Here is a 52917-nt window from a genome sequence, read left to right on the forward strand (position 1 = left end):
ACGCGGCCAAGCCGCGTCCACGGGCCGCGGTGTCGGGGTTGTTCCTGGTGGGCTACGGCTGTTTTCGGTTCTTCTGTGAGTTCTTCCGCCAGCCCGATCCGTTCGCCGGCTTCGTGGCTTTCGGCTGGATGACCCTCGGCCAGGTCTATTCGGCGCCGATGATCGTGGGCGGCATCGGTATCCTGATCTGGGCGTATACGCGACGCGACCCGAATCAGGCAGGGGCCAAATGACTGCTGCGATCGAGCAGCCTTATCTGGATCTCATGCGCGAGGTGCGCGATCACGGCGTGACCAAGGCCGATCGCACCGGCGTGGGGACAAAGTCGGTATTCGGCCGTCAGATGCGGTTCGACTTGGCCCGAGGGTTCCCGGCGCTGACCACCAAGAAACTGCATCTGCGTTCGATCATCCATGAGCTGCTGTGGTTCATTGCCGGCGATACCAATATCGCGTATCTACGCGATAACAAGGTGCGGATCTGGGATGAATGGGCCGATGAGAACGGAGATCTCGGCCCGGTCTATGGCTATCAGTGGCGCAGCTGGCCGGCGCCCAGTGGCGAAGCGATCGATCAGCTATCGCGGGTGATCGAGGCCATTCGGCGTAACCCGGACTCGCGTCGGCATATCGTGACCGCCTGGAACCCGGCCCAGGTCGACGATATGGCGCTCCCGCCGTGCCATGCCTTGTTTCAGTTCTACGTCGCCGACGGCCGCCTGTCGTGTCAGCTTTATCAGCGCAGCGCGGATATCTTTCTTGGCGTGCCGTTCAACATTGCGTCCTACGCCATCCTCACGCATATGATCGCGCAGGTGTGCGATCTCGCCGTGGGGGATTTCGTGCATACGCTGGGAGATGCGCATCTGTACCTGAATCATCTGGATCAGGTCGAGACCCAACTGGCGCGTGAGCCGCTTTCGCCGCCGCGGCTTTGGCTGAACCCGGAAATCGATGATGTTTTCGATTTTCGTTTTGCCGACATCGAGTTGCTTGATTACAAAAGCCATCCCACGATCAAAGCGCCGATCGCTGTCTGAACGCCGGCTGGCGGGGTGCGCCGCGGAGATATTTTAAGCGCACGGTCGGTTACTTGCCGTAAACTCGCGCCATGAGGTTTCAATAAGAACTAGTCACATTGAACCAGGGAAAGGGCCCGGTTCGTGTTCTCGTCGTTGAAGACAGCGACGAAGATCGCGAACGTCTGGCCAGCCTATTGGCAGCGGTAAGCGGCGTGGACTATACCGTCACGTTTGCGACGGATCATGCTCAGGCGGAGTATGAGCTGTCGCGTGCTGCCCACGATATCTGCCTGCTCGATTACCAGCTCGGCACGCGGACCGGTCTCGAAGTGCTGCGCAGCGCCGCGGCGCGTCGTTTTGCCGGGCCGGTCGTGGTGCTGACGGGCAATGCCAGCTACGAGATCGATCTCGCGGTGATGAAGGCGGGTGCGGTCGACTTTCTGGCCAAGGAGTCGCTGACGCCGATTCTGCTCGAACGCGTCATACGCTACGCGGTACAGCAATACGCCGATCAGGCGCAGTTCACCTATCTGGCCGAGCACGATCAGATCACCGGCCTGTTCAACCGGCGCGTGGTCCAGGAGCGCATCGCCGAAAAGTTCGCTGAGCCGCTCGGGCAACGCGATCCGTTTGTCGTGATCTACTTCGATCTGGATGGCTTCAAGAGCATCAACGATTCGCTGGGACACAGCGTGGGGGACAAGGCGTTGGCTCTTGCCGCCGAACGCCTCCAGACGTGCTGCGGTCTCGATGTGCTGCTTGGCCGCATGGGCGGCGATGAATTCGTTGCGGTGGCCGACACTGCCGAAGTCGCGCATATCGACAGCATGCTGGGCGCCGTACTCGATCGGTTCCGGCAACCCTTGATCGTCGGAGAACACGAGTTAAGTGTCACGATTTCGATCGGCGCGGCCCGCTATCCGGAAGACGGGGCGGATGGCATGGCGCTGCTCTCCCATGCGGATGCGGCCATGTACGCCGCCAAGCGCGCCGGACGAGATCGATTCCAGTGGTATGAACAGACCCGTGAAAAGACCGAAAACGAGCCGATCGAGTTGGCGAACGAACTGCGGGTTGCGCTCGAACGCGACGAGCTGTATCTCGTCTATCAGCCGCAATTCGAGCTCGACACCGGCCGCATCGTGGGGCTGGAAGCGCTATCGCGCTGGCATCATCCGCGACTCGGCCCGATTTCGCCGACACGGTTCGTCGCGCTGGCCGAGTCGCAGGGGTTCATTAATGAGTTGAGCGACTGGGTGCTCACTTCGGCATGCCGGCAATATCTGGCCTGGCGCGATTACGGTCTGATCGACGCCGATACGGTCCTGGCGGTGAATGTATCCGCGCATCTCGTCAGCAGCGCGGGCCTGCTGGCGAGCGTACGCCGGTTACTCGATGAGCGGGGGATGCCGCCGGCGTGCCTCGAACTCGAATTCAGCGAAGCCGCGGTCATCCTCGACGACCGTGTATTCGACGATTTGCTTGCGGCGCTAAAGAACCTGGGGGTTCGTGTCGTTATAGATGATGTCGGGCGGGGACGCTCTACGCTCCAGTCGCTGACCCGGCGTCCGGTGGATGTGCTCAAGATCGACCAGAATTGCCTGCGCGGTGTCGTGGACAATCCGAACGATCAGGCGATGGCCCGCGCCATCATCGCGTTGGGTGCGAGCCTGGGTATGCGAGTGGTGGCCGAAGGAGTGGAGAACGATGGACAGCGACGTTTCCTGGCCGACAATCACTGTGGTTTCGCCCAGGGCTTCTACTACGCGCCCGGACTGGCGACACCGGATGTGACCGAGCTTCTGGCGGGCGCGACGGCCCCGATGCATTGATCGGGATCGGCGTGACCGCGCTCATGCCCCTAGATCACCGGATCGCCATGACCAACTCATACGCTGACGGTTCGAGCTTGCCCGTAGCCGGCGACGACCCCGGGTTCGCCGAGCGCGCGCTTGATCTATTGCTTTCGCGCGATACGTCGCTGGCCCTGTGCGGCCTGACGCTCGATGGGCGAATTCGCCGCTGGCACGATAGCGCAGAGCGATTGCTGGGTCATTTCGCGTCCGATGTCATCGGTCGTCGCCTGGATTATCTGGCGCCGGCCGAATATCGGCATCAGGGCGTGGTAACGCGGACCTTGTTTGGTGCCTCGGCCGCGGGCCATACGCAGCTCGACCTACCGCTGATCGCGCGCGCGGGCGCGCGCAAGACTTGTCGCCTGGATATCCGGCCACAGGCCGAAGCGGAACCCGGCTTCGCGGTACTGGTGCAGGAGATCGGTGCCGGATGCGATGCGCCCAGCCGCGCCCGCGGGCCACGCAATACCCGGGCCGCGCACCGTGCCAACCTGGCGTTGATCGGGGGCGAGCCCGGCTGGATCGGACTGGGTCTGGAAGCCGAGGTCCGGCATGTCAGTCCGCAGGCGGCGCAATGCCTGGGGATTGGCGACCGGGACTGGGTGGGGCGCCCGCTGTCCGATTTACTGCGGCCGACCGAGGACGAGGACTGGTATCGATTGCTGCATCGCGCGGTCGAGACCGACCGGCCGCAACAATCGCTCGTGATCCCCGCGACGCGGCAGGCGAGCGATATCTGTTGGCCGGCGACACTCGTCGCGCTTTACGATGAGGCCGGAGACGCCCTGATGGGCTTCACCCTGGCGCTGGGCGATGCCGAAAAAAGCGCCGACCGGCGTACGGCGCCGATGACCGACGTGGCTCAGTCGCCCGAGCGAGCCTGGTTCAACGCCGTCGTGCACGATTTGCGCGAGCCCCTGCGCCGGGTGCGCGGGTACGTCGAGGTCCTGCGGCGCGATGAAGCGCCTACGCTCGGCGCGCAGGCCAATGATTATTTGGCCCGCATCGATACGGCGATTGCGCGCCTACAGGACAATGTCGGGGGCGTCCTGCGGCTGGCCCGTCTCGATCAGACCCCGTTCGTGCCCGAGCGCGTCGAGCTCGAGGCGGTGATCGACGCCGTGCTCGACGATCTCGAAACGCTTGTCCGCGACCACGGCGCCCGGATTGATATCTCCGCTCTGGGAGCGGTCTCTGGAGACCCGGTGCAACTGCGCTTGTTGTTCCAGAACCTCATTGATAACAGCATTCGCTATCGCCGACCGGACGTGCCACCGCGTATCGCGATCATGCGGCTGGACGGGGATTCGGACGACGGCATGCTGCGATTGCGCTATACCGACAACGCCCGCGGGTTCGAACGCGGCGATGCGGAGCTCGTCCGATCGCAGCCGGACAAAGTCGAAGGCACGGGCATCGGGCTCGATCTGTGCCGGCGCATCGCGCGGCGTCACCGAGGGGATCTCGAGATCGCGGAAACGCACGGGCAGGGCACGACGTTTATCATTAAGCTTGCTCGAGACACCGATTCGGGCGCGACCCAGAGCCTGGAGACCGAATGAATCAACCGCGCATCAGCCTGATCGCGGCCATGGATGCCAACGGCGTCATCGGCGCCAGCGGCGGCATGCCGTGGCATCTGCCGGACGATTTGCGCTGGTTCAAACAGAATACGCGGGACAAGCCCATCCTCATGGGCCGTCGTACCTTCGAGTCGATCGGGCGCGCGCTACCGCATCGTCGCAATATGGTGTTGACGCGCCGCGCCGATATCGAGGCCGCGGACATCGAAACGGTGGATGCCTTCGACGCCGCGCTGGCGCGGGTGGCGGGCGCGGCCGAGCTCATGGTCATCGGTGGAGCTCAGGTCTATACGCTGGCGTTACCGTACGCCGACCGGCTGTTGATTACTCGGATCGATGCCGAATATACCGGCGATACCTGGTTTCCGGCCGTCGATTGGCGCCACTGGCGGTTGATTGCGGACGATCCGCGGCCGCCGGTCGGGGAAACGCCGGGGTATCGGTTCATGACGTACGAGCGTATAGCTGGTTAGACTGCAGTCGTGATTTCCCACGAAAGCCGCACGCGGCCGCAAGGAGCCTTCATGGCAGATACGCAAGCCGAATTCGAACAGGCACAGAAGGACGTCGAGACGCTGTCGCGGCGTCCGAGCAACGACGATCTGCTCGCCCTTTATGCCCACTACAAGCAGGCGACGGCGGGGGATGTGTCCGGCAAGCGCCCGGGCATGACTGATTTCAAGGGCCGTGCCAAGTACGATGCCTGGGCCAGCCTGAAGGGCATGGACGCCGAAAAAGCCATGCAGGGCTATATCACCAAGGTCGGCGCTTTGTTCGATGCCGAACGCGATCGTTAATTCCGCGCCCCTACGGCTGCCGATTGACTGTTTTCCGACGCCTGGCCCAAGGGCGTGTTGAGGTTTCGTACGAGTCCGCGCCAAGCGCTGTTTTGCGGCAAGACGAGGCGTAGCGAACGTGGCGTAGTTGTTCTACGCGAGAGAGCGACAACGCTGTATTGCCGCAAAACAGCGCTTGTCCCGAAGGGTTGGGCCGCCCATAAAAAAATTAACTAGGGGCGCCCGGCGGCGTTGCGAGTCTGGGTCGTGGCACGCCAAGACGCGGCGCCCCGCGCCTTGCCGGACACGATTTGCGGACGCCAACGCGGCGCTCGCACGAAACCTCAACACGCCCTAGCAGCCGATGGCCGCGGCAAGCACGCGGTCGCATACGGGCGCCCATCCCGGCATGGATGTTTTCATGCCGGGTTATTCGGGGGTGTCGACACGCCCGAATTCCGCACCCAAGCAGCTGACACTCCCCGCTGTTTCCAACGCCACTTAAAACGAACGTGGGGATAATCCGGCCGTCATTTTGGATCGGGTCGCGGCTTTCAGCTGGCGTGGTCATGCTCGCGCATACTCACGTTATCGATCCTGAAATTCATTGATGGATGCCGGGTCGGTAGGACGTGCCGGCTGCATCGGAGCGCGTCGCTGGTATCGTAATTGACTCGACATGCAGTGCGGTCGGAGCGGCTTATTGCGCTGCCATGCGATGGCCGAGACGATAAGCGGTGTCACCGTTTGCGATATCCGGCCGATGACCCACCGCTCTATACGGAGTAGCCGTGACTGAAACCGATGCGTTGATGGCGCCACCGGATACCGCGAGCACGATGAACGCTGATCGGTTGCGCGAGTTCGTTTCAACTCATCGTCGTCTGTTTGTGTTGACGGGCGCGGGTATGAGTACCGATTCCGGTATTCCCGACTATCGGGATCGGGACGGCGGCTGGAAAGGGGCCAGCCCGATCCAGCATCAGGCCTTCGTCACGCAATTGTCGAAACGGCGTCGCTACTGGGCGCGCAGCATGGCGGGCTGGCCTCCAGTCGCCCGGGCGCGCCCCAACTCGGGACATCTCGCGCTGGCGCGGCTCGGGGCAGCGGGACAGCTGTCGCTGCTTGTGACGCAGAACGTGGACGGCCTGCACCAGGCGGCCGGCAGCCGCAACGTCGTGGATCTGCATGGCCGGCTGGATCGCGTAATCTGCCTGGATTGCGGTACCCGCGTCTCGCGTCACCGAGTCCAGGAGATGTTGATTGCGGCTAACAGCGGCTGGCTGCACGACGCCGACGCGATGCGGCCGGACGGCGATATCGAGCTCGGCGATGTCGACTACGATGCCTTTAATGTGCCGGACTGTCCGGCCTGCGGCGGCATACTCAAACCCGACGTGGTCTTCTTCGGCGGCGCCGTGCCCAAATCGCGGGTCGAGCGGGCCTGGGCCGGGCTCGCCCGTGCGGATGCGGTGCTGGTCTCCGGGTCTTCGTTGATGGTGTGGTCCGGTTTTCGCTTCGTTCGCGAAGCGGCGCGAAGCGGGCTCCCGATCATGGCAATCAACCACGGGCGTACCCGAGCCGACGACTTGCTCACGCATAAGATCGACGGCGATTGCGGCACGTTGCTCGATCAGGCGATTGATTAGAGGTCGTCGGCTTTAGAGCCTACTGGAATGGGCTTTTAATACATCCCGCTGCGCCGTTTCGTGCTTTCTTGAGGTAATGCGGCCGTGTTTGCCCCAACCGATGAGCTAGGAATCGTTCGCTACCGCATTCGTTGCAACGACAACGTCGGGCCCGGGATGAGGACGCGGCCCGGGACGAATCCGAACGTGGTCGCGGGGTACGGCTGGGCCGCGAAAGCCGGTGTATAGCGCATCGCAAGTCGTCGATCGAGGGCCTACACTAACCCTCTAATGCCACGTAAAGCGCCGTTCATGTCTCGTCCTATTCCCGGGTGCGCCCGATGCAGCCTGTGGAGTCGTCGCACGTGAGCGCGAGCGATTTGCGGTTGGGTATCGATCTTGGCTGTTCTCGCATGATCGGGGCGATTATCGATGGCGATCATCGCGTGCATGCCGAGCGACACCTCGACGTCCCGATCGGCGACTACCCGGCCACGGTTGCCGCCATTGCCGCGATGGTGAGTACGCTGGAGCAGGATGTTGGCATCGAGGGGCTGCCCGTCGGCGTGGCGACGCCCGGCCGGTTGAACGCGTCCAAGCATCTCATGTGCGGTTCGCACGTCAGTTGGCTCAATGCGCGTCCTTTGCCGCGCGATCTGGCCGCTAACCTGGGGCGCGATGTGCGGACTGCGCACAAGGCGGGTTGTCTCGCCCGGGCCGAATATCTTGACGGTGCGGCCGAAGGCGCCACTCGAGTGTTCGCGGCGGTATTGGGTACCGGTGTATCCGGCGCGCTATTGATCGATGGGCAACTCTTGGGGGGGAGCAACGGCTTCGCTGGGACCTGGAGCCACAACAGCCTGCCGTGGCCGACTCCGGCTGAATCCCGTACTGCCCCGACCTGCGGTTGCGGCCAACACGGCTGTATCGAGGCATGGCTGTCCGGTCCAGGCATGAGCGCTGATCACGTCCGGCGCGGCGGGCACGCTTTGACCGTGCCCGACATCGTGACGCGAGCCGAGGCCGGGGAACGCCTGGCCGGCATCACCCTGCGTGACTGGCTTGCACGTAGCGCGCGCTCGTTTGCCGCCGTGATCAATTTAATGGATCCACAGGTGATTGTGGTTGGCGGTGGGCTGTCGCGTATTCGCTGGCTTTACAGTGAAGTACCCAAGATATGGGGTCGGCACTGTGTTGCCGACGAACTTAGAACAACCTTGGTACCGGCGGCTCACGGCGATGCCTCGATAGCCCGCGGGGCGGCGTTGCTGTGGCCGCTGCCACAGTTGTAGGGCGTCTCTCGTGACGACGCGCCGAGGGCACCTTCGAGTTTTGTACGGGCTTGAGGCGCTCCGGAGCTCAGGGAAAATGCCGGTTCCGCGTATTACCCCCTGTGCTATGGTCAGGTAACGATTCGTTCCATGGAGCCGAAATGGCGGAGAAGAATCCGGATAAAGGTTATATAGCGCTTCTGGGGTGGGCCCTGGGCGCCATCGAAGCGGCGGAAAAGTTCGACCGTCGATTTGTCGTGGTGGCACCGGAATGGGCCGAGGATTATTGCCAGCAGCATGACATCCCGTACGTGCCCTGGAACTTCGAGCGGCTCAACGATCGCTCGATGGAAATCGCGGAAACCCTCAAGAACATGGGCGTGGATGTTGCCGTGCCGTTGTTCGAGGAAGTCGTCGAATGGGCCGGGGCGATCAACTCGGTGTTGATGGGCAACCCGCGGCTGCATGGCCAGGCCGTGCTGTTCCGCGACAAGGCCTTGATGAAGCGCCGAGCCCAGTTGGGCGGCATCCGCGTGGGGATCTTCGAGGAAGCGCACGAGAAGGACGATGTCTATCGCTTCTTCAAGCGCGTGAACCAGACGCTGCTCAAGCTCGACGGCGACGTGGATGATCCCATCCATCTCAAGGCCTTCGACAAGGCCGGCTGTCTCGGCCATCGCATGATCCGTAGCGCCGAGGAAATCGAGCAGATTCCGGAGTCGGAATACCCGCTGCTCATGGAGAGCCACCTCGACGGCTGGGAGTTCGCGGTCGAGGCCTGGATCTGGGACGGCAAGATCCAGTTCCTGAATATTTCCGAGTACGTCACGCTCGGCTACTCGGTGTTCGTGCCGGCCACGCCGGAGCTGGAATCGTGGCGTCATCTGATCACGCAGCAGATCGAGCTGTTGATCAAGACCTTCGACATCCAGTTCGGCCAGATTCATCCGGAATATTTCGTGACCTCCGACGGCACGATGTATTTCGGCGAAGTGGCTTATCGGCCGCCGGGTTTCAAGGCGTTCGAACTGATCGAGCGGGCCTATGGCTTCAACGCCTATCAGGCCTCGATGCTGGTGTTCGACCCGAAGACCACGGAAGAGGAAGTCAAAGCCTTCTTCCCGACGCCGGTCATCGACGCCAAGGGCTACGCCGGCTGCTTCGGCGTATACCCGCGCAAGCGTGTGGTGTCGCAACTCGAGATTCCCGAGGAAGTCGCGAATCACGAGTATTTCGATCGTCACGAGTTGACTGCGCCGTTGCAGGAAACCGTAACCAAACGCAACGCTTTCGGTACGCACTGGGGGCTGGTGTTCTATTTCGGCGACGATCCGCATCGCATGCGCGACTGGCTGAAGCACAACGAAGAGCTGGATTTCTACGTCTAGCATCCCCGTAAGGGCACGGCCACGGACCGCGCGAGTGCGTGGCCCGTGGCCGTTTTTTTGCCTAGGGTCTGTTGAGGTTTCGTGTGAGTCCGCGCCAAGCGCTGTTTTGCGGCAAGACGAGGCGTAGCGAACGTGGCGTAGTTGTTCTACGCGAGAGAGCGACAACGCTGTATTGCCGCAAAAAAGCGCTTGTCCCGAAGGGTTGGGCCGCAAATCCCGCCCGGCGGCGTTGCGAGTCTGGGTCGTGGCTCGCCACGACGCGGCGACTCGCGCCTTGCCGGACACGATTTGCGGACGCCAACGCGGTGCTCGCACGAAACCTCAACAGACCCTAGCTCGCGGATTTCATCGCGTCGCCGGGCGGGCCGGCACAGCGCCAGCCGTCAGGCCGCGATCGAGATTAACCGTCTGTCCCGGTGCGTCCGGGCGTCGGCAGATCCTTGACCGGGCACGCGTCGGTGCCGATGGTCGGTCGGGTCAAGGCTTCCACGCGTTCGCGCATCGCCGCAGGGTCGATGACCCAGTCGCGATAGAACGAAAAAGGGCATTCCGCGAGCCCGCTTTCACCGTCGCCCGAGTCGTGGATGCCGGTATAGCCGCGGTGCAGCAGTTTGAATAGGTGGTTCTGCGACTGGTCGTTGATACGCGCGTCGCGGATTGCCGATACCGACAGTTGTGCGTACTGGATGCCATTCTCCTCGGTGCCGCATTCGCCCAGCGTCCGGCCGTCGAAGCCGATGATCGCGGAATGGCCGAAATAGGAATACACGCCGTCGAAACCCGCAGCGTTGGCCACGGCGACATACGAATTGTTCGCCCAGGCCATGCATTTCGACATCAGGATCTGCTGTTCCTTGGCCGGGTACATATACCCCTGGCAGCGCACGATCAGCTCGGCCCCTTTCATCGCGCAGTCGCGCCAGATCTCGGGATAATTGCCATCGTCACAGATGATCAGGCTGATCTTGAGCCCCTTCGGGCCGTCGCACACATAGGTGTCGTTGCCGGGATACCAGCCCTCGATCGGGCACCAGGGGATGCACTTGCGATACTTCTGAACGATCTCGCCAGCGTCGTTGATGAGAAGCAAGGTGTTGTAGGGCGACTTGTTCGGATGGTCTTCGTGCTGTTCGCCGGTAATCGAGAACACGCCCCAGGTCTTCGCTTCACGACAGGCCACAGAAAATATTTCGGTTTCGTCGCCGGGAATGGGCGCGGCCGTGGCCATCATCTCGTCGGGGTCGTACATGATCCCCTGGGTCGAATATTCGGGGAAGATCACCAGGTCCATGCCGGGCAGACCGACCTTCATGCCCTTGATCATCTCGGCGATGTGGCGGGCGTTGTCGAGGACTTCCTCGCGCGTGTGCAGTCGCGGCATCTTGTAGTTCACGACTGCGACGCCGACGGTATCGGCGCTGCTGGATATATCTCCGTGACGCATGTTTGTCTCTCTTGCTTGGGGTTCGTTTCGAATGAGCCAGCGCGTATGCGAGGGCCTGTGCATCAGGTTCTGAGCCGCAGGGTCAGTGGCTGATCATCCAGGGCCGATGCCCGGTGCGTGTGCGGATTCCGTCGCGGCGGGCGCTCTGTGTCGCCGTGCCACAGCCGCAACCGGCCGAATGCTCGTGTTTCGTCTCGAACCGGGGGCTATGGGCGCTGCGTTCGTTGGTCGCATGGGCGTGTCGGATCCCGGCATCAAGCACCGCCAGGCGGGGCGCGGACATGATGCGACCGGCCGATGCCTTGCAAACAGGGCAGTCGGCCGGCGCATCGCATTCGCTCATGCGCCGGTTCGTCTCGAAAGGACCGCATTCGGGACAGCGATATTCATAGATAGGCATGGCGTGCTCCGATCAGTCGTAGGCGATCGGCACGTCGACACGGCCGTCGATATGTTTCATCGGTCCGTCACTGCCGGGATGGATATCGAAGTCGAAGATTTCCGACGGAATCCATAGCGTGGCGCAGGAATTCGGAATATCGACCACGCCGCTGATATGACCCTGTACTGGCGCCACGCCGAGGATGGAATAAGCCTGGGCGCCGGAGTAGCCGAATTTCTTCAGATATTCGATCGCATTGAGACAGGCCTGCCGATAGGCGACGTTGACGTCCAGATAATGCTGGTGGCCGGTTTCATCGACCGAAATACCCTCGAAGATCAGATAGTCCTTGTAGTTCGGCGTGATCGGACTCGGCTTGAAGATGGGGTTCTTGATGCCGTACTTGGCCATGCCGCCCTTGATGAGCTCGACTTTCATGTGAACCCAGCCGCCGGCCATTTCGATGGCGCCGCAGAAGGTGATTTCGCCGTCGCCCTGGCTGAAGTGGAGATCACCCACCGACAGGCCGCCGCCGTCGACGTATACCGGGAAGAAGATCTTCGAACCGCGCGACAGATCCTTGATATCGACGTTGCCGCCGTGCTCGCGGGGCGGTACCGTGCGCGCGCCTTCCGCGGCTGCTTTGTCGCGGTCGTCGCCGGTCATGGCGCCCATGTGGGCGGTCGCGGCGACCGGCGGGTTGGCCAGCGGCGGCACGCGGTCCGGATTGGTGGCGATGAGGTCGGCCTCGCGGCGGTTCCAGGTTTCGAGCAGGTCCCGGCTCGGCAGGCAGCCGATCAGCCCCGGATGGATCAGGCCGGCGAAATGTACGCCCGGCACGTGCCGTGAGCTCGTGTACAGGCCGTGGAAGTCCCAGATCGACTTTTGGGCGTGCGGGAAATGCTCGGTCAGAAACCCGCCGCCGTTTTGTTGGGAGAAGAAGCCGTTGAAGCCCCAGGGCGCTTCTTCCTTGGCCCCGATATCCAGCAGATCGACGACCAGTAGATCGCCCGGGGCCGCGCCTTCCACGCCGACCGGGCCGGATAGATAATGGACGGTGCTCAGGTCGACGTCGCGCACGTCGGAGGCGTCGTCGTTATTGGCGATCGCGCCCGCGGTCCAGTCGTAGGTTTCCAGGATGAAATCGTCGCCCGGCTTGACCCAGCAAGCCATGGGGATGTCCGGGTGCCAGCGATTGTGGACCTGGGGGTTCTCGGTGGCCGGGGTATCGAGATCGACCTTGATCAGGGTATCGGTCATGCCTTGCTCCATGCAGCGGGGAATCGTCGAACGTTGCCGTGGCGGAGCGCCATGGGCTTGATCCCAGTCTTCCGCCGGCTGCGTGGGGCCGACAATACGTCGGATAACGTAAACGTGACCGCCGGCTCCACAAGCGCTCTGGCAGCGCTGGGGCGGCGCCGGAGCACGGGTTCTCGAAGGGCGCCGGGTTGATGTGGCGATCGTTCATGCGCATACCGATACAAGAACGCCCGGCCGAAGCCGGGCGTTCTTGTCGGGGCGCACAGCCAAGGCTGGGCGCCCGGTCAAGGCGAGAGACGGCGTCAGGCGCCGGTCTTGCACATATCGTGGCAGGCCCCCTCTAGCGAGCAGCACAGCGAGCAGATCGGCCCGGTATGGAACGGGCAGTGGACCATGTCCTTCTTTGCGTACTCGAAGCCACAGGAGGTGCACATGATTTCCGAGTCGTGCTCGTGGCCTTTGAGTTCGTTGTCCGAGGTGCGGGCCAGGTAATACTTGCCCTGGGTGATCAGACAGACGATCGGCGACGCGACGAAGGCCAGCCCCAGCGCGAGGAAGCAGGAGTAAGCCTGCAGCACATCGCCGAGATAGCCGAAGAACGCGATCACCGACACGATCGAGGCAAACATCATCGAGCCGAAACCGACCGGGTTGAAGTTGTACAAATGCGCCCGCTTGAACTCGACGTAAGAGGGGCTGAGTTTGAGGATCGGCTTGTTGATCACCAGATCGGCGGTTACCGCCCCGATCCAGGCCACCGCCACGTTCGAATAAAAGCCGAGGATGTGATCGAGCACCGCGAACATATTGGCTTCCATCAGCGCGAGTGCGATGCCCACGTTGAAGAAGACGTACACCACGCGGCCCGGATGGCTATGCAGTACCCGGGAAAAGAAGTTCGACCACGACAGCGAACCGGAATAGGCGTTGGTGACGTTGATCTTCACCTGCGATAGCAGCACGAAGAAGGTGGCGACCGAAAGTGCGACGAACGGGTTGCCGAACAGATAATGAAAACCGGCCACATACATATGGATCGGCTGGTCCGCCTCGGCCATGGACGTCCCGTTGGCGACCGAGACGGAGGCAAAGAACGAGCCCATCCACTGTTTGAGCGCGCCGAGAATCACCCAGCCCGGGCCGGCGGCCAGCACCGCGAACCACCACTTGCCGCGATTGGCGCGGGTTTTGTCGGGCATGAAGCGCAGATAGTCGACCTGTTCGCCGATCTGGGCGATCAGCGACAGCGCGATGCCGGCCGCGGTGCCGAACAGCAGCGGATTGAACCCGCTGTGCGCCGGATTGGCACCGGTGAAACTCATCCAGTCGGCGACGGCGTGCGGCTTGCCGATCAGAACGGCGATCGGCGGTGTGAACAGCAACAGCAGCCATAGCGGCTGGGTCCACATCTGCAGTTTAGATAATAGACTCATGCCGAACACGACCAGCGGGATGATCACCATCGCCCCGAGTGCATAGCCGATGGCCAGTGGTATGCCGAAATACAGATAAAGCGCCTGGGCCATGATCGACCCTTCGAGCGCGAAGAAGATGAAGGTGAAGCTGGCGTAGATGATCGACGTAATGGTCGAGCCGAGATAGCCGAAGCCGGCGCCGCGGGTCAGCAGATCGACGTCGACGTTGTAACGCGCCGAGTAGTAGGCGATCGGAATACCCGTGAGAAAGATCACCACGGCCGCGGCGAAAATACCCCAGAATGCGTTCATGAAGCCGAACTGGACGGCCAGCGAACCGCCGATGGCCTGGTCGGCCATGTACGCGATGCCGCCTAGCGCCGCCGTGGCCACGGCATATTCCGACCACTTGCGGAAGGATTTCGGCGCGTAACGCAGGGAATAATCCTCCAGCACCGGGTTGTTCACCCACTTGTTGAAGGTGCGGTTGCGTCCGCCTTCGGTAACCACGCTGCTCATTATCATCTCCGTTGATATCGACCCGAATCGCGCCGGCAGGCCGGGTGGGTCTGCCGGGGCCATGAGTGCAACGCTGTCCGCTCGATGCGATCCGACGGGGCCGGCATCGCCTCGGGCAGACGGCGGTTCACGCGAGGACGTGAACACCGAACGCCGTATTCAGGCGTTCTGCCTGATTCGAGACTCGCTCAAGCCGACGGGCGGGCATATACGCCGATCAACGCAGGCGCATACGTCATTCGACGTAGTAGCTGGCGCGTTTCCTGCAGGATCTGGCCGGTAACATCGAAAGCCGGTCGATCGGTTGGGTGGCACGGGATGTCCATGGAACCCCAACGCGTCGTCAAGATCCGTCGTGCCTACAATCGCTGGGTCGGTGACGAAACGCTGGAAGACTACGCGCTGCGTTTTACGGCCCGCTCGTTTCGCAAGTGGTCGGAAATACGCATCGCCAGCACGGCGCTTGGCGGGATCTCTTTTCTGGTGCTGGAGGCGATCGGCGCCGTGCTCATGCTGCGCTATGGCTTCGTCAACGCCGCCTGCGCGATCGCGGCCGTGTGTAGCGCGATGTTCATCGTCGGCTTGCCGATCAGCTATACCGCGGCCCGCTACGGGGTGGATATCGATTTGCTGACCCGCGGCGCGGGCTTCGGCTATCTCGGCTCGACCATCACGTCGTTGATCTATGCCTGCTTCACTTTTCTGTTCTTCGCGCTGGAAGCGACGATCATGGGCCAGGCGTTGTCGCTGTATTTCGACATCACGCTGCCGCTGGCCTATCTGATCAGCGCGCTGGCCATCATTCCGTTGGTGACGTTCGGCATCACCGCCATCAATCGCCTGCAGTGGTTCACCCAGCCCATCTGGCTGGCGTTGCTGGTGTTGCCTTATGTATTCATTGCGGTCCGGCAGCCGGAGGCGTTCTCGGCATTTACCGGCTACGTCGGCGAACAGGCCACGAGCGGCTTCAACTGGCTCGCCTTCGGCTCGGCCTGTGGCATCGCGCTCGCCTTGATCGGCCAGACCGGCGAACAGGTCGACTATCTACGGTTTCTGCCCGAACGCACGGCGGACAACCGGGTGCGGTGGTGGGCCGCCGTGCTGGCAGCCGGGCCCGGCTGGGTCGTGCTCGGCGGTCTCAAGATGTTCGGCGGGGCCCTGCTGGCATTTCTGGCGGTGCGACACGGCCTGCCGCATGCAAGCGCCACCGAGCCGACGCGCATGTATGACGTGGCGTTTGGCTATGTTTTCTCGTCGCCGGGGCTGGCCATGGCCGCCACGGTGCTGTTCGTGATCGTCTCGCAGGTCAAGATCAACGTGACCAATGCGTATGCCGGCTCGCTGGCCTGGTCCAATTTCTTCGCTCGCGTGACCCGCAGCCATCCCGGGCGGGTGGTGTGGCTGGTGTTCAACGTGCTGATCGCCCTGATTCTGCTGGAAATGGGCGTGTTTCATGCCATCGAGCGCGTGCTCGGACTGTATGCCAACGTCGCGGCCGCCTGGTTCGGCGCGCTGGCCGCGGATCTGATGATCAACAAGCCGCTCGGGCTGTCGCCCCGCGGCATCGAATTCAAGCGCGCGCATCTGTACGACCTGAACCCGGTCGGTCTGGGGGCGTTCGTTCTTGCCGGCTCGGTATCGCTGGCGGCCTATGGGGAGGTCTTCGGGCCGGCCGGGCATGCCGCAGCGCCAGCGATCGCGCTCGTCGGGGCCTTTGTGAGCGCGCCGTCGATCGCCTGGTTTACCCGCGGGCGGTTCTATCTCGCGCGCAAGCCGGCCGCGGCCAGTGAACTCGCGCCCGACAACGGCCGCCATGCGCGCTGTGCCCTATGCGGCAACCGGTTCGAGATCGACGACATGGCGGGCTGCCCGGCCTACGCGGGTCCGGTGTGTTCGCTATGCTGCAGCCTCGATATGCGCTGCGGCGATCGTTGCCGCCCGCACGCCCATGCCGCGGCGCAGGTCGAAAGCGTACTCCGCGCCATCCTGCCGCGTTCCGTCCTGCCCCATCTGTATACCCGGCTCGTTCGCTATGGCCTCGTACTGGCGGTGATGGCAGCGGTATTGGTCGCCGCGCTGATCACGGTCTACCTGCAGGTCACGCCGCTGGTGGCGGTCGGCCAGCGGCACCATCTGGCGGATATCTTCCTCCGCACTTTCTTTCTGATGCTGGTTCCGGTCGGCATTCTGGCCTGGTGGCTCGTGCTCGCGCGCGAGGCCCGCAATGTGGCCCAGCAGGAGACCTCGCGTCAGACCCAGCTGCTGATGCGCGAGATCGCGGCGCACAAGCGCACCGATGCCAAGCTGGCCCAGGCCAAGGCCGAAGCCGAGGCCGCGAACCGGGCCAAAAGCCGTTACATCTCCGGGCTTAGTCATGAGCTGCGTACGCCGTTGAACAACGTGCTCGGTTACACCCAGTTGTTGCTGCGCGAGCCGGCCATGCCGCCGGCGCATGCCGACAAGCTCGCCACCATCCAGCGCAGTGGCGAGCATCTGCTGGCTCTGGTCGACGGCCTACTGGATATCGCGCGTATCGAAGCGGGCCGGGTCGCGCTGAATCTGGGCGAAATCGATACGCAAGGGCTGCTCGATCAGGTGGACGCGATGTTCGCGCCGCAGGCGCTGGCCAAGGGGCTGGATTTCGTCATCGAACCGTCGCCGCGTCTGCCCGCCCTGGTGCGGGGCGATTTGCAACGACTGCGCCAGATCCTGATCAACCTGATCGGCAACGCGATTCGTTTCACCCAGACTGGCAGCGTGCGGCTGCGCGTGGGCTATGCCTCCGAAGTTGCGGCATTCGAGGTGATCGATACCGGCCCCGGCATCGCGGACGACAAGCGCGAACAAATCTTCCTGCCGTTCGAACGCATGGCCGAAGGCAGCGACGGCGGTATCGGCACCGGGCTTGGATTGACGATCTGTCAGTTGCTCACGCAGCTCATGGGCGGCGACCTGACGGTACGTTCCAATACGCCCACGGGCGCGCACTTCGCGCTGCGAGTTTTTCTGCCCAACTGTACGCGCCGTGCCGGCGCGCAGGTGCCGAGTCAGCGGATCATCGGCTACGAGGGCCCAAGGCGCCATGTTCTGATCGTCGACGATCGCGAGGATCAGCGCCGGATTCTGCGCGCGACGCTGGAACCGCTGGGTTTTGCCCTGAATGAGTGCGCCGACGGCCCCGAAGCGCTCCATTGGCTGGCAACCGAGCGCACCGATTTGATCCTGATGGATGTGGCGTTGCCGGCAATGGACGGTTTCGAGGCCGCACGCATGATTCGCGATCGCGGTCTCAGCGAGGCGCCGATTATGGTGGTGTCGGCCAATGCCTATGCGGATAACGTCGCACGCAGCCGGTCCGCGGGCTGCGATGCCTTTCTCGCCAAGCCAATCGATATCAACAAGCTCCTGGACCGCTTGGCAGACTTATTGCGTCTCGAGTGGCAGCGGGATGAACTGGATGGCGGGTCGAAGACCGCGGCGCCCCGGATTGCGCGCGTCCACGATGCTCCTCGGAAGCGCTCGGAGCGATCGCCGTTGCCCGCGCCACTGGCCGCGCGTCTGGCCTCCGCCATCAATGTCGGCCATATGGCAGGCGTTCTGGCCGAGATTGCGGCGATCGAAACCGCGCATCCGGAGTATGCGCCATATCTCGCCGACCTGCGCGATGCCGCCCGGCGGCACGAGCTGATACGCCTGCGCCGGCTGGCCGAAGAAAGCCAGGCCGTCGAGACGCGGAATCGAGAGGGAGGTGCAGCCACATGATCGGTGCCAATGTCGACGATGCCATGGCCGAGGACGGACCGGCGGTCGATGCTGCCGCAATACGGGGTGTGGTCCTGGTGGTCGATGACCATCCGGACACGCTCGCGCTTATTTCCGACGTGCTGGGGCGCGACGGGTACACCGTGATCGCGGCGGTGGATGGACAGTCGGCCCTGGAACGGGCGCGCCTGATCAACCCGGATATCGTGCTGCTCGATGCCCGTATGCCCGGCATGGACGGGTTCGAAGTCTGTCGTCGTATCACCACCGACCCGGGGTTGGACGGCATGGCCGTGATCTTCATGACGGGCCTGACCGACAGCGACAGCATCGTGCGCGGGTTCCGGGCCGGCGGCGTGGATTATGTCACCAAGCCGCTCAAGCCTGACGAGGTCCGGGTACGAATCGAGGCGCATCTCAAGCGGGCCCGGGCGCAGCGCCAGGCCGATATGGTGGTCAACGCCGGTGGTCGCGCCGCGCTCATCGTGGCGGCGGACGGCGGCATACGCTGGTACAGCTCGCGGGCCGCACAATTGCTGCATCGTTACTTCGAAACCGGGGTCGATGACAAACTGCCCTATGGCGTGATGCGCTGGCTGGAGCAGGCCGAGTTTCAGTCCCGGCCCTACGAACTTACGCGTGGACGGGGCCGGCTGTCGGTGCGTCTGTCGGGCCCGGCAGAAGAGGGCGGTTGGATTCTCACGCTGGTCGAATTCGACGAACAGGCCGCGGTCGAGGATTTCGTGGCCCGCTTCGCGCTGACCCGACGCCAGGCCGAGGTATTGCTCTGGATCTCGCGCGGCAAGACCAATCGCGACATCGCCGAGATTCTCGACATGAAGCCGCGGACCGTGAACAAGCACCTCGAACACATCTTTCCCAAGCTCGGCGTCGAAACGCGCGCGGCCGCGGCAGCGATTGCGTTGCAGAACCTTGGTTCGTAGCCTGCCGGTTGCTATTGCACCGTCGGGCCGCAACCGGGGTTATGCATCGATAGCCTGTGTCGATGCTCAGTAGGGCATGGGTCGATGGTCGGCAAAAGTGACGACGCCGCGGATGAAGCGATAAAAGCACCAGAGCCACAGCACACCGTAGCCGATGAAACCGACCACGAACGGGGTCAGCGCCAGACAGACGACGCTCCACAGCATCGTGAACCAGAACGTGCGCATCAGCCAGCGGTGATGGGTCCAGGCAAAGCCGCCTCGTGGTAGTTCGCCCATCTTGATGTGATTGACGATGACGCCGGCGACCGCGGTGACGAAGAAGAAGCAGCCGAGGCCGTACAGCACATAGGTGATGAGCAGCACGTTGCGCTCGCTGTGCTCGATGGCGTTCGTATCCGAATCGGCAATCATGTGTCGGTCCATTTCAAATCTCCGGCGTGAGCCCGGCCTGAACGAAGCGGCGACCGTTGCCTATCAAGTCTGTGCCAGCCGGATGTGGGCTGCAATCCGCGGCTCGGTTCCGTATCGACGAGTCGCGCAGATTGCGATCAATCACACGGCGCCGTGGGGTCGCACAAAGCATCAACACGCCCTAGACTCGTATGGGCAAATCCCGTTCCCGGCAAGTTCATGCTCAAACTGTTCACGCACCATCGCAGCGTATCGGCTCATCGCGTGCGTATTGCGCTTAATTATAAAGGTGTCGCCTTCCAGTCGATTTTTACCGGGCTGGACGGTACAAGCGATGAACGCAAGCAGTACCTGGAAGTCAATCCACAAGGCCTGATCCCGGCGTTGTGGGTGGAAAACGACCTGATCATCTCGCAGTCCTCGGCGATTCTGGAATATCTGGAAGAGCGTTACCCGGACCGGCCCTTGTTGCACGGCGATATCGCGCTGCGGGCCCGCATTCGTTCGTTCGCCCAGATCGCGATCGCCGATACCCATCCGCTGAACAATCTGCGGGTCCTGCGCTATCTGCGCGACGAGATGGACGTGCCTTATGATCGGCGCCGGGCCTGGTTCGAGCACTGGATCCATGCCGCGTTCGGGCCGATGGAATCGCTGCTCGCCGAGCAGCCCGCCGGCGATTTCAGCTTCTGTTTCACCGCCCGCCCGAGTCTGGCCGACGTCTGCCTGGTGCCCCAGGTCTCGATGGCCGAACGCTACGGCGTGAACCTCGGCCCGTACCCGATCATTCGTCGGGTCTATCGGGCCTGCATGGCGCTCGGCGCGTTCCAGGCGGCCGCGCCGGATACCCAGGGCGATAGCGCCGCGCCGGCGCACTGACCGGGGATGGCCGCGGCCGCCGCCGCGGTCAAAACCCCATGCCGACGGCGCCTGTGACGAAGTCAGCGGACCCCGGTCCACACAAGGCTTGTCGAGGAAGGTATGGCGGGCGTAACGTCGCCGTACGATCCGCACTCCGACGCCCGATGAATAGCCAGACCGCCGCCGTGATCGCCGAAGTTCGTGCCTGTGCAGGCGAGGATTCGACGCTCGAGCGGCCCGAGTTGATGATCGCCTTCGTCGAAACCTGTCTGGCGGGCGTGCCGGCCGATGCCTTGCGGGTGCGTTCCGTCGCCCACCTTTATGATGCGCTGCGACATCATTTCGATCTACTCTGCCAGCCGCGTCAGCGAGGCCAGTACTGCGTCGCGCTGGAATCGATCGCGGACGACGCGGCCGACAGCGATCTCGCGCTGCTCACGGTCGCCGACGACATGGCGTTTCTGGTCGATACGGTGAGCCTCGCGGTGCGGGGCACCGGGGCCGAGATCGATTGGATGATGCATCCGGTGGTGCGTGTGGAGCGCAACGAGGCCGGCGAGCTGGTGGAGGTCGGCGCGGCCGGCACCGACGTCCCGGCCGGCAATGAAGAATCGTTGATTCGCATCGAGTTCGCGGCGCCGGCCGGCCTGGACGGCGACGCGCTCACCGAGCGCGTGCGTTCGAGCCTCGCCGATCTGGGTTGTGTCGTAGCCGACTGGCAACCGATGCGGCGACGCCTGCAGGCCGTGGTCAGCGAACTCGACCGGGCCTCCGGCGGGGTCGATCGCGACGAGCGAACCGAGACCCAGGCTTTCGTCTCCTGGCTGGCGGACGATCATTTCACGCTACTGGGTTATCGCTGTCGTGCCATCGAAACCGATGAAAACGGCGCCGATATGATGGTCGACGTGCCGGATACCGGCCTCGGCCTGCTGCGCGAGGACCGTCCGGGTGTGGATCCCGACGGTTATGTCGCGCCGGCCGGCGTGCTCGATGAATATACTCAGTCCTCGCGGCTGCTGGTGATCACCAAGGCCAACCAGCATTCGTGGATTCATCACGCCGAGACGATGGACGTGATCGCCATCAAGCGTCTGGATGCGACGGGCAACGTCATCGGCGCCCATCGTTTCCTGGGCATGTTCTCCGGCGATGCCTACCGTGCAAGCCCGCGCGACATCCCCGTGCTGCGCCACAAGATCGCGCACGTCATGGCACGCGCGGCGCTGCGACCGCGTTCGCATGCGGCCAAGAATCTACGCTACATCCTGGAAACCTTTCCGCGCGACGAACTGTTCCAGACCGGCGAGAACGAGCTCTACGACACGGTCATTGGCGTGCTCAACATGCGCGAGACCGAGCCGCTACGCCTGTTCGTGCGGCGCGACCGGTATCGCCGTTTCTATGCCGCCATCGTGTATGTGCCACGCGAGCGCTACACCGTGGCCTTGCGTAGCCAGATCCGGACCGAGCTCGAGCGCCATCTCAACGGCGAATGCCAGGATGTCGATTCCGAATTCCTGCGCGGCGCGGTGGTGCGCCTGCACTACCAGATCGCCACTGGCCAGGCGACCGAGCCGGTGGACGTGCGTAGCCTCGAACAGGCGCTGATCGCGGTCACCCGCGGCTGGCCGGATCGCGTCGCCGCCGCGGCGCGCGAGGCCGGCGTGTCGTTGCCGGCCTATGCCCATGCCTTCGATGCCGCCTATCGCGAACGCTTCGACGCGGCCACTGCGGTCACGGATGCCCGCATCCTCGCCGCCATGGACGACAACAGCCATCCGGTGCTGCGCGCGATGGCGCCCGAGGGCGACGTGCTCACCGTCAAGCTCTACGGCCACGGCGACGATCTGCCGTTGTCGCGCGTGTTACCGGTATTCGAACATTTCGGGCTCTCGGTACTCACGCAGCATCCGTATCGCGTTGCGCGGGCGGGGCAGAGCGTGCAGTGGATCCACGAGTTCGAGGCCCGGCACGGTCACGGCGAGGCGCTGTCCGACCCGGGCTGTCGCGACAATCTGGCCGAGGCCTTCCACCAGATCATGGCCGGTACCGCCGAGGACGACGGCCTGAACGGCCTGATCATCGATGCCGGCTTCACCCCGCGCCAGGTCGTGCTGGTGCGGACGATCACGCGTTACCTGCTGCAGACCGAGCTGCCGTTCTCGCCGGTCTATATTGGTGACCGTCTGGCCGAGCATGCATCGCTGGTCGCCGCGCTGATTGACCTGTTCGAATCCCGGTTCGACCCGGAAAGAAGCCGGATGACGGCCGGCGAGGATCAGGCACGGGCCGCCATCGAAGCCGAGCTGGACGATATCGCCAGCCTCGATGCCGACCGCGTCCTGCGGGCGTTCTACGGCGTGGTCGTGGCCACGCTGCGGACCAACTATTTCCAGCACAACGCCGACGGCACGCCCAAACCGCATGTCTCGATCAAGCTCGACCCGAGCGAGCTGGTCGAGCTGCCGCAGCCGCGGCCGTGGGTAGAGACCTTCGTCTACGCGCCCAGCGTCGAGGGGATTCATCTGCGCGGCGGTCCGGTGGCGCGCGGCGGTCTGCGCTGGTCGGACCGGCGCGAGGATTTCCGTACCGAAGTCCTGGGGCTGATGAAGGCCCAGATGGTCAAGAATGCCGTCATCGTGCCGGTAGGCGCCAAGGGCGGTTTCGTGGCCAAGTACGGCCCGGCCGACGAGTCGCGCGAAGCACGGCAGGCGCGCGGTATTGCCGCCTACAAGACTTTCATTCGCGGGCTGCTGGATATCACCGACAATCGCGTCGGCGATGCGGTGGTCACCCCGGAAAGCGTGGTCGCCCGCGATGGCGACGATCCGTATCTGGTGGTGGCCGCCGACAAGGGCACGGCCACCTTCTCGGACATCGCCAACGCCCTGTCGGCCGAATACGGTTTCTGGCTCGACGACGCCTTTGCCTCCGGCGGCTCGGCGGGCTACGACCACAAGGTGATGGGCATTACCGCGCGCGGCGCCTGGGAAGGCGTCAAACGGCATTTCCGTGAAATGGGGCGCGATATCCAGACCGAGCCGTTCTCGGTGGTCGCCGTGGGCGACATGGGCGGCGATGTATTCGGCAACGGTATGCTGGCTTCCGAGCAGATCCGCCTGATCGCGGCCTTCAACCATCTGCATATTTTCATCGATCCCGACCCGGACCCGGCTGCCTCCTATGCCGAGCGCAAGCGTTTGTTCGCCGGCCCGGCCTCGGGCTGGCGCGATTACGACGAGCGCCTGATCTCGCGCGGCGGCGGCGTATTCGACCGCTCGGCCAAGACCATCGAGCTGTCGGACGAAGCGCGCGCCGCGCTCGGCATCGAGGACCGGCGCATGGCGCCGGATGCGGTGATCAACGCCATCCTCAAGGCGCCGGTCGACCTGTTCTGGAACGGCGGTATCGGCACCTACGTCAAGGCGAGCACCCAGTCGAACGCCGAAGTCGGTGACCGGGCCAACGACACCTTGCGCGTCGACGGTCGCGAACTGCGGGCGCGCGTGGTCGGCGAGGGGGGCAACCTCGGCCTCACTCAGGCCGGTCGCATCGAATACGCGCTCAACGGTGGCAAGCTCAATACCGACGCCATCGACAACTCCGGCGGGGTGGATTCCTCCGACCTGGAAGTGAACATCAAGATCGCGCTGGGCACGGTCGAGGCGGCCGGACGCATCGATCGCGAGGCCCGTAACACGCTGCTGGCCGAGATGACGCCGTCGGTCATCGAGCTCGTGCTGCGCACGAACTATCTGCAGACCCAGCAGATCAGCCTGATGGAAACCGACAGCGTGGCCCGCTTCGACGAGCAGATCAGCTTTATGCGTGCGCTCGAACGCGACGGCCGGCTGGACCGCCGCCTCGAAGGACTGCCGGATGATGAAACCATCGAAACCCGGCGACGCGAGCGGGCCGGTCTGACCCGGCCGGAACTGGCGGTGCTGATCTCCTACAACAAGCTGACGCTGTCGGAAGCCGCGCTCGAGGGCGGGCTTGCCGACGACCCGTGGATGGAGAGTTGGCTGACCGAAGGCTTCCCGCCGCGGCTGGTCGAGCGTTTCCCCGAGGCGGTCACCGAGCATCGCCTGAAGCGAGAGCTGATTGCGACGCTGGTCACGAACCAGATGGTCGACCGGCTCGGCATTGCCACAGCGCACCGGCTGCCGGCGGGTTTCAGTGCCCGCATGGAAGCTGCCGTACGCGGCTACGTACTGGCCGAAGGCTGGCTCGACGGCGAGACGCTGTTCAACGCCATTGAGGGCCTGGACAACGTGATCCCGTCGGCCGAGCAGTATCGCGCCCATCGCATCGTGATCGGCCTACTCAAGCACGCCATGAACTGGTGGCTGACGAGCACCGACACCGGATACGACATCTCCGATCTGATGGCGCGGTACCAGACCGGCGCCCGCAGCCTCCTGGCGGGGTTAGCTGATCATCTCACCGGTAGCTACGCCGAGCGCTGGGACAACAGCCTCGCCGAGTGGCAGGGCATCGGCGTCGACGAAGAGCTAGCGCGCCGCATCGCCTGTGCCGACGTCGGGGGCGGCATCATGGATATCGTCTCGCTGGCGGAAAGCCGCAATCGCCCGGTATCCGAAGTGGCCGATATTTACTACCACCTCGGCGACACCCTGGGCGTGCCGTGGCTGCAGGAAGCCATCCATCAATTGCCGGCCAACGGCCGCTGGCAGGATCTGGCACGGACCAGTCTGCGCAGCGACAGTTATCTCATCCACCAGCGACTGGTCGATCAGATTCTAGCGTTGGACAGTGCGGATCCGCTGGCGGACTGGTGCGCGAGCCGCGAGCACACGATGGCCTTCGTCGGCGCGCGTCTGGCCGAGCTCAAGGCGATCGAACAGCCGGCACAGGAGCACTTGACCGTCGCCGTGCGCGATCTGGCGCGGCTGGGCCAGCCGGGGCCGGCGAGCCTGGGCGGGGCGGCCTGACATATCGTCCGAGCGCCGAGTCGGCGTCCGCACATCGTGCCCATCGAGGTGTGAGTCGCCGCGGCCTCAATCAGCCAGTCGACGGCGATAGGCCCGCGGCGTGATGCCGTTCCAGCGCTTGAAGGCGCGCTGGAATGCGCTTTGTTCGGAGAAACCGAGCAGCACGCCGATATCGCCGATGCTCAGCGACGGATCGCGCAGGTAGTGATCGGCGAGCTGCTGTCGAACATCGGCAAGACAATCCTTGAAGTTCGTGCCGGCTTGGTCGAGTTCGCGTTGCAGTGAGCGTGGTGAGAGCACCAATGCAGCGGCGGCTTCGTCGAGCGTGGGCACGCCAAATGGCAGTTGGCGCGCCAGCCACTCGGCCAGCCGGGTGCGTGGCTCGTGGTCGTGGTTGTCTTGTCGCAGGCGCTCGGCGCGTGCGGCCAGCCACTGCTTGAGATCGTCGTCCGGGTTGCGCAGCGGCATTGCCAGTACCGCGGGCGCTATCTGCAGCTCGTCGTGTGGCTGTTCGAAAGCCACCGGGCACCGGAAAAAAGTTTCGTATCGCTCGCGCTCCGCCTGTGGTGGATGGCGGAAATGCACGCGTGTCGGCGTGGTCGTCGCCTGGCCCGTGGCCCATCGGCCGAAGGCGACATAGGCGGCCAACGCCTCTTCGGTGAGTGCCGGAGCGGTGGCGGGCGGGGCGGTCCAGCGCAGGGCGAGCGTGTCGTCGCCGCGAATCAGTGCGGCTTCGCCCACCGTGCTGACCAGCGCCTGGAAGCGCAGCTGGAACCGGATGGCTTCGCCGACGTCGACACAGTGTGTCAACAGCACGCCCAGCATGCCCCAGCGGTCGGGCTCCACCGCCATGCCGAACCGCAGCCCGAGCAGCGGGTCGCCGGTGGCCTCGATGCCGACCTGCATGAGCGCGGCGTAATACGGGCTGGCGACCTGTCGGTCGCGATCGGCCAGTGTGTCCGGTGCGAGATGGACCCGTCGGGCGAGAGCCGCAGCATCCAGACCCTGCCGTTCGAGAAAGTACATCAGCGAACGGATCATGGACACGGCGACGTGGCGCTGTTCGACCCGGTTCATGACCGCATTATGGCAAAAAGCGGGCGCCGGCCCGGCAAGGCCGGTGTGCACGGTCAATCTTTTTGGCCGGCGGGGCTTCTATCATCGAAATCGACGCGGATGTGGGAGTGACGGCGCATGAAGCGATGGAACGGCTGGGGCGACGAGACCATCGATCGGCCGTTGGCCGATTCGGCGCTCGTGTTTCTAGAGCAGCGCCTTGGCGCAGGCGATCGGTCGCCGGATCTGGATTTCGACGAGGCCTGTGCCCGGGTCGGCCCATCGCGGCTGAGCGCGGATGTCATGCTCGACACCAGCGCATCGGCCCGCCTCTGCCACGCGCACGGTCAGAGCCTGCCGGATTGGGTGGCCTTCAGGCGCGACCGGCTCGGTCCGTTTCCGGATGCGGTTGCCCGCCCGGAGTCGCATGCCGACGTGCGCGGCCTGGTGGACAAGGCGCGACGGCTCGGCGCGGTGATCGTGCCCTATGGCGGCGGCACCAGCGTGGTCAGGCATCTGGCGGTCGTGGACGACGGCCGACCGGTGATCAGCGTTGACATGTCGCATCAGAACCGGCTGCTCGATCTTGATACGCACGACCGCATCGCAACCCTCGGCGCGGGCGCGGCGGGGCCCGTACTCGAAGCACAGTTGCGTGCGCACGGTTATACGCTCGGCCATTACCCGCAGTCGTTCGATTATTCCACGCTCGGCGGCTGGCTCGTCACGCGTTCCGCGGGGCAGCAGTCGCGCCGCTACGGACGTATCGAGGACATGCTGCTCGGTGCCCGCGTAGTGGCACCGGGTGCCAATCTCGTCATCGGCGGGCAGGTCGCCTCGGCGGCCGGGCCCGATCTGCGTCAGATACTGCTGGGCTCGGAAGGACGGCTGGGCCTGGTGACCGAGGCGGATATGCATGTCCGCCCGGTGCCGGCCTGCGAAGCGTTTCACGTACTGTTCTTTGCCGACTGGACCGCCGCCGAAGCAGCCGCCCGAGGCATCGCCCAGTCCGGCATCGATGTCTCGATGGTACGGCTGTCGAACGCCGAGGAAACCGATGTCCAGCTGCGCCTGGTCGGGCATGAATCGGCCATTGCCTGGCTGCGTCGATACATCGGTTGGCGCGGGCTCGGCGATCGGCCGTGCATGATGACGCTCGGCGTGACGGCCGACGATCGACGCACGGCGCGCCGGATCACGGGGGCGGCGTTGTCGATCGCCCGACAAGCCGGCGGGATCTCCACCGGCACCCGGCTCGGCACGGTCTGGGCGGCCAATCGGTTCGCCGGCGCCTATGCCCGTAACGCATTGTGGGACGCAGGCTATGCCGTCGATACCATGGAAACGGCAGTGTGCTGGTCCGCAACCGCTCCCACGATGAACGCGATGCAGCGTGCCGCCCACGACGCACTGGCCGGTTTCGACGAGCGCGCGCTGGTGTTCTCGCATCTGTCGCACGTATACGCGGCCGGCAGCAGTGTCTATATGACTGTCATCTGGCGCCGTGCCGCCGACCCGGAACAGGATCTGGCGCATTGGCGCGCGCTGAAGGCTGCGGTGAGCCGCGCCATCGTCGACGCCGGCGGCACGATCAGCCATCAGCACGGCGTTGGCCGCGATCACGCACCGTATCTGGCGGTCGAGAAGAGCGACGCCGGGCTGGCGATGATCGCGAGTGTATTCGATGCGATCGACCCCGAGCGCATGATGAACCCGCACAAACTGTTGCCGGAGGCCGGCGATGTGGGCTGAGGGCTGGCGGAACCGCTTTCAGCAAGCCTGTCGTGATCGCGTCGATGTGCTGGTGATCGGCGGCGGCATCACGGGCGCCGGGGTCGCGCTCGAGGCCGCCCACGCGGGCCTGTCGGTTGCACTGATCGAACAGCGCGACTTCGCCTCCGGGGCGTCGAGCTGGTCGTCCAAGCTCGTGCACGGCGGGCTGCGTTATCTGGCGAGCGACTGGCGGCTGACGCGTGAATCGGTGCGTGAACGCGAGCGCTTGCTGCGGGACGCGCCAGATCTCGTCTCGCCGCTGGCCTTCATGCTGCCGGTTTATCGCGGCGCTTCGCCCGGGCACGCCAAGCTCCGGGTCGGGCTGGCAGCCTACGATGGTCTGGCCGGGCGGCGCGACGCCCATTATCTGCGCCGCGACGAATTCCGGCGGCACATGCCGTATCTTGCCGCCGAGCGTCTGCGCGGTGGTTTCGTCTATCGCGACGCGCTCACCGACGATGCCCGCCTGGTGCTGCGCGTGCTCGGCTCGGCGATACAGCACGGCGCGCGGGCGGCGAATTACGTCGAGGCACAGACGCTGCTCTGGGCGGAAAATCGGGTGGCCGGAGCCCGCGTGCTCGATCATGTCACCGGCGATTATTTCGATATCCCGGCGCGCTGTGTGGTCAATGCCACCGGCGCCTGGAGCGATCGGATTCGGGCCGGCGTGGGGGGCAGCGAGAGCCTGCGGCCTCTGCGCGGCTCGCATTTCGTGTTCCCGTTTCATGTCCTGCCGGTCGCGCGTGCGATCTCGTTTCCGCACCCGGACGATCGACGCCCGGTGTTCGCGATCCCGTGGCGGGGCGCCGCGATATTCGGCACCACCGATCTCGATCACGTCGAGCCGCTCGATTCACCGCGCATGGCCGCTGTCGAATCCGAGTATCTGCTGGCCGCGCTGCACCGTTATTTTCCGACCCTGGGCATCCGGGGCCGCCAGGCGCTGTCGAGCTTCGCCGGCGTGCGCCCTGTGATCGGCTCCGGTGCGGCGCGGGCCTCCGATGAATCGCGCGAATCGGCCATCGTGAGCGAACAGGGGCTGATCAGCGTCACCGGCGGCAAGCTCACCACGTTTCGCCCGGTGGCACGCCAGGTTCGCGAGCGGATCGCGGCCGCGCTCGGCCGGCCCGACGATGACGGCGCGCCGGCGCCGCTGACTGTGCCTCGGCGCGCGATTGCGCCGCGCTGTCGCACGGACGAACGGATCGGTGCCACCGACTATCGATGGGCGGACTTGCCCTGCATTCTGGCCGACGAAGCCGTGGTGCATCTCGACGACCTCATGCTGCGCCGGACGCGCCTCGGGCTGCTGCTGGCCGAGGGCGGGCGCGACGTGCTCGATCGGATCGCACCGCTGTGTCGCGACGCGCTGGGCTGGGATGCCGAGCGCTGGCGCACGGAGCGCGCGCGTTACGAATGGATCTGGCAGCACAGTCATGCACCCATTGAACCTGGGCCACGGTCATGACGGGGCGCGACCGGATTCTGACCATCGATGTCGGCACGCAGAGCGTGCGGGCGCTGGTGTTCGATCGCCATGGCCGGCTCGACGCGCGTATTCAGAAGCCGATCGAGCCGCCGTATCATGCGCCGCAGCCCAGCTTTGCCGAACAGGATCCGGAACTGTTCTGGCAGACTTTGATTGCCGCGTGTCGAGCGCTCTGGGCCGCGCATCCGGATCTGGCCGCGCGCATCGCCGGCCTGGCGCTGACCACCCAGCGGGCGACCAGTGTGTTCCTCGACGCCGACGATCGGCCGATCGGCCCGGCCATATCCTGGCTCGACCGGCGTCGCGCCGAGCGCGTGCCCGGGCTGCCGTGGCATCTGCGCTGGGCCGCCACGCTGGTCGGGGCACGGCCGGTACTCGATCGCCTGCAACGGCGCGCGCCGTCCAACTGGCTGGCGGATGCCGCGCCCGAAAGCCATCGACGCGTCGCCCGCGCCGGTCTGTTGTCGGCGTTTCTCGTGCATCGCATGACCGGCGCCTGGCGCGACGCCACCGGAGCCCAGGTCGGGTATCTGCCGTTCGACTATAAGCACCGCGGCTGGGCGGCACCGGGCGACTGGCGCTGGCGTGCCTTGTCGCTGGCGCCGGAACAGATGCCGGAATTGACGGAATCGGGGCAGGCGCTGGGGGAGCTGACGCCGGATGCCGCCGAGGCCATCGGCCTGGGTCCCGGGCGGGTGCTTCATGCCGCCGGCGCGGACAAAGCATGCGAAGTACTCGGCACCGGTGCGATCTCGCCGGAGACCGCCTGTGTATCGCTCGGCACCACGGCGACGGTGGATACCTGCCGGCATGGTTATCACGAGGTGGAGCGTTTCCTGCCGGCCTATCCGGCTGCCATGCCCGGCGCCTACACCAACGAGATCCAGATCGATCGTGGCTTCTGGCTGGTGTCGTGGTTCAAGCAGGAATTCGCGGCCGATACGCGCTGGCAGGCCGCGGCCAACGGCCGGCCGGCGGAAGCCCTGCTTGATGAGGCCATCGCGCCCATCGCCCCCGGCAGCGACGGCCTGATCGTGATGCCGACCTGGTCGGCCGGGGCCCGCAGCCCGGGCCCGGAGGCGCGCGGCGCGATCGTGGGCTTCACCGAGGTGCATACGCGGGCTCATGTCTATCGGGCGATTCTGGAAGGGCTCGCCTATGGCCTGCGGGCCGGTCGCGAGACGATCGAGCGTCGAACCCGCACGCCGATCACGCGCCTGCGTGTGGCCGGGGGCGGGTCGCAATCGGACCAGGCGATGCAGATTCTGGCCGATGTCTTCGATCTCGCGGCGGAACGGGTGCATACCTATGAAGCCAGCGGCCTCGGGGCCGCGATCAACGCCGCGGTCGGGCTCGGCTGGTATGACGATCACCGTGCGGCGACGGCAGCGATGGTACATGCCGGCCGTCGCTTCGAGCCGAGGCCCGATGCCGTGGCGCGCTATGACGTCATCCATCGCCGCATCTACAGCCCGCTCTACGGCGACCTGCGTCCCACGCTACGACGTCTGCAGTCGGTGTTCGCGCCGCCTGTGGATGGCTGACAGGGCACGCTGCATGGCCACCACGCCAAGAATCGCGATCAGCGGATTGAGCGCGAAGCGAAAGCGCTGGTTTTCGTCGATCTCGAACATGTTGCCGATGACGCTCACGTACATGACGTTGAGCCAGATGAAGATCAGCGTGGCGTCGAGGTTCGATACCCGTCGTCGCCAGGCGCAGCGCAACAACACGCCCAGCCCGAACAGGACGCAGACGATATAGACGAGGGCGATGAAAATACCGATGGTCGCCGGCTTGAGATCGAATCTTGGATTGTCGGGATAGACCGGCTGACCGCCGATCACCTTGGCATAGACCCAGGCCCAGGGCTGGATGGCGTCACGGTTGGCCTTGAGAAACGGATAATCGCTGGACGGCCGCCAGAACATCAGCCAGGCCACGCCGACCGAATGTAGATACACGCCGGGATGCGTGCGGATGGCGACCAGCGCGTCGTGGCGCGCCATGCCCGAGATCTTTGCGTAGGGTAGATAGTTGAAGTTCACGTGCCCGGTGGTCTTGCGCTTGTTATCGAGCACGGCGATGCCGGTATGCGGAATCTGCACCACGGTGCCTTCATAGGCCTCGGGAATATCGTAGGCCTTGTCGTCCAGGGCCAGCGGCGTCATGCGGCCGCTCGCGACCAGGCGTTCGCGTTCGGCATGATCCAGTTCCAGCGTGCTGAGCTTGGCCAGGCTCATGCCCATCCAGTCCGAGGTCGAGAATTCGCCGATGACGGCCACGTTCTTGGCGTACAGCGTCAAAATCAGCAAGAACGGCAGGGCAGCCGCCACGAGCACGGCACGACGATGGCCCGGCAGTACGAGGGCCGCGTAGGCGACGAGGACCACGAACCACTCGATCTGGAACAACGAGCGGGTGTAGATGAGAATCGCCATCGCGCCGAACAGGGCAAGCGCGCGCGGCATACTGAAATCACGCCGACAGGCATCGAACAACCAAACGATGACCACGAGCAGCAGCAGCACGATGACCGTGTAGTACGGCAGGCTTTCATAGAGCATCAGCGCCGGCGAGCACATGAACAGGCCCGCCACGATGACGGCGGGCCCGACGCGCGTGCCGACACGGCGTAGCAGCGCATAAAGCACGAGCACGGAGCCCAGCGCCATCAGGGCAAAAATGACGCGGAAGATCGCGGCGGTAACGAAATCGCCGCCGCCGACGGCGGCCGAAATCTTGACCACGATGCCGAGCAGCAGGTTGTACAGCGGTGGCTGGCCAGGCATATAGAGCAGGCTGGCCAGCAGATCGTGCTGCAAAAGCACGGGGTCGAGGATCTGCCAGGACGTCCCCATCGGCGACAGATCGAAGCGCACGCCGGCGATGTAGGCCGCCACGCGCGAGACCAGATAAAGCGCGATCAGCCCGCCCACGGCCCATCGGTCGGCGGCGATGCCGGCCCGCCGCGCGGTCATAGCTGGGTGCGGTGGAAGATCGTCCGAGGCACGGCCTTGATGATCGTCATGATCACGCGCCAGAAGCCGGGGGTGTAGACCACCGCGCGTCGTCCGTCGATGGCCTTGACGATATCGCCGCCGACCTTGTCCGCGCTTGCGAACAGCGGCCCCTTGTCGAGGTCGGCGGTCATCGGCGTATCGACCAGACCGGGACGAATGGTGAGCACGCTCACGCCGCTGCCGTGCAGGCGATGCCGCAAGCCGTCGAGAAACGCGTTCACGCCGGCCTTGGCGCTGCCATAAACATAGTTGCTGGCGCGCCCGCGATCGCCGGCTACCGAGGAGATCACTGCGATCTGGCCCGCCCCCTGACGCTCCAGCCGGTTGGCGACATCGGTCACCAGCGCCACCACGCTCACCGCGTTGGTATGCCAGGCGGCGACCGCCGCCGCCGGGTCGGCGGCACAAGCGGCCTGATCGGGCAGGGTGCCGTAGGCGATAAAGACGGTGTCGATCCCGCCCAGATCGGCTTCGGCGGCATCCAGCATGGCGGCATGGGCGCCAAGGTCGTCGGCATCCATGGCATGAACCGTTGCGCGCGACGCGCCGCGGATCGACAGGTCGCGGGCGATCGGTTCCAGCTTGTCGCGATTGCGGGCCACCAGAAACAGGGCATCGCCGCGTGCGGCGAAGCGACGGGCCGCGGCTTCGGCGATGGCCGAGGTCGCGCCCACGATGAGAATACGGTTCATGCGGTGTCTCCCGTCACACGAAGCCAGAAATCAGAAGAAAAACCGGGATCGACATAGCCCGCGAACTCGCGCCAGCGCGGAAAGTACTGCTGAAAGGCCGCGGCCGACATCCGGGCGTCCTTGGCCGGGTAGACCGCGCCGCCGGCGGCCATGACCACCTCGTCCAGCGAATCGAGCAGGCGTCGTGTCGAGTCTCCGCGATTCGGAAAATCCAGTGCCAGCGTGGTGCCGGGCCGCGGGAACGACAGCAGGCCCGGTGACGGTACGTCGCCGAACACCTTGAGCACGGATAGGAATGAACCCTGGCCCGAGGCGCCGATACGCTCCAGCAACTCGGTGATCGAGGCTTCGGCGTCGCCCGGCGGCACCACGCACTGGTATTGATAGAAGCCGGCCGGCCCGTAGGCACGGTTCCAGTTGCGAATGCCGTCCAGCGGATAGAAATACGGCTGGTAGTGCTGTGCGGCCCGGAAGCGTCGACGGCGCTTGCGATGAAAATACAGTGTATTGAGCGGGGTGAGCGTGGCCGGGTTCATCAACGAAAACGGCGGCGTGAGCGCGAAGTTCGGTCCGGGCCGGGGCCCGGCGGCATTGGGCTGTCCCATCGCCGGGCGATGATTGGCGCGCATGAACCAGCCGCGCCCCAGCTTCGATCCGGTCGCGCTGCAATCGACCCAGGCGACGGTGTATTCGTAATCGGGTTCCGAGGCGGCGGACAATTCGAAGAAGGCCCGCAGGTTGTCGAAGCGATGCGTATCGACATCCATGAATGCGCCGCCGACGCGCTTGAGCTGCAGGCGGACGCGCGTAATCAAGCCGGTCAGGCCGAGCCCGCCGATGGTGGCGGCGAACCAGTCGTGATTCGTGGTCGGGCTGCAGACGCGCGTGCTGCCGTCGCTCGTCGCGAGATCGAAGTCCAGCACGTGCCGGCCGAAGGTCCCGGCCATGTGATGATTCTTACCGTGCACATCGTTGGCGATGGCGCCGCCGACGGTCACATACTGCGTGCCCGGGGTCACCGGCACGAACCAGCCGTGGGGCACGGCCAAACGCAGGATATCGGCCAATAGCACGCCCGGCTCGCATTCCAGTACCCCGGTGTCGAGATCGAAGGCGAGGAAATGATCCAGGCCGCGGGTATCGATCAGGGTACCGTCGTTGTTGATCACCACATCGCCGTAGCTGCGGCCGTTACCGTACGGCAATACCGGTCGATCATCCGGCGACGGCAACGGCGTACGCCCGGAAACCGGCCGGGTTACGCGTGCCGGGCTGCTGACGGGGATGCGGCCCCAGGAAGGGTGAGAGCCCGTCCGACTCATAGCGCCGCCGCGATTACGATGACCACGCCCAGCAGAATACAGATCCGGCTGCCGGTATCACGCGCCGCGAATACGATTGGATCGTCGGTCATCTCGCGGCGCATGGTCTTCAACCAGATGCGGCTGATCCAGTACAGCACCACCGGGCACAACAGCCAGATGTATACCGGGTGCAGATAATGATTGGTGATATCCGGGCTGTTGATGTACAGCGCCAGGATGACCACGCTCGCGTACCCGGCGGCCGTGCCCAGGCTTCTGAGTGCTTCGATGTCGGAGGCAGCATACCCGCGGCCGCCGCCGCTGGTCTGGCCCGACTGGACCAGAATCAGCTCGGCACAGCGCTTGGCCATGGCCAGGCTCAGGAATAGCGACATCGACAGCGCCAGCAGCCAGAACGACAACGGGATGCCGGTGGCCGCGCCGCCGGCGATCAGCCGCAGCGTGTACAAGATGGCGAGCGTGAGGACATCGATCAGGGCCAGACGCTTCAGCCCCATCGAGTAGGCCAGCGTCACGATGTAGTAGATGGCCAGCACCGCGCCAAAAAGCGGCGGCAGGAATACGGAGATCACGGCTGCGATGAGCAGCAACACGGGGATCGCGGCTACCCCGTGGGCCACGGGTAATGTACCGCTGGCGAACGGGCGATGTCGTTTGTTCGGATGCCGCCGATCGTCGGCCAGGTCGACCAGGTCGTTAAGCAGATAGACGCTCGAGGCCAGCACGCCATAGGCGATGAACGCCAGAATGCCGGCGACCAGCGTCCCGCCGTTGAGGAGCTCATGGCTGGCGAGCAGTGGTACGAAGATAAGTAGGTTCTTCGACCACTGGTACAGCCGCATGGCCTTGACCCAAGTGCGGATACCGGCCTGCGGTCGTTCGATGCGACGGCCGACGCGGGTTTCGCTGCTGGCCCAGCGGTCGGTCGCCGGTTTGGCGCCGACCAGGATCGTTTCACGGGCGGCGGCCCAGATCGCGCGGTCGTCGTCGTGGTCGGCCGCATAGTCGAACGGGGCATCGCCGAGCAGCTCGCGGATCGCGGCCAGCTTGTCCTCGCCCGAGAGATTGGTCCGGCTATCGCTGGCCAGCACATCGTCAAACAGATCGAGATGCGCGGCGACCTGGTCCGCATAGCGATGATTGGCGGCGGTGGCCAGAACGATACGCCGGCCGGCTCGTTTTTCTTCGGTAAGAAAGTCTACCAGCTCGCGGTTATAAGGCAGGTGAGCGACGTCGAGTCGGGCTCGCGAGGCGATCTCGTCCTTCAGCGTGGCCTTGCCACGTTTGAGCCAGCCCGGCATGCGCAGGAGATGGTGCGGGCGTTCGCGCGCCAGGGCGAACGCTGACTCGATCAGCAGATCGGTCTGCACCAGCGTGCCGTCGAGATCGACGACGAGCGCGATGTCGCGGGCCTCACTCATGAGATTTCTTCCTGTCCGGTTTGTACGGGGTGACGGCGATGATCGAGCTCGAGTACGCCCAGGCAGAACAGCCCCAACACCACGGCGAACCAGAGCGTCGCGATGCGCGCGATCAGCGTCACGCTTAATGCGGTACCGGCGGCCATGCCGGAGAGCTTGAGCAGCAGCGCCATGGCGGCTTCCGTACTGCCGAGCCCGCCCGGCACGAACGACAACGCGCCGATCAGCATGCTGGTGGCATAGATGCCAATGGCCAACGGCAGGGCGATTGTGAGCCCGAGCTTGTCGGCAATGAGATAAACCGAGACGCCCTCCGCCGCCCAGGCCAGACAGCCGAGCGCCATGCCGCCCAGTAGCGGTTTCCACGATAGCAGGACGAAGGCCCGTTCCCAGGCGTGCACGAAGACATGCAGCACACGGGCCGGCATTGTCTGCGGATTCTCGACCCGTCGTTGGGCGGCCTTGAGCAGAGAGCGGCGATGCATCACCCACAGCATGGCCACGATCACGGCCAGCGGCGCCAGCACCCAGTACACGTAGCCGGTGAAGGAGACGATCGCCAGCAGGGACAAGACGAGGATCGACAACAGATCGAGCAGCCGCTCGGCGAACATGGCGGCCACGCTATGGGCGAAGGGCACCTGCCGACGCGCCAGATAGACCGCCCGCACGCCTTCGCCGGCCTTGCCCGGGGTTGTGGTGAGGGCGAAACCCGAGACGTAAATCAACAGATGACGGCCGATCGGCAGGCGATGACCGAGCCAGCGCAGATAACCGTGCCAGCGCGCGAAGCGCAGACTGTAATTGAACAGCGACAGACACAGAATGCTGATCCAGCCGACCCAGTCGAGCCGATGCATGGCAGCCCAGGTGCGCTGACCGTCGATCCCGGCGATCAGGGTGAAGTACAGCAGTGCCGCGATCAGCAGCGATACGACAACCGTGGTCAGGCGCGGCAAGACATCACTCTCGGTCGAAATGAATAGTCGCCGGGGCCACCTGGGGCGCCCGGCGTTTTAGGCTATCGCAATCGACACGGCCGCGCGTCCGGCGAATCCCTCATGACCGGTTGCATTGGACGCAGCGCTACGCGGTGCAATAGCGTGCTTAGGTTGGGCCGGCATGCCTGTCTGGCAAGTGAATGGGCGCGCGCCGGAAGTACCGCGAACGATGCCGGTTCATTTCGTGTATCAACCGGGCTTGTCGTGGCCGAGCTGAGCCCGCAGATCGCGCTTGCTGAACTTGCCGGTTGCCGTGCGCGGTATCCCGTCTACCACGACGAAATCGTCCGGCACCATCCATTTCGGCATGCGTTCGAGCAGAAACTCGCGCAGTGTCTCCGGGGTGACGTCGGCGCCCTCGCGCGGCACGACCGCGGCCAGCGGCCGTTCGCCCCAGCGTTCGTCGGTGCGTGCGATCACGGCGGCTTCGGCGATATCCGGATGGCCCATAAGCTCGTTTTCCAGGTGGACCGAAGAAATCCATTCGCCGCCGGACTTGATGACGTCCTTGGTGCGATCGGTGATATCGATGTAACCGTGGGCATCGATGGTCGCGATATCGCCGGTGCGCAGCCAGCCGTCGGCCGTGAATTTCTCTTCGCTGTTGTCCAGGCGGTAATAGCTGCCCGCGATCCACGGCCCGCGGATCTGCAACTCGCCCATGGACTCGCCGTCGCGCGGCGCGATGTGCCCGTCGGCGTCGACGATCCGGATATCAACTAGCGGCACGGTCGTGCCCACCGTCGCGCGCTTGGCGTACTGTGCGTCCCGGTCCATCGCCTGAATGGCCGGCTTGAGCCGGCCGGTGGTGCCGAGCGGCGAGGTTTCGGTCATGCCCCAAGCCTGCATGACGGTCAGCCCGTGATCGTCGAAGCGGCGCAGCATCGATTCCGGTGCGGCCGAGCCGCCGACGATCATATGCAGGTCCGAACGCAGAGCCCAGCGCTCGGGTTCGGCATCCAGCGCCTTGAGAATGGCCATCCAGATCGTCGGCACGCCCGCGGAGATATTCACGTCTTCGGCCACGTACAGATCCAGAAGGCTTTCGGCGTCCAGATGCGGCCCGGGAAACACCTGCTTGGCGCCGATCATCGTCGCCATATAGGGCAGGCCCCAGGCGTTGACGTGGAACATCGGCACTACGGGCAGCACGGTGTCGTTGTACGACAGATCGAGATTATCCGGCAGCGCGCCAGTGAGCGCGTGCAGCACGGTCGAGCGATGCGAATAGGTCACGCCCTTCGGCCGGCCCGTGGTGCCCGAGGTGTAGCACATGCCGCAGGCGTCGTACTCGCTCTTGTCGGGATAGGTGAAATCGTCCGGGGCACCGGCGAGGAACGTCTCGTAGTCGAGCAGGTCGTCCGGAACCGGTTCGCCGGACAAAGGCACCACGATGACACGCTCGACGTCGATCGCGTCGGCGAACTGGCGATACAGCGGCAGCAGCACGTCGTCGACGATCAGGATACGGTCTTCGGCGTGGTTGATAATCCAGGCGATATCCTCGGGCGCCAGGCGGAGATTCACCATGTGGCAGACGCCGCCCATGGCCGGGATGCCGAAATAGGCCTCGAGATGGGCATAGTGATTCCACGACAGCGTCGCCACGCGATCGCCGGCCTGTACCCCGGCTTCGAGCAGGGCCGCCGCCAGCTGCTTGGCACGCGCCACCATGTCGGCATAGGTATAGCGATGGCGCGATTTGTCGGGACGCTGGCTCACGATCTCGACATCGCCGAACTCGGTCGTGGCCCGCTCCAGCAAATGGTCGAGCAGCAACGGGCGGTCCATCATCGTCGATAGCACGGGCGCATCTCCTTGCGCGAACGTTATTGATTCGGGCCAGCGTGGGGCGCGGTCGGCTGCATCGTCTACGCGCCTTTCGGCGCATGCCATCCGATCGTGGCATGCTCGCGATCTGGAGGTGATGAGGCGGCATGCGTTACTGGGAAGATCTGGCCGTGGGCGAGACGCATCGCTACGGCCGATACGAGTTGACCGAAAAAGAGCACGCCGACTTTGTGTCGCGGTTCGCGGTGCCGGCCGTGGTCGGCGCCGACGCAGACGCTGTGCCCGGCTACTGGCTATGCTGCATCGCCATGCGGTTGCTGGTCGACCACGCGCTGACCGACATGGCCTCGCTCGGTTCGCCCGGCGTGGATCGCATCGACTGGCCCACCGCGGCGCGGATCGGCGACGTGCTGACGTTGTCGACCGAGCTGTTATCGGCACGGGTGCTGGAGAGCCGCCCCGAGATGGGGCTGATCAAGCAGACCATGACCTTGGAGAATCAGCGCGGCGACGCCGTGGCCCGGATGTGGACCAACGCCCTGGTCGCGCGTCGGGAGACCGCGTCATGATCGCCTTCGACGATCTGATGCCGGGCCAGGTGGTGGTCCTCGGGCCCACCGGCGCCAGCCGCGACGAGGTGCTGGCCTTCGCGCGGGCGTACGATCCGCAGCCGTTTCACCTGAGCGACGAAGCCGCCAGCCAGACCTATTTCGGCCGCTTGTCTGCGTCGGGCTGGCACACGGGCGCGCTGATGCTCGACTTGCTCATCAATAATCCCGACTGGCCGCTGGCCTGTCGCGGGTGCCATGAGATTCGCGATCTGCGCTGGCGTGCGCCGGTCTATCCCGACGATCGCCTGTCGGCCCGCGTGACGGTCATCGACTGCGACGTGCCGGAGGCGCAAGGCGCCGGCCGCGTCACGCTGGACCTGCTGCTCAGTAATCAGGACGACGCCACGGTGGCTCAGATGACGGCCGTACTCGCGGTGGCGCGGCGTATCTAGCTTCGATGCGCCGCGCCGATGTATTCGGCGGTGCTCATCTCGTGTAGTCGGCTCGCCGTGCGCTCGAATTCGAAGGTCAACTCCGAGCCGTCATAGAGATCGTCGGGGCCTGCCTCGGCGGTCACGAACACGTTGACGCGCCGATCGTAGAATTCGTCGATCGCGTTGATGAAACGCCGCGCGGCGTTGTCGTCGGCATCGCCGAATACGGGTACGCCGGAGATCATGATCACGCTGAACTCGCGGGCCAGCTCGATGTAGTCGTTGGCCGAGCGCGGCGTGCGACAGAGCGTATCGAAGTCGAACCAGGCGATGGCATCGGCACGACGGCGCGTGGGCAGCTTGCGGCCGAGAATCTTGACGTTGCCATTCTCGCGAATCGCGCCCGTGGCCAGGCGCTCGAAATAGCGCGCCAGCACGGCGTCGGCCTCGTCGCCCGGCGGCATCTGATAGGTCGCCGATTCCTCGATGTGGTCGAGGCGGAAGTCGGTGCCGTCGGCCAGATGCATGATCCGGCAGTTCTGCTTCAGCCGCTCGATTGCCGGCAGGAAGCGGTCACGCTTCAGGCCGCCCTTGTACAAATCGGCGGGGTCGACGTTGGAGGTCGCCACGAGCGTCACGTTGCGGGCGAACAGCTCCTCGGTGAGTCGCGACAGAATCATCGCATCGGCGATGTCGGAGACGAAGAACTCGTCGAAACAGAGCACACGATCAGCGGCCCATTCCGCGGCGATCTTCTTCAATGGATCGCTCTGGTTCGCATAGCGCTTGCGAGCCTCGTGCACCTTCTGCATGAAGCGATGGAAATGCAGCCGGGTTTTTTCCTCGAACGGCAGGGCGTCGAAGAAGCAATCCATGAGATAGGTCTTGCCGCGGCCCACGCCGCCCCAGAGATACAGCCCCTCCACCTGAGGGCGCTCTTTCTTGCGGCCGAACAGGCCGCGGCTGACGGTGGGGTTGTCCAGCAGTCGTTCGTAGATCGACTGCAGCGCATCGACGGCTTGTTCCTGGGCCGGATCGCGGATGAATTCCGGATCCTGGAGATCGGTCTCGTAGCGCTGACGAGGGCTCGGTGCGCGTACGGTATCGTCCATCGGGCAAGGGGGCTGGCTAAATCAATCGGCGGATTATACGCTCGCGCCATGGCAGCCATCGACGCCGTGAACGCGGCCACCGCCGACGTCATCGAACGTTTTCTCGACGGTCTGTGGGCCGAACGCGGGCTGGCGGAGGCCACACTGGCCGCGTATCGCAACGACCTGGCGCGCTTCGGCCAGTGGCAGGCGGCCCGCGGCGGCCTGCTTGCGGCCACCGCCAGCGATGTCCAGGCTTATCTCGCCGATCGCAATACGCCCGGATCGAGCCCGCGCAGCGCGGCGCGATGCCTGTCGAGTCTGCGCCAGTTCTATCGTTATCAGAAGCGCGCCGGGGCGATCGAGCGCGACCCCACGGCGCTGATCGACATGCCGGCCCAGGGCCGGCGCCTGCCCAGGACGCTCACCGAGCGCGACGTGGAGGCACTGATCCGCGCGCCCGATACCGACACCGATCTCGGCCTGCGTGACCGTGCGATGCTGGAACTGATGTACGCGGCCGGGCTGCGGGTCTCCGAACTGGTGTCGGCCACGCGCGCCCAGGTGAACACGCGCCAGGGCGTGATCCGGGTGACCGGCAAGGGTGGGCGCGAGCGCCTCGTGCCGCTCGGCGGGGCGGCGGTGGACTGGGTGGAGCGTTATCTGGCGCAGGCGCGATCCACGCTATTGGGCGGCGCGGTCTCGGATGCCTTGTTCGTCACCGCCCGCGGCGGCGGCATGACCCGGCAGAACGTCTGGCATCGAATCCGCGCGCACGCGATCGCCGCCGGCATCACAGCGCATGTCTCGCCGCACGGGCTACGCCATGCGTTCGCCACGCATCTGCTCAACCACGGCGCGGATCTGCGGGCGGTTCAGATGCTGCTCGGCCATGCCGATCTGTCGACCACGCAGATCTACACGCACGTTGCGCGGGCGCGGCTCAAGGCGTTGCATGCCGATCATCATCCGCGCGGCTGACAGAGACAGTGGCTATGGCGAGAAATATCGAGATTAAGGCCGTGTGCCGGGACCGGGCGGCGCTACAGGCTCGGATCGAGGCGTTGGCCGGCGCACCCACGGCCGATCTGCGACAGGACGACAGCTTCTTCGTCTGCGCGGCCGGGCGGCTCAAGCTGCGCGATTTCGGCAACGGACACGGGGAGCTGATCGCCTATGAACGACCGGACACCCCCGAACCGAGCCTGTCGTCGTATACGCGCAGCGAAACCGAGGACCCGGCCGGGCTACGCGCGACGCTCACGCGAGCGCTCGGCTGCTGGGTGCGGGTGGTCAAGACACGGCAGCTCTATATGGCCGGGCGCACGCGCATTCATCTCGACCGGGTCGAAGGACTCGGCGATTTCGTGGAACTCGAGGTTGTGCTGGAGGCAGAAGAGCGGCCGGCCGACGGCCAGCGCGAAGCCGAGCGGCTCATGGGCCAACTCGGCATCGAAGCGCATGATCTATGCGTGAACGCCTACGCGGACATGCTCGCCGCGGACGGCTGAGCGCGAATCAACGCTCAAGCAGTTCCCGCTTGTTGGGCTTGTCGGCCCATTCGTCGGCGTCTTCCGGCGGTTTCTTGACCTCAGTGATCACCGGCCACTCGGCCGCGAGTTCCGCATTCAATTGCAGGAAATCGGCCTGGTCCTCGGGCAAGTCATCTTCCGAGACGATGGCTTCGACCGGGCACTCCGGCTCGCAGAGCGTGCAGTCGATGCACTCCTCCGGATCGATGGCCAGGAAGTTCGGGCCTTCATGGAAACAATCCACCGGGCAGACTTCCACGCAGTCGGTGTATTTGCACTTGATGCAGTTTTCGGTGACAACGAAGGTCATGGTCAGCCTCGTCGCTGGAGCTGTCGAAGAATCGGATTGGGCGGCAGTTTACCAGCTGGCCGCGCCAGCGGTACTACGTGAAGTTCAGTCGCGCGGTTCGCGATCCAGCGCCATGGCGCGCCAGTCCTGCGAGCCGAGCGATTCCACCCGCACGCCGAAATCGCCCGTCCGGCGACTGGCGAAATAGCGTTCGAGCGTGCGGTGAATGGTCGGAAACGCCAGCTGCGGCCAGTCGATCTCATCTTCGGCGAGAAAGGTCACTTCGCTGCTTTCCAGGCCGGGCGCATAGTCTTCGCCGATCATATCGGCGATGAAAAAGATATGGATCTGGCCGATGTGGGTGACGTCGATCATGTTGAACAGACGTGGCTCGCGAACCGTCACGCCCGCTTCCTCGAGTGTTTCACGGGCGGCGCCATCGGCGCTGGTTTCGCCCAGCTCGAGAAACCCGGCCGGCAGCGTCCAGAAATGCCGCCGCGGTTCGATGGCGCGCCGGCACATCAGAATTCGGCCCTCGCGCTCGACGATGGTGCCGACCACATTGCGTGGATTGTCGTAGAAGATCTCCCCGGTGGCGGTGCAGATATTGCGCCGGCGGTCGTCGCCCTCGGGAATACGAAACTCCGTCGGGGCACCGCAGTTCGGGCAGAAATTCATGGGCTCGGGCATGGCAGGCATCGCGTTTGGGGCCGTGATCGATCGTCGCCGGGCCGTGCCGGCGCACTCATGCTACATGAGACCCGGTCCGGGAGCCGCGACAATGGTGCAGTGCGGCAGGCGCGGCGAACGCTGATATGCTCAGGCGACAAGCAAACCGAATCAGACTAGCCAGACGAATGAATCCAGCGATCAACGAAAAGCATCCCGCCGCCGGCGACGCCGACCTCGCCGAAGCCGACCGCGAGCTTCGCGCTCAGGTGCGTCGCGCCGGCTCGCTGCTGGGCGATGTGCTCCAGTCGCAGGCGCGCTCGGAAGTGTTCGATACGGTGGAAACGCTGCGGCGGGGGTTCATCTCGCTGCGCGAGGCCGAGGACGAACAACAGCGCGCGAAGCTGATGTCGATGATCGACTCGCTGCCGGCGGAGACCATGACCGAGGTCACGCGCGCCTTCGCCATCTATTTCAATCTGGCCAACCTGCTCGAAGAACTGCACGCGCATCGCACGCGTCGGCGCTTGGCCGCGGATGGCGATCCGCGCTGGCTGGGCTCGTTCAATCGGACCTTCTCCGACATGGCATCCCGCGGCGTCTCGCTGGATGATGCGATGAAGCAGTTGAAGGATCTGTCCTTCATCCCGGTGTTCACGGCGCACCCGACCGAGGCCAAGCCGCGGGCGGTGCTGGATGCGCTGCGCCGGATCTTCGAGTGGTTCCACGAACTCACCTTCGGCAATCCCGACGAGATCCAGCGCACCGAGATCGAAGAACATATCCGCCAGAACATCCAGGTGTTGTGGAAGACCGAGGAACTGCGCGGTTCGCGGCCCACGGTCGAGGACGAGATCCGCAACGGGCTGTACTACTTCCGTGCGTCGCTGTTTTCGAGCGTGCCGCAGATCTATCGCAATCTGGAAAAAGCGATCGAGAACAACTACGGCAAGCGGGTCGATGCGCCGCCGGTCCTGGCGTTCGGTTCGTGGATCGGCGGCGACCGCGATGGCAATCCCTACGTTACCGCCCGCGAGACCCGCTATGCGCTGCGCCTGCAGTCGCGCGAGATTCTGTCGGAATATCTGCGTCGCATCGACGAGCTGTCGAGCCGGCTGCCGTTCTCGGCCCGCTGGTGCAAGCCGAGCGCGGAATTCATGGCCGGGCTGGAAGACGACGAGCAGCGGATTGCCGCGCATACCGGCACGCGCCCCGAGCGCTACGCCGCCGAGCCGTATCGGCGCAAGCTGTATCTGATGCGTCGGCGTCTGTCGGCGATGGTCGATCAGATCCAGACCGAGCTGCGTCTGCGCGCGGAGCGCAGCGAGCGCCCGCCGCTGGCTTATACCTCGGCCGACGAGCTGGTCGACGATATCCGCATCATGCGCGAATCGCTGGTCGGTCACGGCGACGAGGCCATCGCCAACGACCGCATCAAGGACTGGCAGCGCCTGGTCGAGACCTTCGGCTTTCATCTGGCCCGACTCGATCTGCGCGAAGAATCGACCCGGCATACCCAGTGTGTCCAGGAGCTGATGGCCGCGTTCAAGATCACGGACGACTACGCCTCGCTGGACGAGGCGGGGCGCGTCGAGATTCTCAATCGCGAGCTCGCTCGCGAACACCCGCCCCAGCTCGGGCGGCTGGATGTGTCGTCGGAAGTCGAGGACACGCTCGAAAGTCTGGCCGTGGTGCGCGAATTCACGCGCACGCTCGGCAATGCGGCGTTCGGCAGCTATGTCATCTCGATGACGCACAGCGCGTCCGACGTGCTGGCGCTGGTCTGGCTGATGCGTGTGACCGGCGTCTACGAGCCGGGCAGCGACATGGCGCCGCCGCTGGCGATCGCGCCCTTGTTCGAGACCGTGCCCGACCTCGAACATATCGAGCCGGTGCTCGACAAGCTGCTGGAAAACCCGCACTACCGCGCCTTCGTCGAGGCCGGGGCCAGCGATCACACGTTGCGACAGGAAGTCATGCTCGGCTATTCCGACTCCTGCAAGGACGGCGGCATAATGACCTCGCGCTGGCAGCTCTATCGGGCCCAGCAGGAAGCGGTCGCGCTGTGCGAGCGCCACGGCGTGGACTGCGTGCTGTTCCATGGCCGCGGGGGCACGGTCGGTCGCGGCGGCGGCCCGACCCATCAGGCGATCATGTCGCAGCCGCCGGGCACCGTGCGTTCGAAGATCAAGTTCACCGAGCAGGGTGAAATGATCTTCGCCAAGTACAGTAATCCGGAAACCGCCGTGCACGAGCTCACGCTCGGCGTGACCGGCACGCTCAAGGCCAGCGGCACGCGGCCCTCGGATGCCGATTTCTCCGACATGGCGTCGAAGCTGTCCGACCGGGGAGAGCGCTTCTATCGCAATCTGACCGAGAACACGGAAGGCTTTTTCGACTACTTCCAGGCGGCCACGCCGACCGCGGAGATCGGCGCCCTGAACATCGGCTCGCGTCCGGGCTCACGCCCGTCCAAGGCCAAGCTGGATAAATCGTCGATCCGCGCGATCTCCTGGGTGTTCGCCTGGGCGCAGTCGCGGCATACGCTGCCCGGGTGGCTCGGTCTCGGCACCGCGTTGACCGAGGGCGGGGTCGACAACGAATCGTTGCAGATGCTGTACCGCGAATGGCCGTACTTCCGGACCATCATCGATAACGTGCAGATGTCGCTGGCCAAGGCCGATATGACCATCGCCTCGGAATACGCCCAGCTCGCGGCCGGGCAAGGGCATATCTTCGAGGCCATTCATGCCGAATACGATCGCGCCGTGACCGGCATTCTCGGCATCACCGGCGAGCACGGCCTGCTGGATGACGATCCGGTGCTGCGGACCTCGCTGGATCGCCGGCGCCCGTATCTGGATCCGCTCAACCATATCCAGATCGCCGCGCTCACGCGCTATCGCGAAGCCGGCGACCGGATCTGGCTCGACCCCGTGCTGCGGTCGATCAACGCGATCGCCGCCGGCATGCGCAATACGGGGTAACCATGCGCGATCGACTCTTTCGGGTCGTTCTTCTGGCCGGTCTGCTTGTATTCGCCGCTCTGCCGGCGGCGAATGCACAGACCGGCAGCTCGGCCTCCAACGCAACGGGCAGCGAGCGGCCGCTGTATCTGGATATCGTCGGCACGTCCACCAGTCAGGCGATATTGCCGGACGACCTGATCGAGGCCATGGCCCGCGAAGTGCTGTCGCAGTCCGGGCAGGCCGTGCTGAGTGTCGATGACGATAACCTGCCGGCCGGCGTGCGTGTGCTGCGGATCATGGTGCTCGTCAGCGAAACCCAGGACAGCACGGGCGCCACGATCGCCGCCGCGGCCACCACGAGCCTGTTGCGCACGCCGGCCGAAGACTCGGGCGACGCGAGCACGCGCTCGTTTTATCAGGGCATGCAGCAGGAGATGGCGACCGGCCCGGACGAAGACAGCGCCGAGACCGCACTGCGCGCCCGGTTCAAGACCGAGCTGCAGGCACGTATTCGGGCCGCCATCTCCGCCGGGAGCGCCCATGCGACGCCGCAATAGCCGGTCATGCGCGGGCCCGGCCGGTCGCATGACGATACCCGCGGCCGATAGCACGACGGCCGTCGTGAGCCGGCAGCACGTGCGGCCGAGTGCGGCGCAAATGCGGGCCGCTTCTGAATAATCGTTGTCGGGTACAGCGTTCGACGCCGGGCCGGTCGCTGTTATCCTCTGGGCCATCAATCATAGCGACAGGACCCAGCGATGGCCGATACCAACATGCCCGAAATCAAGCTCGACGCCGAGAACATGTATCGGGAAGAATCCTTCTCCGATCTCAAGGTCGGCAGCATCCGGAAGCTCATTCCGGTGACGGCCAACGGCGACGACGACGATTCGCGCGAAGTGCGCTACGAGGGCTCGGCCAGCTTGATGACGCCGGCCGGTAGTCTGCCCTTGTCGTTCGATCTCGAAGCCGATGATCTGGCCGGCGCGATCGACAAGTTCCCGGAAGCCGTGAACGCGGCCGCCGAACGGGCGATCGACGAACTCAAGGAAATGCAGCGCCAGCAGAGTCAGAAGATCCAGGTGCCGGGCCAGGGCGGCGGTTATGGTGGCGGCCAGGGTGGCTTCGGCGGCGGCCAGGGCGGCGGTCGCATCCAGTTCTAAGCGCGACCGCGTACGTACCGGCCGGCTTCTGGTGAGCCGGTCGGTCGGTTTTCGTCTGTCGTCGACGCGATGATCAGTAGTGGGGCGGCGTCTCGTCGGTCGCTGCCTCGGGCTCGCCTTCGGCCAGCCGCTGGACGCGTTCCTCCAACTGGCGACAGCGCTCGGCTAAGCGCTCGATTTCTCGCGATTGCGCGAACAGCTGCTGGCTGAGCTGTTCGATCGCATCGTCCTGATAGGCGATGCGCACTTCGAGTTCACTATGCGCGTCGCTCATGCGTCGTGCTCCGTAACCAGCCGCAGGTCGCGCGCGAGCGCGCTGCGCAGCCCGCTGACGCTGGTGGCATCGTAGCCGATGTCGTGTTCCGGCAGCTGCCCCCAGACCGGACCGGGCCAGCATGCGTCGGTTTTTTGCCGCGCGATGATATGAATATGCATCTGGGCCACCTGGTTGCCGAGCGTGGCCACGTTCATCTTGTCGGCATCGAACCAGTCCGCCGCCCAGCCGCACAAGGCCCGAATCTGTTCGTTGACCCGTTGGCATTCGGCATCGTCGAGCTCGTGCCAGTCCTGGGCGTCGGTATCCGGTACCAGAATCAGCCAGCCCACGGCCGCGTGGCGATGCAACAACACGGTCGCGCGTTCCAGGGTGCCAAGGTGATGGCAGTCGGCAAGCAGCCGATCGTCGATCTTCATCTGCGGGCGTCCAGCGGTAACAGAGCCGCGTTCGGCCGCGGCGGATTGAGCAGGCATACAGACAGCCAATTGATTTGCGAGCGAAATGGATCGAGCGTTCAGACAACGGAAAGGCGCCGAGATTCCATTCGATGCCGGTTTTCTACCCGTTCGCCTCGCTCGAGTCCGATAACGACGCGCGTGTGCGCTAAGGTACGCCAACGTCGCAATTGCACGGCCGATGCCCTGCCTCGCAGGAGCGGGGCCTCGTGCGGCCACAAGTATAAGGGGGATTCGGATGGTGCCGGGGCGGCTACCACAATCGTCTAATAAAACTCTGTCTGTACATAAAAAAAATAATATCGTATCGAGAAAGTACCCCCAAAAGTACCCCCGGCGATCGGCGCCCGAGTATTGATAGAGATAGTTCACGGCGCGAGCATAAATCGCTTTAGCGGCTGAATAAAGCTTGCATTGTACGTGCGCCGCAGGCCAGCGTTCGGCGCGAGCGCGCCATCCTGTGCAGGCGGGCGAGACGTGCAGCGCATGGGAGGAGCGCATGGCTAACGGCGACGACGTTTCGCGTGAGCGGCTATTCGAACTGGTCTGGAGCAAGCCGACCACGCAAGTCGCGAAAGAGCTTCGCATTAGCGATACGGCCGTTAAGAAACGCTGCCGGAAGCTACAAGTTCCTAAGCCGCCGCCGGGATACTGGCGACGTATCGAAACCGGCGAGGAGCCGCGTAGGCCGCCTCTGCCTGCGATGCTGGAGCAAGCGACGCGCGAGCCAGAGCACACTCGCACTAAGCCGGTCGGTACATATCTATCACCAAGGCGGCGCGAGCTATTCCTGAAGGCCGCAGAAATGGTGAGTTACCCCGCGGATGCCAAGCCATACGCTTTGCGTAACGACTACCTCACAACGATCGAGCCGCAATTCGCAGCCTCCGTGATCTTGGTCGTGCAACGTGACGGCGAGCGGTTGCAGTTCGGACCACGCCCGACTGGCGCGCAGAGCACAGCGGCCGCGAGCACGGGACATGAACTCATCGAACGCTTGCTGCCGCTGGCGGGCGACGTGGTCGTGGTCTTCGAAGAGGCTGGCCGGTCGCCGTGGAGCAGGGAAGCTCGCACGATCGTCGTTCGGGTGACCGACGACCTCAAGAAAGAAATAGGCACGATGGCTGAATTGGTGCGGACGCATCACCTCGAGCATGTCGCTCGCAACCTGCACGCCTGTGAACACGTCCCGCGATTCCACGTGGCGGGTGATCCGCTACACGGGCAACTGGGCACCGCGCGTTTGCACGTTTCGCCTTCTGCGCTGTGGGTTGAGGTCTATACCCATGCGTGGGGCGATGCGAGTGGTTACAGCCGTCCGAGCGTTGTGAGTGAGGCCATGCCGCTGCATGAGTTCGTGCCAGAAAACGAACGCGTTGCGCGGCAAAAAGAGCTTCCACCCGTCATGCCGCGCGGCCGGCTGTCATCAAACCATGATCAGGCCGCGCGACGGCTGGCCCAGGCCGAAGAGATGTACGAAACGCTCGTCTCGGGCTGGCATTCAACGGGCGATCTCCTGGCGTCTGCGAGCGAGCGCGAGGCTTGCCTGACGCTATGGATGGGCGAAGGCCAGCGCCGTGCAGTTCAGGCGGGCCTGGACGTGTTCGAAGCGATCGATGAGCAAGTCGAGTACTGGGAACAGCGCCTCGAATTAGCACGGCAACGTATGGCGCAGAAGATACTGGGCATATGCGTCGGCGACGTGGTCTGTAGTGCCGGTCGGCGTGGGATGATCAAGCTTCTCGCAAGCAGGATTTCCGGCGGGATGCACGATGACGGTTTCCTTGCTGTGATTCACGGTACGCGCTTTCGCAAGGACGGGACGCTAGGCAAGCGAGACGATACCCTCTACGTCAGGGTTGGCTTCGCGAAAGACGAATCGAGCGCGTGGTAGGCCGCGAGGGAGCCCGGCACGCGCCGCGTCGGCTCATACGCCGGCAGCACGAGGCTGCGGAGAGAAAGTCCGGACGTGCACGAAGGACGAGGCTGGCGATTTCCTTGCCGGTATTCTTGATGCAAGCGCCTCAAATTCTCGTCTCCGGCGATGATCGAGATTGTCTTCGACGGTAGTCATTGCGCTGCGGCCAATGGTTGGACTTGACCACTTTTTCTCTGCGAGGCGCCGCCGAGACGCATGCCGTTGCTCGCACCACGAGCAACTCCTTGGTCTGAACGTCCGAAACGACGGTAGCAACCGGATGGCAGTCTAATTGAGCGTGAGGCAGCGTATCAGCACGAGATAAAACGGTTGCAAGTCAGGCAAAGCCCGCGTGTCGCGGCAGTGTGTCTTTCAGGACAGAATACAGCCGCCGCTTATTGCAAGTCGTGAACCGAGCCCGCCCTGTGCTAGAGCTCGATGAATGGTTCTTCATCGTGGTTCGGATCATTCCAGGCGCGTGAGTACCGCACAAGGTGCCCGCGGGGCGCCATCTCTTTTTGTAGCCGGCGTGCCAAGCGCACGCCCGCCGCGTTGAAATCACACCAATCGAGATTCATCGGCTCCAATACATCGTCTGGAAGCGCTGCCATATAGCGCCGCGCCCAGTTGCAGAAGTCTGAGAACAGGGCATCGGACATGTCTTCGCTACCGATATTCTCTTCCATAAGTGACAACTGATTGCCACCAACACCCCCGAGCCGCTCAGAATTATCCTTGCGCCATAGGAACTCGCCGACGCCGCAGTCGGCCATTACGGTATAGACAGAGCGATTGCGCATTACGGTGATCCTGTCGAAACGACTCGAGCCGGTGCTTGGGCTTCCAGCGGGCAGAAATCGGGGAGCTGCTCGACTGAGCATATCCCACGCAGCTAAAACGACTCCATCTCGCTTTCCAGCCACGCCTCGAAGAAATTCCGTAAACGTGCCTTGTCCTGGCTATCGCGCGATGAACTGCGTTGGAGCGATTCCATGATGCTGCCTTGCCGCGAGCTTGGGACTTCGCCGTAGCTATTGAATGTCGTCATCACTTTTTCATGGCCCAGATTCTGGCTCCATGCCTTGAATTCCTCCGGCGAGTTACAGACCTGTTCGCCAAGCCGGACGAGCGTATTTCGAAAGCTGTGTGGGTTGAAGTAAGGCATGTCCACCGCTTCGAACGCTCGTTTGAAGATCGTGCGGATTGGATTCGCCGATTGCCACGGCTCGGGTTTGACGCCACAGGGGGTGAACGCATGCGTGTGCCCGTTGACGACTTTGGTGGCCGGAAAGAGTGGGTCATCGAGACCCCAACGCTTTCTTTCGCGGAGATACGTGATCCAATTCGCCACGATTTGCTCGAATGGCCCACCTACAGGAAAGAAATAGCTGGTGAATGACTTGCTGAACTTGGTTCGGACCTCGCGCGCATCTTGATAAACACGTCTTGTGTGCACATCGACGTGGCGGAGCTTGAGCGAGGCAGTAGCGCCGTCACGCATGCCGGTGAGGATCGTCCACGCGATCACTGCTTGATCGCGCCGTTCGGTCTCCGATTCGTTAGGCATGTTCGTTACTGCATGCCGGACTTGCTCTAGGGTGGGGATAGGCGTCTCGCGTTTTGCGCGCGCGACCCGAGATTCTTTTTCCGACAGATTGAAGTAATCCGAGTCGCTGTAATTGAGCTTCGACTTGTACCCCGGCTGGCCGGCAAGCCAGTGGAAGAACCGTCGCAGATCGGACAACGTGCCGTGCAGTGTCGATTTGCTGAGCGGCTTCTTGGATTGCCTGCCTCGCTGGCGAGCGAGGTCTTTCTTGAACGCGACGGCATGGTCGGCTCTGAAGCCGGCGAAATCCCGCCATTCAGTGAAAGCTTCGAAGCGGGCCAGTGCTTTCGAAACCTTGTCGACCGTGTCGTCGCTGTACCGCATCGCCTCTTTGAGGTACTCGAAGTATTGATGCTTGATGCGCTCGTTGCGCGCGCTGTAGTCAGCCATGTCTGCTAGCTCCTGTGGTGAGTCACAATCTAAGAGGGGAGAGGCGTACCTGCTTATTCCCTTTCCGTGTCTCGTTCCGCGCCGAAGCGTTTGGCATCTTGTGAGGGCTCTAGCGCGGCTATCGACAGCCCATCGGTACGTTGAATCGAGAGTCGCCGAGAGGCAGCTATGAGCCCGGATTCGCTAACGTGCTTATGGATAACTCGCTCACAGGTCGGGCAAAGGCCGATCAAGCGACCGGCCCGCGTTTCAGCGCCGGGCTCGAAGTCCGCGAATCCGCCCGCTGGTTCTTTCGGTGAACCGCAAGCGACGCAGTAAAGCTCATGGGGCGCGCAAGGCCGCTTATTGGCAGCGCGCTTTCTCTGGTGGAACGCTCGCAGGGCGGCACCGCGAATCATCGTCGGCGTGTACTCGTCGATCGCGGGCAAGCCCTGCTTGAGCCAGTTACGCACGGTATGTAAGCGTCCGGGCGCCCCCTCTGTTTTGAGGCTGTGCGGGTGGTCAAGATACGACCTCACGC

43 protein-coding genes (1 of these 43 only partly in view) are annotated in these 52917 nt (G+C 64.3%); 24 read left to right on the top strand and 19 right to left on the bottom strand.

All coding sequences use genetic code 11. The annotated features are described in order from the left end of the window. From lgt to C41B8_RS09395, 9 genes are all read left to right on the top strand, one after another. On the top strand, positions 1–233 hold the 3' end of the coding sequence (gene lgt / locus C41B8_RS09355; RefSeq protein ID WP_037337107.1) for a prolipoprotein diacylglyceryl transferase. The gene continues 571 nt to the left of window position 1, outside the view; only the last 233 of its 804 coding nucleotides appear in the window; its start codon lies beyond the left edge, outside the window; the stop codon is at positions 231–233. Then, positions 230–1039 (top strand): thymidylate synthase, encoded by an 810-nt coding sequence (locus C41B8_RS09360; protein WP_037336974.1) that lies wholly within the window; start codon positions 230–232, stop codon positions 1037–1039. The genes lgt and C41B8_RS09360 overlap by 4 nt, the downstream gene beginning before the upstream one ends. A 98-nt stretch (positions 1040–1137) precedes the next feature. Continuing rightward, complete coding sequence (locus C41B8_RS09365; RefSeq protein ID WP_051883331.1) at positions 1138–2853, top strand: putative bifunctional diguanylate cyclase/phosphodiesterase; 1716 nt, start codon at positions 1138–1140, stop codon at positions 2851–2853. Between the two features lie 47 nt (positions 2854–2900). Then, positions 2901–4439, top strand: a complete 1539-nt coding sequence (locus C41B8_RS09370) for a sensor histidine kinase (RefSeq protein ID WP_037336977.1) — start codon at positions 2901–2903, stop codon at positions 4437–4439. Continuing rightward, complete coding sequence (locus tag C41B8_RS09375) at positions 4436–4933, top strand: dihydrofolate reductase (protein ID WP_037336979.1); 498 nt, start codon at positions 4436–4438, stop codon at positions 4931–4933. The genes C41B8_RS09370 and C41B8_RS09375 overlap by 4 nt, the downstream gene beginning before the upstream one ends. A gap of 51 nt (positions 4934–4984) precedes the next feature. Beyond that, entirely contained in the window at positions 4985–5257 is a 273-nt protein-coding gene (locus C41B8_RS09380) for an acyl-CoA-binding protein (protein ID WP_037336982.1), read from the top strand. 791 nt (positions 5258–6048) lie between these two features. Next, positions 6049–6885: an NAD-dependent protein deacetylase gene (locus C41B8_RS09385; protein ID WP_051883343.1), complete on the top strand. Its 837-nt coding sequence runs from the start codon at positions 6049–6051 to the stop codon at positions 6883–6885. A 344-nt stretch (positions 6886–7229) separates the two neighbouring features. Next, on the top strand, positions 7230–8156 hold the full coding sequence (locus C41B8_RS09390; protein WP_232226033.1) for an ROK family protein: 927 nt from the start codon (positions 7230–7232) through the stop codon (positions 8154–8156). A 140-nt stretch (positions 8157–8296) separates the two neighbouring features. Then, positions 8297–9523, top strand: a complete 1227-nt coding sequence (locus C41B8_RS09395; protein ID WP_037336984.1) for an ATP-grasp domain-containing protein — start codon at positions 8297–8299, stop codon at positions 9521–9523. A 400-nt stretch (positions 9524–9923) separates the two neighbouring features. Here the strand turns inward: C41B8_RS09395 and C41B8_RS09400 are convergent, their stop codons facing one another. The 4 genes from C41B8_RS09400 to C41B8_RS09415 all read right to left on the bottom strand — a co-directional run bounded on the left by C41B8_RS09400 (position 9924) and on the right by C41B8_RS09415 (position 14543). Next, positions 9924–10967, bottom strand: coding sequence for an aliphatic amidase (locus C41B8_RS09400; RefSeq protein WP_037336985.1), 1044 nt, complete (start codon positions 10965–10967; stop codon positions 9924–9926). 82 nt (positions 10968–11049) lie between these two features. Next, a complete protein-coding gene (locus tag C41B8_RS09405; protein ID WP_037336988.1) occupies positions 11050–11367 on the bottom strand; it encodes an FmdB family zinc ribbon protein in 318 nt (105 codons plus the stop codon). A 12-nt stretch (positions 11368–11379) separates the two neighbouring features. Further along, positions 11380–12609: a formamidase gene (fmdA, locus tag C41B8_RS09410; RefSeq protein ID WP_037337118.1), complete on the bottom strand. Its 1230-nt coding sequence runs from the start codon at positions 12607–12609 to the stop codon at positions 11380–11382. A gap of 302 nt (positions 12610–12911) precedes the next feature. Continuing rightward, the gene (locus C41B8_RS09415; protein WP_037336989.1) at positions 12912–14543 is read right to left on the bottom strand and encodes a membrane protein; all 1632 of its coding nucleotides are present in this window, start codon (positions 14541–14543) and stop codon (positions 12912–12914) included. A 324-nt stretch (positions 14544–14867) separates the two neighbouring features. On the opposite strand from C41B8_RS09415, the gene C41B8_RS09420 reads away from it, so the two are divergent. After that, positions 14868–18305 (top strand): response regulator, encoded by a 3438-nt coding sequence (locus C41B8_RS09420; RefSeq protein WP_232226034.1) that lies wholly within the window; start codon positions 14868–14870, stop codon positions 18303–18305. Continuing rightward, entirely contained in the window at positions 18302–19249 is a 948-nt protein-coding gene (locus C41B8_RS09425) for a response regulator transcription factor (protein WP_232226035.1), read from the top strand. Before C41B8_RS09420 ends, C41B8_RS09425 begins: the two co-directional genes overlap by 4 nt. A gap of 66 nt (positions 19250–19315) precedes the next feature. Here C41B8_RS09425 and C41B8_RS09430 read toward each other — a convergent pair whose 3' ends face one another. Then, complete coding sequence (locus tag C41B8_RS09430) at positions 19316–19675, bottom strand: DUF4870 family protein (RefSeq protein WP_156962491.1); 360 nt, start codon at positions 19673–19675, stop codon at positions 19316–19318. A 207-nt stretch (positions 19676–19882) separates the two neighbouring features. On the opposite strand from C41B8_RS09430, the gene maiA reads away from it, so the two are divergent. After that, on the top strand, positions 19883–20542 hold the full coding sequence (gene maiA, locus C41B8_RS09435; RefSeq protein ID WP_037336991.1) for a maleylacetoacetate isomerase: 660 nt from the start codon (positions 19883–19885) through the stop codon (positions 20540–20542). Positions 20543–20688: 146 nt separating this feature from the next. Beyond that, positions 20689–25482: an NAD-glutamate dehydrogenase gene (locus C41B8_RS09440; protein WP_051883335.1), complete on the top strand. Its 4794-nt coding sequence runs from the start codon at positions 20689–20691 to the stop codon at positions 25480–25482. Positions 25483–25548: 66 nt separating this feature from the next. Here the strand turns inward: C41B8_RS09440 and C41B8_RS09445 are convergent, their stop codons facing one another. Next, positions 25549–26559: an AraC family transcriptional regulator gene (locus C41B8_RS09445; RefSeq protein WP_156962492.1), complete on the bottom strand. Its 1011-nt coding sequence runs from the start codon at positions 26557–26559 to the stop codon at positions 25549–25551. Between the two features lie 117 nt (positions 26560–26676). Between C41B8_RS09445 and C41B8_RS09450 the strand changes: the two genes are divergently transcribed. The 3 genes from C41B8_RS09450 to C41B8_RS09460 are packed head-to-tail and all read left to right on the top strand — an operon-like array spanning position 26677 to position 31344. Beyond that, positions 26677–28290, top strand: coding sequence for an FAD-binding oxidoreductase (locus tag C41B8_RS09450; RefSeq protein WP_037336995.1), 1614 nt, complete (start codon positions 26677–26679; stop codon positions 28288–28290). Then, positions 28280–29779, top strand: coding sequence for a glycerol-3-phosphate dehydrogenase/oxidase (locus C41B8_RS09455; protein WP_037336999.1), 1500 nt, complete (start codon positions 28280–28282; stop codon positions 29777–29779). The genes C41B8_RS09450 and C41B8_RS09455 overlap by 11 nt, the downstream gene beginning before the upstream one ends. Further along, positions 29776–31344 carry an FGGY-family carbohydrate kinase gene (locus C41B8_RS09460; protein ID WP_037337001.1) on the top strand — a complete coding sequence of 523 codons (1569 nt, stop codon included), beginning with the start codon at positions 29776–29778 and terminating at the stop codon, positions 31342–31344. Before C41B8_RS09455 ends, C41B8_RS09460 begins: the two co-directional genes overlap by 4 nt. Here C41B8_RS09460 and C41B8_RS09465 read toward each other — a convergent pair. From C41B8_RS09465 to C41B8_RS09490, 6 genes are all read right to left on the bottom strand, one after another. Then, complete coding sequence (locus C41B8_RS09465) at positions 31300–32781, bottom strand: hypothetical protein (RefSeq protein ID WP_037337004.1); 1482 nt, start codon at positions 32779–32781, stop codon at positions 31300–31302. The genes C41B8_RS09460 and C41B8_RS09465 overlap by 45 nt on opposite strands. Next, positions 32778–33515 (bottom strand): SDR family oxidoreductase, encoded by a 738-nt coding sequence (locus C41B8_RS09470; RefSeq protein ID WP_037337006.1) that lies wholly within the window; start codon positions 33513–33515, stop codon positions 32778–32780. Before C41B8_RS09470 ends, C41B8_RS09465 begins: the two co-directional genes overlap by 4 nt. Next, positions 33512–34837, bottom strand: a complete 1326-nt coding sequence (locus tag C41B8_RS09475) for an FAD-binding oxidoreductase (RefSeq protein WP_037337009.1) — start codon at positions 34835–34837, stop codon at positions 33512–33514. Before C41B8_RS09475 ends, C41B8_RS09470 begins: the two co-directional genes overlap by 4 nt. After that, on the bottom strand, positions 34834–36261 hold the full coding sequence (locus C41B8_RS09480) for a UbiA family prenyltransferase (protein ID WP_037337011.1): 1428 nt from the start codon (positions 36259–36261) through the stop codon (positions 34834–34836). Before C41B8_RS09480 ends, C41B8_RS09475 begins: the two co-directional genes overlap by 4 nt. Continuing rightward, the gene (locus tag C41B8_RS09485; RefSeq protein WP_051883336.1) at positions 36258–37220 is read right to left on the bottom strand and encodes a lysylphosphatidylglycerol synthase transmembrane domain-containing protein; all 963 of its coding nucleotides are present in this window, start codon (positions 37218–37220) and stop codon (positions 36258–36260) included. The genes C41B8_RS09480 and C41B8_RS09485 overlap by 4 nt, the downstream gene beginning before the upstream one ends. 231 nt (positions 37221–37451) lie before the next feature. After that, the gene (locus C41B8_RS09490; RefSeq protein ID WP_156962493.1) at positions 37452–39068 is read right to left on the bottom strand and encodes a long-chain fatty acid--CoA ligase; all 1617 of its coding nucleotides are present in this window, start codon (positions 39066–39068) and stop codon (positions 37452–37454) included. Between the two features lie 131 nt (positions 39069–39199). On the opposite strand from C41B8_RS09490, the gene C41B8_RS09495 reads away from it, so the two are divergent. Both C41B8_RS09495 and C41B8_RS09500 read left to right on the top strand, forming a co-directional pair. Next, positions 39200–39622: a hotdog family protein gene (locus C41B8_RS09495; RefSeq protein ID WP_037337020.1), complete on the top strand. Its 423-nt coding sequence runs from the start codon at positions 39200–39202 to the stop codon at positions 39620–39622. Next, positions 39619–40056: a MaoC/PaaZ C-terminal domain-containing protein gene (locus tag C41B8_RS09500; protein WP_051883337.1), complete on the top strand. Its 438-nt coding sequence runs from the start codon at positions 39619–39621 to the stop codon at positions 40054–40056. The genes C41B8_RS09495 and C41B8_RS09500 overlap by 4 nt, the downstream gene beginning before the upstream one ends. On the opposite strand, the gene zapE is transcribed toward C41B8_RS09500, so the two are convergent. Continuing rightward, positions 40053–41150: a cell division protein ZapE gene (gene zapE / locus C41B8_RS09505; RefSeq protein WP_037337023.1), complete on the bottom strand. Its 1098-nt coding sequence runs from the start codon at positions 41148–41150 to the stop codon at positions 40053–40055. The genes C41B8_RS09500 and zapE overlap by 4 nt on opposite strands. A 48-nt stretch (positions 41151–41198) precedes the next feature. Between zapE and xerD the strand changes: the two genes are divergently transcribed. Together xerD and C41B8_RS09515 are read left to right on the top strand one after the other, a co-directional pair. After that, positions 41199–42110, top strand: coding sequence for a site-specific tyrosine recombinase XerD (xerD, locus tag C41B8_RS09510; protein ID WP_037337028.1), 912 nt, complete (start codon positions 41199–41201; stop codon positions 42108–42110). A gap of 14 nt (positions 42111–42124) precedes the next feature. Beyond that, positions 42125–42640, top strand: a complete 516-nt coding sequence (locus tag C41B8_RS09515; protein WP_037337031.1) for a class IV adenylate cyclase — start codon at positions 42125–42127, stop codon at positions 42638–42640. 7 nt (positions 42641–42647) lie between these two features. On the opposite strand, the gene fdxA is transcribed toward C41B8_RS09515, so the two are convergent. Together fdxA and C41B8_RS09525 are read right to left on the bottom strand one after the other, a co-directional pair. Further along, positions 42648–42971, bottom strand: a complete 324-nt coding sequence (gene fdxA / locus C41B8_RS09520; protein WP_037337034.1) for a ferredoxin FdxA — start codon at positions 42969–42971, stop codon at positions 42648–42650. A gap of 84 nt (positions 42972–43055) precedes the next feature. After that, entirely contained in the window at positions 43056–43640 is a 585-nt protein-coding gene (locus C41B8_RS09525; protein ID WP_232226036.1) for an NUDIX hydrolase, read from the bottom strand. A gap of 167 nt (positions 43641–43807) precedes the next feature. Between C41B8_RS09525 and ppc the strand changes: the two genes are divergently transcribed. The 3 genes from ppc to C41B8_RS09540 all read left to right on the top strand — a co-directional run bounded on the left by ppc (position 43808) and on the right by C41B8_RS09540 (position 47751). Further along, positions 43808–46606: a phosphoenolpyruvate carboxylase gene (gene ppc / locus C41B8_RS09530; protein ID WP_037337037.1), complete on the top strand. Its 2799-nt coding sequence runs from the start codon at positions 43808–43810 to the stop codon at positions 46604–46606. A 2-nt stretch (positions 46607–46608) separates the two neighbouring features. Beyond that, positions 46609–47145, top strand: coding sequence for a hypothetical protein (locus C41B8_RS09535; protein ID WP_037337040.1), 537 nt, complete (start codon positions 46609–46611; stop codon positions 47143–47145). Between the two features lie 201 nt (positions 47146–47346). Beyond that, positions 47347–47751 carry a hypothetical protein gene (locus C41B8_RS09540; RefSeq protein ID WP_037337043.1) on the top strand — a complete coding sequence of 135 codons (405 nt, stop codon included), beginning with the start codon at positions 47347–47349 and terminating at the stop codon, positions 47749–47751. A gap of 73 nt (positions 47752–47824) precedes the next feature. Here C41B8_RS09540 and C41B8_RS09545 read toward each other — a convergent pair whose 3' ends face one another. Then, positions 47825–48025: a SlyX family protein gene (locus C41B8_RS09545; RefSeq protein ID WP_037337046.1), complete on the bottom strand. Its 201-nt coding sequence runs from the start codon at positions 48023–48025 to the stop codon at positions 47825–47827. Continuing rightward, positions 48022–48444: an HIT domain-containing protein gene (locus C41B8_RS21015; protein ID WP_037337050.1), complete on the bottom strand. Its 423-nt coding sequence runs from the start codon at positions 48442–48444 to the stop codon at positions 48022–48024. The genes C41B8_RS09545 and C41B8_RS21015 overlap by 4 nt, the downstream gene beginning before the upstream one ends. Before the next feature lie 538 nt (positions 48445–48982). Here C41B8_RS21015 and C41B8_RS19605 point away from each other — a divergent pair. After that, a complete protein-coding gene (locus C41B8_RS19605; RefSeq protein ID WP_198025136.1) occupies positions 48983–50377 on the top strand; it encodes a hypothetical protein in 1395 nt (464 codons plus the stop codon). Between the two features lie 452 nt (positions 50378–50829). Here the strand turns inward: C41B8_RS19605 and C41B8_RS09560 are convergent, their stop codons facing one another. Then, positions 50830–51201: a hypothetical protein gene (locus C41B8_RS09560; protein ID WP_037337052.1), complete on the bottom strand. Its 372-nt coding sequence runs from the start codon at positions 51199–51201 to the stop codon at positions 50830–50832. A gap of 92 nt (positions 51202–51293) precedes the next feature. Next, positions 51294–52397 (bottom strand): tyrosine-type recombinase/integrase, encoded by a 1104-nt coding sequence (locus C41B8_RS09565; protein ID WP_037337055.1) that lies wholly within the window; start codon positions 52395–52397, stop codon positions 51294–51296. Between the last annotated feature and the right edge of the window lie 520 nt (positions 52398–52917).

This window comes from Salinisphaera hydrothermalis C41B8, from assembly GCF_000732535.1.
GTDB classification, from domain to species: domain Bacteria; phylum Pseudomonadota; class Gammaproteobacteria; order Nevskiales; family Salinisphaeraceae; genus Salinisphaera; species Salinisphaera hydrothermalis.

What these genes read in the sequence shown, in the direction of transcription:
- C41B8_RS09360 (WP_037336974.1), top strand. Translation starts at nt 230, where the DNA reads ATGACTGCTGCGATCGAGCAGCCTTATCTGGATCTCATGCGCGAGGTG.
- C41B8_RS09370 (WP_037336977.1), top strand. Translation starts at nt 2,901, where the DNA reads ATGACCAACTCATACGCTGACGGTTCGAGCTTGCCCGTAGCCGGCGAC.
- C41B8_RS09375 (WP_037336979.1), top strand. Translation starts at nt 4,436, where the DNA reads ATGAATCAACCGCGCATCAGCCTGATCGCGGCCATGGATGCCAACGGC.
- C41B8_RS09380 (WP_037336982.1), top strand. Translation starts at nt 4,985, where the DNA reads ATGGCAGATACGCAAGCCGAATTCGAACAGGCACAGAAGGACGTCGAG.
- C41B8_RS09385 (WP_051883343.1), top strand. Translation starts at nt 6,049, where the DNA reads ATGGCGCCACCGGATACCGCGAGCACGATGAACGCTGATCGGTTGCGC.
- C41B8_RS09395 (WP_037336984.1), top strand. Translation starts at nt 8,297, where the DNA reads ATGGCGGAGAAGAATCCGGATAAAGGTTATATAGCGCTTCTGGGGTGG.
- C41B8_RS09400 (WP_037336985.1), bottom strand. Translation starts at nt 10,967, where the DNA reads ATGCGTCACGGAGATATATCCAGCAGCGCCGATACCGTCGGCGTCGCA.
- C41B8_RS09405 (WP_037336988.1), bottom strand. Translation starts at nt 11,367, where the DNA reads ATGCCTATCTATGAATATCGCTGTCCCGAATGCGGTCCTTTCGAGACG.
- fmdA (WP_037337118.1), bottom strand. Translation starts at nt 12,609, where the DNA reads ATGACCGATACCCTGATCAAGGTCGATCTCGATACCCCGGCCACCGAG.
- C41B8_RS09415 (WP_037336989.1), bottom strand. Translation starts at nt 14,543, where the DNA reads ATGAGCAGCGTGGTTACCGAAGGCGGACGCAACCGCACCTTCAACAAG.
- C41B8_RS09420 (WP_232226034.1), top strand. Translation starts at nt 14,868, where the DNA reads ATGGAACCCCAACGCGTCGTCAAGATCCGTCGTGCCTACAATCGCTGG.
- C41B8_RS09425 (WP_232226035.1), top strand. Translation starts at nt 18,302, where the DNA reads ATGATCGGTGCCAATGTCGACGATGCCATGGCCGAGGACGGACCGGCG.
- C41B8_RS09430 (WP_156962491.1), bottom strand. Translation starts at nt 19,675, where the DNA reads ATGGACCGACACATGATTGCCGATTCGGATACGAACGCCATCGAGCAC.
- maiA (WP_037336991.1), top strand. Translation starts at nt 19,883, where the DNA reads ATGCTCAAACTGTTCACGCACCATCGCAGCGTATCGGCTCATCGCGTG.
- C41B8_RS09440 (WP_051883335.1), top strand. Translation starts at nt 20,689, where the DNA reads ATGAATAGCCAGACCGCCGCCGTGATCGCCGAAGTTCGTGCCTGTGCA.
- C41B8_RS09445 (WP_156962492.1), bottom strand. Translation starts at nt 26,559, where the DNA reads ATGAACCGGGTCGAACAGCGCCACGTCGCCGTGTCCATGATCCGTTCG.
- C41B8_RS09450 (WP_037336995.1), top strand. Translation starts at nt 26,677, where the DNA reads ATGAAGCGATGGAACGGCTGGGGCGACGAGACCATCGATCGGCCGTTG.
- C41B8_RS09455 (WP_037336999.1), top strand. Translation starts at nt 28,280, where the DNA reads ATGTGGGCTGAGGGCTGGCGGAACCGCTTTCAGCAAGCCTGTCGTGAT.
- C41B8_RS09460 (WP_037337001.1), top strand. Translation starts at nt 29,776, where the DNA reads ATGACGGGGCGCGACCGGATTCTGACCATCGATGTCGGCACGCAGAGC.
- C41B8_RS09465 (WP_037337004.1), bottom strand. Translation starts at nt 32,781, where the DNA reads ATGACCGCGCGGCGGGCCGGCATCGCCGCCGACCGATGGGCCGTGGGC.
- C41B8_RS09470 (WP_037337006.1), bottom strand. Translation starts at nt 33,515, where the DNA reads ATGAACCGTATTCTCATCGTGGGCGCGACCTCGGCCATCGCCGAAGCC.
- C41B8_RS09475 (WP_037337009.1), bottom strand. Translation starts at nt 34,837, where the DNA reads ATGAGTCGGACGGGCTCTCACCCTTCCTGGGGCCGCATCCCCGTCAGC.
- C41B8_RS09480 (WP_037337011.1), bottom strand. Translation starts at nt 36,261, where the DNA reads ATGAGTGAGGCCCGCGACATCGCGCTCGTCGTCGATCTCGACGGCACG.
- C41B8_RS09495 (WP_037337020.1), top strand. Translation starts at nt 39,200, where the DNA reads ATGCGTTACTGGGAAGATCTGGCCGTGGGCGAGACGCATCGCTACGGC.
- C41B8_RS09500 (WP_051883337.1), top strand. Translation starts at nt 39,619, where the DNA reads ATGATCGCCTTCGACGATCTGATGCCGGGCCAGGTGGTGGTCCTCGGG.
- zapE (WP_037337023.1), bottom strand. Translation starts at nt 41,150, where the DNA reads ATGGACGATACCGTACGCGCACCGAGCCCTCGTCAGCGCTACGAGACC.
- xerD (WP_037337028.1), top strand. Translation starts at nt 41,199, where the DNA reads ATGGCAGCCATCGACGCCGTGAACGCGGCCACCGCCGACGTCATCGAA.
- C41B8_RS09515 (WP_037337031.1), top strand. Translation starts at nt 42,125, where the DNA reads ATGGCGAGAAATATCGAGATTAAGGCCGTGTGCCGGGACCGGGCGGCG.
- fdxA (WP_037337034.1), bottom strand. Translation starts at nt 42,971, where the DNA reads ATGACCTTCGTTGTCACCGAAAACTGCATCAAGTGCAAATACACCGAC.
- C41B8_RS09525 (WP_232226036.1), bottom strand. Translation starts at nt 43,640, where the DNA reads ATGCCCGAGCCCATGAATTTCTGCCCGAACTGCGGTGCCCCGACGGAG.
- ppc (WP_037337037.1), top strand. Translation starts at nt 43,808, where the DNA reads ATGAATCCAGCGATCAACGAAAAGCATCCCGCCGCCGGCGACGCCGAC.
- C41B8_RS09535 (WP_037337040.1), top strand. Translation starts at nt 46,609, where the DNA reads ATGCGCGATCGACTCTTTCGGGTCGTTCTTCTGGCCGGTCTGCTTGTA.
- C41B8_RS09540 (WP_037337043.1), top strand. Translation starts at nt 47,347, where the DNA reads ATGGCCGATACCAACATGCCCGAAATCAAGCTCGACGCCGAGAACATG.
- C41B8_RS09545 (WP_037337046.1), bottom strand. Translation starts at nt 48,025, where the DNA reads ATGAGCGACGCGCATAGTGAACTCGAAGTGCGCATCGCCTATCAGGAC.
- C41B8_RS21015 (WP_037337050.1), bottom strand. Translation starts at nt 48,444, where the DNA reads ATGAAGATCGACGATCGGCTGCTTGCCGACTGCCATCACCTTGGCACC.
- C41B8_RS19605 (WP_198025136.1), top strand. Translation starts at nt 48,983, where the DNA reads ATGGCTAACGGCGACGACGTTTCGCGTGAGCGGCTATTCGAACTGGTC.
- C41B8_RS09560 (WP_037337052.1), bottom strand. Translation starts at nt 51,201, where the DNA reads ATGCGCAATCGCTCTGTCTATACCGTAATGGCCGACTGCGGCGTCGGC.
- C41B8_RS09565 (WP_037337055.1), bottom strand. Translation starts at nt 52,397, where the DNA reads ATGGCTGACTACAGCGCGCGCAACGAGCGCATCAAGCATCAATACTTC.